Annotated in this window: 61 protein-coding genes and 1 tRNA gene (2 of these 62 only partly in view); 29 read left to right on the forward strand and 33 right to left on the reverse strand. The window is 63.1% G+C overall.

Annotated features, from left to right (window positions below):
* The 12 genes from atpD to mnmG form a co-directional block, all read right to left on the reverse strand.
* Positions 1-1,077, reverse strand: partial view of a F0F1 ATP synthase subunit beta gene (gene atpD, locus BKX93_RS11995; protein WP_046168429.1) — the 5' portion only. Its footprint begins 321 nt before the window's first position; the window shows 1,077 of its 1,398 coding nt (coding positions 1-1,077); its start codon is at positions 1,075-1,077; its stop codon lies off the left edge, out of view.
* 42 nt (positions 1,078-1,119) lie between these two features.
* Complete coding sequence (gene atpG / locus BKX93_RS12000; protein ID WP_046158745.1) at positions 1,120-1,986, reverse strand: F0F1 ATP synthase subunit gamma; 867 nt, start codon at positions 1,984-1,986, stop codon at positions 1,120-1,122.
* A gap of 39 nt (positions 1,987-2,025) precedes the next feature.
* The gene (atpA, locus tag BKX93_RS12005) at positions 2,026-3,570 is read right to left on the reverse strand and encodes a F0F1 ATP synthase subunit alpha (RefSeq protein WP_046158746.1); all 1,545 of its coding nucleotides are present in this window, start codon (positions 3,568-3,570) and stop codon (positions 2,026-2,028) included.
* An 8-nt stretch (positions 3,571-3,578) separates the two neighbouring features.
* Positions 3,579-4,115, reverse strand: coding sequence for a F0F1 ATP synthase subunit delta (locus BKX93_RS12010; RefSeq protein WP_046158747.1), 537 nt, complete (start codon positions 4,113-4,115; stop codon positions 3,579-3,581).
* A 7-nt stretch (positions 4,116-4,122) separates the two neighbouring features.
* Positions 4,123-4,593 (reverse strand): F0F1 ATP synthase subunit B, encoded by a 471-nt coding sequence (locus BKX93_RS12015; protein WP_021474886.1) that lies wholly within the window; start codon positions 4,591-4,593, stop codon positions 4,123-4,125.
* A 58-nt stretch (positions 4,594-4,651) separates the two neighbouring features.
* Positions 4,652-4,939, reverse strand: a complete 288-nt coding sequence (gene atpE, locus BKX93_RS12020; protein WP_021474885.1) for a F0F1 ATP synthase subunit C — start codon at positions 4,937-4,939, stop codon at positions 4,652-4,654.
* Positions 4,940-5,003: 64 nt separating this feature from the next.
* Positions 5,004-5,816: a F0F1 ATP synthase subunit A gene (gene atpB / locus BKX93_RS12025; protein ID WP_046158748.1), complete on the reverse strand. Its 813-nt coding sequence runs from the start codon at positions 5,814-5,816 to the stop codon at positions 5,004-5,006.
* Between the two features lie 10 nt (positions 5,817-5,826).
* A complete protein-coding gene (locus BKX93_RS12030) occupies positions 5,827-6,189 on the reverse strand; it encodes an ATP synthase subunit I (RefSeq protein WP_046158749.1) in 363 nt (120 codons plus the stop codon).
* A 91-nt stretch (positions 6,190-6,280) separates the two neighbouring features.
* Positions 6,281-7,138, reverse strand: a complete 858-nt coding sequence (locus BKX93_RS12035; RefSeq protein WP_046158750.1) for a ParB/RepB/Spo0J family partition protein — start codon at positions 7,136-7,138, stop codon at positions 6,281-6,283.
* A 4-nt stretch (positions 7,139-7,142) separates the two neighbouring features.
* Positions 7,143-7,934 (reverse strand): ParA family protein, encoded by a 792-nt coding sequence (locus BKX93_RS12040; protein ID WP_021474881.1) that lies wholly within the window; start codon positions 7,932-7,934, stop codon positions 7,143-7,145.
* Positions 7,931-8,560 carry a 16S rRNA (guanine(527)-N(7))-methyltransferase RsmG gene (gene rsmG, locus BKX93_RS12045; protein WP_046158751.1) on the reverse strand — a complete coding sequence of 210 codons (630 nt, stop codon included), beginning with the start codon at positions 8,558-8,560 and terminating at the stop codon, positions 7,931-7,933. The genes BKX93_RS12040 and rsmG overlap by 4 nt, the downstream gene beginning before the upstream one ends.
* The gene (gene mnmG, locus BKX93_RS12050; RefSeq protein ID WP_070979975.1) at positions 8,557-10,455 is read right to left on the reverse strand and encodes a tRNA uridine-5-carboxymethylaminomethyl(34) synthesis enzyme MnmG; all 1,899 of its coding nucleotides are present in this window, start codon (positions 10,453-10,455) and stop codon (positions 8,557-8,559) included. The genes rsmG and mnmG overlap by 4 nt, the downstream gene beginning before the upstream one ends.
* 193 nt (positions 10,456-10,648) lie before the next feature.
* Here mnmG and BKX93_RS12055 point away from each other — a divergent pair, with 193 nt between their 5' ends.
* Entirely contained in the window at positions 10,649-11,410 is a 762-nt protein-coding gene (locus BKX93_RS12055) for a GNAT family N-acetyltransferase (RefSeq protein ID WP_046158759.1), read from the forward strand.
* 61 nt (positions 11,411-11,471) lie between these two features.
* Here BKX93_RS12055 and BKX93_RS12060 read toward each other — a convergent pair whose 3' ends face one another.
* Positions 11,472-11,948: a hypothetical protein gene (locus BKX93_RS12060; RefSeq protein ID WP_145929307.1), complete on the reverse strand. Its 477-nt coding sequence runs from the start codon at positions 11,946-11,948 to the stop codon at positions 11,472-11,474.
* Positions 11,949-12,064: 116 nt separating this feature from the next.
* Between BKX93_RS12060 and tsaA the strand changes: the two genes are divergently transcribed.
* The 3 genes from tsaA to BKX93_RS12075 all read left to right on the forward strand — a co-directional run bounded on the left by tsaA (position 12,065) and on the right by BKX93_RS12075 (position 15,207).
* Entirely contained in the window at positions 12,065-12,763 is a 699-nt protein-coding gene (tsaA, locus tag BKX93_RS12065; protein ID WP_070979979.1) for a tRNA (N6-threonylcarbamoyladenosine(37)-N6)-methyltransferase TrmO, read from the forward strand.
* 54 nt (positions 12,764-12,817) lie between these two features.
* Positions 12,818-13,834, forward strand: coding sequence for a Tim44 domain-containing protein (locus BKX93_RS12070; RefSeq protein WP_046168424.1), 1,017 nt, complete (start codon positions 12,818-12,820; stop codon positions 13,832-13,834).
* Positions 13,835-14,004: 170 nt separating this feature from the next.
* Entirely contained in the window at positions 14,005-15,207 is a 1,203-nt protein-coding gene (locus tag BKX93_RS12075; RefSeq protein ID WP_046158528.1) for a sensor domain-containing phosphodiesterase, read from the forward strand.
* Between the two features lie 63 nt (positions 15,208-15,270).
* On the opposite strand, the gene BKX93_RS12080 is transcribed toward BKX93_RS12075, so the two are convergent.
* The 4 genes from BKX93_RS12080 to BKX93_RS12095 are packed head-to-tail and all read right to left on the reverse strand — an operon-like array spanning position 15,271 to position 17,954.
* Positions 15,271-15,858 (reverse strand): BON domain-containing protein, encoded by a 588-nt coding sequence (locus BKX93_RS12080; RefSeq protein WP_046158529.1) that lies wholly within the window; start codon positions 15,856-15,858, stop codon positions 15,271-15,273.
* Between the two features lie 3 nt (positions 15,859-15,861).
* On the reverse strand, positions 15,862-16,452 hold the full coding sequence (locus tag BKX93_RS12085; RefSeq protein WP_021475806.1) for a phosphoheptose isomerase: 591 nt from the start codon (positions 16,450-16,452) through the stop codon (positions 15,862-15,864).
* A gap of 24 nt (positions 16,453-16,476) precedes the next feature.
* Positions 16,477-16,815, reverse strand: a complete 339-nt coding sequence (locus tag BKX93_RS12090; RefSeq protein ID WP_021475807.1) for a YraN family protein — start codon at positions 16,813-16,815, stop codon at positions 16,477-16,479.
* Entirely contained in the window at positions 16,812-17,954 is a 1,143-nt protein-coding gene (locus BKX93_RS12095; RefSeq protein WP_070979983.1) for a penicillin-binding protein activator, read from the reverse strand. The genes BKX93_RS12090 and BKX93_RS12095 overlap by 4 nt, the downstream gene beginning before the upstream one ends.
* Before the next feature lie 60 nt (positions 17,955-18,014).
* Between BKX93_RS12095 and rsmI the strand changes: the two genes are divergently transcribed.
* The 8 genes from rsmI to BKX93_RS12130 all read left to right on the forward strand — a co-directional run bounded on the left by rsmI (position 18,015) and on the right by BKX93_RS12130 (position 24,644).
* On the forward strand, positions 18,015-18,845 hold the full coding sequence (gene rsmI, locus BKX93_RS12100) for a 16S rRNA (cytidine(1402)-2'-O)-methyltransferase (protein WP_070979984.1): 831 nt from the start codon (positions 18,015-18,017) through the stop codon (positions 18,843-18,845).
* A gap of 58 nt (positions 18,846-18,903) precedes the next feature.
* Positions 18,904-18,988: transfer RNA gene (locus tag BKX93_RS12105), tRNA-Leu, on the forward strand.
* Between the two features lie 242 nt (positions 18,989-19,230).
* Positions 19,231-20,427 (forward strand): tyrosine-type recombinase/integrase, encoded by a 1,197-nt coding sequence (locus BKX93_RS12110; RefSeq protein WP_070979986.1) that lies wholly within the window; start codon positions 19,231-19,233, stop codon positions 20,425-20,427.
* Between the two features lie 166 nt (positions 20,428-20,593).
* The gene (locus BKX93_RS24695; protein ID WP_145929308.1) at positions 20,594-21,757 is read left to right on the forward strand and encodes a DUF6602 domain-containing protein; all 1,164 of its coding nucleotides are present in this window, start codon (positions 20,594-20,596) and stop codon (positions 21,755-21,757) included.
* A 630-nt stretch (positions 21,758-22,387) separates the two neighbouring features.
* The gene (locus BKX93_RS12115) at positions 22,388-22,606 is read left to right on the forward strand and encodes a helix-turn-helix transcriptional regulator (protein WP_065202143.1); all 219 of its coding nucleotides are present in this window, start codon (positions 22,388-22,390) and stop codon (positions 22,604-22,606) included.
* 30 nt (positions 22,607-22,636) lie between these two features.
* Positions 22,637-23,362 (forward strand): hypothetical protein, encoded by a 726-nt coding sequence (locus BKX93_RS12120; protein WP_070979989.1) that lies wholly within the window; start codon positions 22,637-22,639, stop codon positions 23,360-23,362.
* A 14-nt stretch (positions 23,363-23,376) separates the two neighbouring features.
* Entirely contained in the window at positions 23,377-24,366 is a 990-nt protein-coding gene (locus BKX93_RS12125; protein WP_070979990.1) for a P2 family phage major capsid protein, read from the forward strand.
* Positions 24,367-24,377: 11 nt separating this feature from the next.
* Positions 24,378-24,644, forward strand: a complete 267-nt coding sequence (locus BKX93_RS12130; protein WP_070979992.1) for an Ogr/Delta-like zinc finger protein — start codon at positions 24,378-24,380, stop codon at positions 24,642-24,644.
* Between the two features lie 31 nt (positions 24,645-24,675).
* Here the strand turns inward: BKX93_RS12130 and BKX93_RS24700 are convergent, their stop codons facing one another.
* Positions 24,676-25,224: an ogr/Delta-like zinc finger family protein gene (locus tag BKX93_RS24700; RefSeq protein WP_145929309.1), complete on the reverse strand. Its 549-nt coding sequence runs from the start codon at positions 25,222-25,224 to the stop codon at positions 24,676-24,678.
* 272 nt (positions 25,225-25,496) lie between these two features.
* Between BKX93_RS24700 and BKX93_RS25140 the strand changes: the two genes are divergently transcribed.
* The 8 genes from BKX93_RS25140 to BKX93_RS12160 all read left to right on the forward strand — a co-directional run bounded on the left by BKX93_RS25140 (position 25,497) and on the right by BKX93_RS12160 (position 32,642).
* Positions 25,497-25,673: a hypothetical protein gene (locus BKX93_RS25140; protein WP_186009414.1), complete on the forward strand. Its 177-nt coding sequence runs from the start codon at positions 25,497-25,499 to the stop codon at positions 25,671-25,673.
* Positions 25,670-25,996, forward strand: a complete 327-nt coding sequence (locus tag BKX93_RS12140; RefSeq protein WP_070979995.1) for a DUF1484 family protein — start codon at positions 25,670-25,672, stop codon at positions 25,994-25,996. Before BKX93_RS25140 ends, BKX93_RS12140 begins: the two co-directional genes overlap by 4 nt.
* 9 nt (positions 25,997-26,005) lie before the next feature.
* Complete coding sequence (locus BKX93_RS25685) at positions 26,006-26,233, forward strand: hypothetical protein (RefSeq protein WP_244887175.1); 228 nt, start codon at positions 26,006-26,008, stop codon at positions 26,231-26,233.
* A gap of 132 nt (positions 26,234-26,365) precedes the next feature.
* A complete protein-coding gene (locus tag BKX93_RS12145) occupies positions 26,366-28,807 on the forward strand; it encodes a toprim domain-containing protein (protein ID WP_244887176.1) in 2,442 nt (813 codons plus the stop codon).
* A gap of 728 nt (positions 28,808-29,535) precedes the next feature.
* On the forward strand, positions 29,536-29,832 hold the full coding sequence (locus BKX93_RS12150; RefSeq protein ID WP_070979997.1) for a hypothetical protein: 297 nt from the start codon (positions 29,536-29,538) through the stop codon (positions 29,830-29,832).
* 149 nt (positions 29,833-29,981) lie between these two features.
* Positions 29,982-30,383, forward strand: coding sequence for a hypothetical protein (locus tag BKX93_RS23730; RefSeq protein WP_083340531.1), 402 nt, complete (start codon positions 29,982-29,984; stop codon positions 30,381-30,383).
* Between the two features lie 1,238 nt (positions 30,384-31,621).
* Positions 31,622-32,002: a DUF1484 domain-containing protein gene (locus tag BKX93_RS12155; RefSeq protein ID WP_083340532.1), complete on the forward strand. Its 381-nt coding sequence runs from the start codon at positions 31,622-31,624 to the stop codon at positions 32,000-32,002.
* 232 nt (positions 32,003-32,234) lie between these two features.
* On the forward strand, positions 32,235-32,642 hold the full coding sequence (locus BKX93_RS12160) for a hypothetical protein (RefSeq protein WP_070980001.1): 408 nt from the start codon (positions 32,235-32,237) through the stop codon (positions 32,640-32,642).
* A gap of 34 nt (positions 32,643-32,676) precedes the next feature.
* On the opposite strand, the gene BKX93_RS12165 is transcribed toward BKX93_RS12160, so the two are convergent.
* Positions 32,677-34,149, reverse strand: coding sequence for an adenosine deaminase family protein (locus BKX93_RS12165; protein ID WP_222103256.1), 1,473 nt, complete (start codon positions 34,147-34,149; stop codon positions 32,677-32,679).
* Between the two features lie 548 nt (positions 34,150-34,697).
* Here BKX93_RS12165 and ndhC point away from each other — a divergent pair.
* Positions 34,698-35,057, forward strand: coding sequence for an NADH-quinone oxidoreductase subunit A (gene ndhC, locus BKX93_RS12170; RefSeq protein ID WP_070980004.1), 360 nt, complete (start codon positions 34,698-34,700; stop codon positions 35,055-35,057).
* 27 nt (positions 35,058-35,084) lie between these two features.
* On the opposite strand, the gene BKX93_RS12175 is transcribed toward ndhC, so the two are convergent.
* Positions 35,085-36,167, reverse strand: coding sequence for a radical SAM protein (locus tag BKX93_RS12175; RefSeq protein WP_046158547.1), 1,083 nt, complete (start codon positions 36,165-36,167; stop codon positions 35,085-35,087).
* Positions 36,168-36,216: 49 nt separating this feature from the next.
* A complete protein-coding gene (locus BKX93_RS12180) occupies positions 36,217-36,861 on the reverse strand; it encodes a hypothetical protein (protein WP_046158548.1) in 645 nt (214 codons plus the stop codon).
* A gap of 734 nt (positions 36,862-37,595) precedes the next feature.
* Here BKX93_RS12180 and BKX93_RS12185 point away from each other — a divergent pair.
* The 8 genes from BKX93_RS12185 to BKX93_RS12220 all read left to right on the forward strand — a co-directional run bounded on the left by BKX93_RS12185 (position 37,596) and on the right by BKX93_RS12220 (position 46,426).
* Complete coding sequence (locus BKX93_RS12185; RefSeq protein ID WP_046158549.1) at positions 37,596-37,958, forward strand: hypothetical protein; 363 nt, start codon at positions 37,596-37,598, stop codon at positions 37,956-37,958.
* Positions 37,958-39,796, forward strand: coding sequence for a lipoprotein N-acyltransferase Lnb domain-containing protein (locus BKX93_RS12190; RefSeq protein ID WP_070980006.1), 1,839 nt, complete (start codon positions 37,958-37,960; stop codon positions 39,794-39,796). Before BKX93_RS12185 ends, BKX93_RS12190 begins: the two co-directional genes overlap by 1 nt.
* A gap of 95 nt (positions 39,797-39,891) precedes the next feature.
* Positions 39,892-40,809, forward strand: a complete 918-nt coding sequence (locus BKX93_RS12195) for a bestrophin family protein (RefSeq protein WP_046167675.1) — start codon at positions 39,892-39,894, stop codon at positions 40,807-40,809.
* Between the two features lie 67 nt (positions 40,810-40,876).
* Positions 40,877-42,619, forward strand: coding sequence for an ABC transporter transmembrane domain-containing protein (locus tag BKX93_RS12200; RefSeq protein ID WP_046156236.1), 1,743 nt, complete (start codon positions 40,877-40,879; stop codon positions 42,617-42,619).
* A complete protein-coding gene (locus BKX93_RS12205) occupies positions 42,609-44,369 on the forward strand; it encodes an ABC transporter ATP-binding protein (RefSeq protein WP_046156237.1) in 1,761 nt (586 codons plus the stop codon). Before BKX93_RS12200 ends, BKX93_RS12205 begins: the two co-directional genes overlap by 11 nt.
* The gene (locus BKX93_RS12210; protein WP_200895962.1) at positions 44,366-44,914 is read left to right on the forward strand and encodes an NUDIX domain-containing protein; all 549 of its coding nucleotides are present in this window, start codon (positions 44,366-44,368) and stop codon (positions 44,912-44,914) included. The genes BKX93_RS12205 and BKX93_RS12210 overlap by 4 nt, the downstream gene beginning before the upstream one ends.
* A gap of 40 nt (positions 44,915-44,954) precedes the next feature.
* Positions 44,955-45,638, forward strand: coding sequence for a hypothetical protein (locus tag BKX93_RS12215; RefSeq protein ID WP_070980008.1), 684 nt, complete (start codon positions 44,955-44,957; stop codon positions 45,636-45,638).
* Positions 45,638-46,426, forward strand: a complete 789-nt coding sequence (locus tag BKX93_RS12220) for a TatD family hydrolase (protein ID WP_070980010.1) — start codon at positions 45,638-45,640, stop codon at positions 46,424-46,426. The genes BKX93_RS12215 and BKX93_RS12220 overlap by 1 nt, the downstream gene beginning before the upstream one ends.
* Positions 46,427-46,492: 66 nt before the next feature.
* On the opposite strand, the gene BKX93_RS12225 is transcribed toward BKX93_RS12220, so the two are convergent.
* From BKX93_RS12225 to hisB, 12 genes are all read right to left on the reverse strand, one after another.
* Positions 46,493-48,124, reverse strand: a complete 1,632-nt coding sequence (locus BKX93_RS12225; RefSeq protein ID WP_070980012.1) for a methyl-accepting chemotaxis protein — start codon at positions 48,122-48,124, stop codon at positions 46,493-46,495.
* A 198-nt stretch (positions 48,125-48,322) separates the two neighbouring features.
* Entirely contained in the window at positions 48,323-48,670 is a 348-nt protein-coding gene (locus BKX93_RS12230) for a DUF2069 domain-containing protein (protein ID WP_070980013.1), read from the reverse strand.
* On the reverse strand, positions 48,667-49,410 hold the full coding sequence (gene tatC / locus BKX93_RS12235; RefSeq protein WP_021478418.1) for a twin-arginine translocase subunit TatC: 744 nt from the start codon (positions 49,408-49,410) through the stop codon (positions 48,667-48,669). The genes BKX93_RS12230 and tatC overlap by 4 nt, the downstream gene beginning before the upstream one ends.
* A complete protein-coding gene (tatB, locus tag BKX93_RS12240) occupies positions 49,407-49,928 on the reverse strand; it encodes a Sec-independent protein translocase protein TatB (protein WP_046156239.1) in 522 nt (173 codons plus the stop codon). The genes tatC and tatB overlap by 4 nt, the downstream gene beginning before the upstream one ends.
* A gap of 14 nt (positions 49,929-49,942) precedes the next feature.
* Positions 49,943-50,149 (reverse strand): Sec-independent protein translocase subunit TatA, encoded by a 207-nt coding sequence (gene tatA, locus BKX93_RS12245; protein WP_021478416.1) that lies wholly within the window; start codon positions 50,147-50,149, stop codon positions 49,943-49,945.
* A 36-nt stretch (positions 50,150-50,185) separates the two neighbouring features.
* Positions 50,186-50,509: a histidine triad nucleotide-binding protein gene (locus BKX93_RS12250; RefSeq protein WP_046156240.1), complete on the reverse strand. Its 324-nt coding sequence runs from the start codon at positions 50,507-50,509 to the stop codon at positions 50,186-50,188.
* Between the two features lie 17 nt (positions 50,510-50,526).
* Positions 50,527-50,853, reverse strand: coding sequence for a phosphoribosyl-ATP diphosphatase (locus BKX93_RS12255; protein WP_046156241.1), 327 nt, complete (start codon positions 50,851-50,853; stop codon positions 50,527-50,529).
* Between the two features lie 135 nt (positions 50,854-50,988).
* A complete protein-coding gene (hisI, locus tag BKX93_RS12260; protein WP_070980015.1) occupies positions 50,989-51,372 on the reverse strand; it encodes a phosphoribosyl-AMP cyclohydrolase in 384 nt (127 codons plus the stop codon).
* Positions 51,369-52,133: an imidazole glycerol phosphate synthase subunit HisF gene (hisF, locus tag BKX93_RS12265; protein WP_070980017.1), complete on the reverse strand. Its 765-nt coding sequence runs from the start codon at positions 52,131-52,133 to the stop codon at positions 51,369-51,371. Before hisF ends, hisI begins: the two co-directional genes overlap by 4 nt.
* Positions 52,134-52,205: 72 nt before the next feature.
* Positions 52,206-52,946 (reverse strand): 1-(5-phosphoribosyl)-5-[(5-phosphoribosylamino)methylideneamino]imidazole-4-carboxamide isomerase, encoded by a 741-nt coding sequence (hisA, locus tag BKX93_RS12270; protein ID WP_046156244.1) that lies wholly within the window; start codon positions 52,944-52,946, stop codon positions 52,206-52,208.
* Positions 52,947-52,967: 21 nt separating this feature from the next.
* Positions 52,968-53,606 (reverse strand): imidazole glycerol phosphate synthase subunit HisH, encoded by a 639-nt coding sequence (gene hisH, locus BKX93_RS12275; RefSeq protein WP_046156245.1) that lies wholly within the window; start codon positions 53,604-53,606, stop codon positions 52,968-52,970.
* Positions 53,603-54,162, reverse strand: the 3' portion of a protein-coding gene (hisB, locus tag BKX93_RS12280; protein WP_046156246.1) for an imidazoleglycerol-phosphate dehydratase HisB. It continues 34 nt past the right edge of the window; only the last 560 of its 594 coding nucleotides appear in the window; its start codon lies off the right edge, out of view — the gene reads right to left on this strand; it ends in the stop codon at positions 53,603-53,605. Before hisB ends, hisH begins: the two co-directional genes overlap by 4 nt.

The raw sequence follows: 54,162 nt of genomic DNA on the forward strand, positions 1-54,162 counted from the left end.
GTAATGCTCTTCGCCGACGACCAGCGGATCCAGCTGGCGCGAGGTGGAGTCGAGCGGGTCCACGGCCGGGTAGATACCCAGCGATGCGATGTCGCGCGACAGAACCACGGTTGCGTCCAAGTGGGCGAAGGTGGTCGCCGGGGACGGGTCGGTCAAGTCATCGGCAGGGACGTATACGGCCTGGATGGAGGTAATGGAACCATCCTTGGTCGAGGTAATACGCTCTTGCAGACGGCCCATTTCCTCGGCCAGCGTCGGCTGGTAGCCCACCGCGGACGGCATACGGCCCAGCAGGGCGGACACTTCGGTACCGGCCAGGGTGTAACGGTAGATGTTGTCCACGAACAGCAGCACGTCGCGGCCTTTGCCGCTTTCGTCCTTCTCGTCGCGGAAGTGCTCGGCCATGGTCAGGCCGGTCAGCGCCACGCGCAGACGGTTGCCCGGCGGCTCGTTCATCTGGCCGTAAACCATCGCCACCTTATCCAGAACGTTGGAGTCCTTCATCTCGTGATAGAAGTCGTTGCCTTCACGAGTGCGCTCACCAACGCCGGCAAACACGGACAGACCCGAGTGCGCCTTGGCGATGTTGTTGATCAGCTCCATCATGTTCACGGTCTTGCCCACGCCGGCGCCGCCGAACAGGCCCACTTTGCCGCCCTTGGCGAACGGACACAGCAGGTCGATCACCTTGATGCCGGTTTCCAGCAGGTCGGTGGCGGCGGACAGCTCGTCGAACTTCGGAGCGGTCTGGTGAATGGCGCGACGCTTGTCGGTAGCCACCGGACCAGCTTCGTCCACCGGGTTACCCAGTACGTCCATGATGCGGCCGAGGGTGGCGGTGCCCACCGGCACCGAGATCGGTGCGCCGGTGCTGGCAACAGCCATGCCACGCTTCAGACCGTCGGAGCTACCCATAGCAATGGTGCGGACCACGCCGTCGCCCAGCTGTTGCTGAACTTCAAGCGTCAGATCGACGTCAACCAGCTTCAGGGCATCATAAATCTTCGGCATGGCATCGCGCGGAAACTCCACGTCGATCACCGCGCCAATGATTTGTACGATTTTGCCTTGGCTCATTATCGCTTCCTAAAATAAACTTTTCACAGTTCCGTAAACGGCTTACACCGCTGCGGCGCCCGCCACGATTTCCGACAACTCGGTGGTAATCGCCGCCTGACGCGCCTTGTTGTATACCAGGCGCAGCTGCTTGATGGTGTTGCCCGCGTTGTCGGTGGCGGCTTTCATCGCCACCATCCGCGCGGCCTGCTCGGAAGCCATGTTCTCGGCCAGAGCCTGGTACACCACCGATTCCAGATAACGACGCACCAAGAATTCCATCAGCGTCGGCGCATCCGGCTCGTACAGGTAGTCCCACGAGTGCGAATGCTCCACCACCATATGGTGCGGAGTCAGCGGAAGCAGCTGTTCCAGTGCCGGCTCCTGCTTCATGGTATTCACGAAGCCGGAGTAGACGATGTAAACCGCATCCAGTTCACCTTCAGCGTACTGGCTGAACAGAACGGTAAGCGGGCCAATCAGTTTTTCCATCTTCGGCACGTCGCCGAGATGGACCGCGCTAGCCACCACGTTGAGACGGGCGCGCTGGGCTGCCGCCAGGCCTTTCTGGCCCAGGCAGCAAACGTCGATTTCGACGTTCTGATCCCGCAATTCCTTGACCTTGGCAAAGAAGCGCTTGAACGAGTTCACGTTCAGGCCGCCGCAAAGACCCTTGTCGGAGGAAACCAGGATGATGCCGGCGCGCTTGACCACGTCACGACGGGCAAGCAGCGGGTGACCAAGTTCCGCGTTCGCCTGAGCGAGGTGCGCCATAACCGTGCGCACCTTCTCGGCGTAAGGACGGGCAGCGCGCATACGCTCTTGCGTTTTGCGCATCTTCGAGGTCGACACCATCTGCATAGCGCGGGTGATCTTCTGCGTGTTTTGCACGCTTCGGATCTTGGTGAGAATCTCTTTACCGACTGCCATATCCTGAACCTTTCTCTAGCTACGACTTGAGGCTAAGGCTCAGTTGAAGCTGTAGCCAGCCTTGAACGATTCCATCGCCTTGGCCAGTACCTTCTCATTGTCGGCAGACAGATCGCCGGAGGCGTTCACGGCCTTCAGCACATCAGCGTGGTTCGCGCGCACGTTGGCCAGGAACTCGGCCTCAAACGCCAGAGCCTTCTTCACCGGCACGTCTTCATACGAACCCTTGTTCACCGCCCACAGGGTCAGCGCCATTTCGGCGGTAGACAGGGTGGAGAACTGCTTCTGCTTCATCAGCTCGGTCACGACTTCGCCGTGCGACAGCTGCTTGCGGGTCGCTTCGTCCAGATCGGAAGCGAATTGCGCAAACGCCGCCAGCTCGCGGTACTGGGCCAGCGCCAGACGGATACCACCGCCCAGCTTCTTGATGACCTTGGTCTGGGCCGCGCCGCCGACGCGAGATACCGAGATACCGGCGTTGATGGCCGGACGGATACCTGCGTTGAAGAGGTCGGATTCCAGGAAGATCTGGCCATCGGTGATCGAGATCACGTTGGTCGGAACGAAGGCGGACACGTCGCCGGCCTGGGTTTCGATGATAGGCAGAGCGGTCAGCGAACCGGTCTTGCCCTTCACGGCGCCCTTGGTCAGTTTTTCCACTTCATCCTCGTTGATGCGGGAAGCGCGCTCCAGCAGACGGGAGTGGAGATAGAACACGTCGCCCGGGTAGGCTTCGCGGCCCGGCGGACGGCGCAGCAGCAGCGAAATCTGACGGTATGCCACGGCTTGCTTGGACAAGTCGTCGTATACGATCAGCGCGTCTTCGCCGATGTCGCGGAAGTATTCGCCCATGGTGCAGCCGGAATACGGCGCGATGAACTGCAGCGCGGCGGCTTCGGAAGCGGTGGCGGCCACGATGATGGTGTGTTCCATCGCGCCGTGCTCTTCCAGCTTGCGCACCACGTTGGCGATCGACGATGCCTTCTGGCCTACGGCTACGTAGATGCAGATGACGCCGTTGCCCTTCTGGTTGACGATGGCGTCGAGAGCGACGGCAGTCTTGCCGGTCTGACGGTCGCCAATGATCAGCTCACGCTGGCCGCGGCCGACCGGAACCATCGAGTCGATGGCCTTCAGGCCGGTCTGCATCGGCTGGGATACCGATTGACGCGCAATCACGCCCGGCGCGATCTTTTCGATCGGGCTGGACAGCTTGGCGTTGATCGGGCCCTTGCCGTCGATAGGCTGGCCCAGGGCGTTCACCACGCGGCCAACCAGTTCCGGACCAACCGGCACTTCCAGAATGCGGCCGGTGCACTTGACTTCGTCGCCTTCGGAGATGTGCTCGTACTCGCCCAGCACCACGGCGCCGACAGAGTCGCGCTCCAGGTTCATGGCGAGGCCAAAGGTGTTGCCCGGGAATTCGAGCATTTCGCCCTGCATCACATCGGCCAGGCCGTGGATGCGGACGATACCGTCGGTCACGGAGATAACCGTGCCCTTGGTGCGAACTTCAGCGCCTTCAGCCAGATTCTGGATCTTGGCCTTGATCAGATCGCTGATTTCAGAGGGGTTCAACTGCATGATCTCTCCTAATTCTTGAGGCTTGCTGCCATTGCCTGCAGTTTGCCGCGCACGGAAGCGTCGATGACGTCATCGCCCACCGACACGCGAACGCCGCCGATCAGGTCGGCGTTCTCACGCACGTCAAGACGCACGGCTTTGCCGTACTTCTTGGAAAGCGTGTTGGTCAGTTCGGCTTTCTGTTCATCGGACAAAGCAAAAGCGGACTCCACCAGGGCGTCCACGATGTTTTCCGATTGCGCCTTCAGCAATTCAAACTGCGCGGCGATTTCAGGCAGCAGCGTCAAACGGGCGTTCTCGATCAGCGCGGCGATGAAGCGTTTCACCTCATCGTTGCCGCGCGTGCCGAGCACATCCAGCATCAGCGCCTCAACCTCTTGTGCGGTATGTTTCGGATTGGTGACGACTTGGGCCAGATCCGGGTTGTTCACCATGGCAGCCAGCCACGACAGCGCGTCCGACCACTGGTCGAGCTTGCCCTGTTCCGTGGCGAGGCTGTATACCGCTTCGGCGTAGGGCCTTGCGACGGTAATGAGTTCTGCCATGAGTTAGTTAAAACTCCGCTTTGATGGAGGCAAGCAGGTCGGCGTGCTTAGCGGCGTCGATCTCCTTGCGCAGGATCTTCTCGGCGCCGGAAACGGCCAGGTCGGCGACATGCGCGCGCAGGGATTCCTTGGCGCGCAGCACTTCCTGGTCGATTTCAGACTTGGCGTCGGCCACGATGCGGGCACCTTCGGTGCGCGCCGCTTCCTTGGCTTCGTCCACGATCTGGTTAGCACGCTTTTCGGCGGCAACCACGATCTCGGTAGCCTGCTGCTTCGCCTTGCGGATTTCGTCCGCAACGCGCTTTTCAGCGGCTTCCAGATCCTGCTTGCCGCGTTCCGCGGCGGCCAAGCCATCAGCGATACGCTTGGCCCGCTCATCCATCATGTTGGTAAGCGGAGGCCAAACAAACTTCATGGTGAACCATACCAGGATGGCGAACGTGATCGCCTGGCCCAGTAGTGTTACGTTAAATTCCACGCTTGTTTTCCTCCAGAGTATGACTGCAACAACCGTCTACATATCCGTCGGAAACGGATTAGTGAGCCGCCTTAACGATAGCCAGGGCAGCGGACAGGAACGGGTTGTTGAAGGTGAACAGCATGGCAACACCAACGCCGATCATGGAGATCGCGTCCAGCAGACCGGCGATGATGAACAGCTTGGTTTGCAGAACCGGGATCATTTCCGGCTGGCGAGCGGAGGACTCGAGGAACTTGCCACCCAGAATGGCGAAGCCGATAGCGGTGCCCAGAGCGCCGAGGCCAATGATCAGAGCGGCAGCGATAGCGGTCATCGACTGAATCTGAGAAACGAGTGCTTCCATTGTGTATCTCCTAAGACTTAAAGCAAGGATGGTTGGGTAAAAAGAAGGATGAATCTACGGTAAATCAGTGCGCTTCCACCGCCAGGCTCAGGTACACGATGGTCAGCATCATGAACACGAAGGCCTGCAGGGTGATGATCAGGATGTGGAAGATCGCCCACGGCGCGCCCAGCACCCACTGCAGGCCCCAAGGCAGCAGCGCGATCAGGATGAAGATCAGTTCGCCGGCGTACAGGTTGCCGAACAAACGAAGAGAGAGCGAAATCGGCTTGGCGGCCAGTTCGACCAGCTGGAACGCGAAGTTCAGCGGAGCCAGGATGATGGCGCCGACCGGGTGAGAGCTGTGGAACGGAGCGGTCAGCAGTTCCTTGCCCCAGCCGCCGAGGCCCTTGGCCTTGATCGAGAAGCCGACGATCAGGATCAGCACCGACAGCGACATGGCGAAAGTGGAGTTCACGTCGGCGGACGGCACGACGCGGAAGTACACGTGGTGCGGCTCCAGGCCGAAGAAGGCGTAGCCGATCCACTGCGCGGCCATCGGGAACAGGTCTACCGGGAACAAGTCCATGAAGTTCATCAGGAACACCCAGCAGAAGATGGTCAGCGCCAGCGGGGCGATCATCTTGCTCTTGCCGTGGAACACTTCGCGAACCTGGGTCTGCACCATCTCGACGATCATCTCGACGAACAGCTGCAGGCGGCCAGGCGCTTCGATGCTGGCGCGGCGCGCCACCACCGCGAACACGGCGGCGAACAGGAAGCCGAGAACCAGCGAAATGGAGAAGGTGTCTACGTGCAGGCTCCAGAAGCCGGCGGAAGGATCCGAATTCCAGAAGGTGAGATGGTGCTTGATGTAATCGGTTGCGTTGCTTGCCATCGCTCTTTTCTCAATTTTTGATTAGAAGCCCGAAGCCGTAGCCGGAGGTGGCGGCAAAGAACCCACCCAAAAATCCGACTACGGACAAATCCTTGAAACTGGCCAAAACCACACCACTTAGCAGTACGGTCAGGCAAAACTTTACCGCCTCGGCCAGAAAATGCGCCTTGATCAGCGCCGCGGGCGCCACGTGACGCTTGGCGTAAGCGATCCTGGCGTACACCAGAGCCGGCGCCAGCACCGCCAAACCGCCCAGCAAGGCGGACACGGCGACAGTCACGCTGCCTGCGCTGGCGAGTAGCGCGACCACTACGGCCAGGCCGACCAAACTGGCCTGCAGGCGCAGCACGCGCTTCACTTCCGAATAGATCATGATCGCCAGTGCAAAAAAACCGCTGGATTATAGGCTTTGGGCTTGAGTTGCGTCAACTTTGCTCCAGCAGACTTTTTGCGCTGCAACAAACTCATTTCTTAGGATTTTTTTGCAACCTCTCCAGCAGGAAATCCAGCTCGTCCAGACTCGCATAATCTATGACCAGCTTGCCGCATCCGCCGGATGCCTGGCGGATGCTGACACGAGCGCCGATGGCCTCGGAAACCTGCTCTTCCAGCCGCGCCACGTCGGGATCGACGCGTTTTTGCTGCGGCGCAACTGTGGTTTTTTGCGCAGCATGCTGTTGTACTCTGCGCTCCACCTCGCGCACCGACATCCCTTTTCGCACCGCTTCGTTGGCCAATTCCAGCTGGAAAACCGTCGGCAGGCTCAGCAAGGCGCGCGCGTGGCCCATCTCCAGCTGGCCCTCGTGCATCATCTGCTGCAAGGGCTGCGGCAGCGCCAGCAGGCGCAGCAGGTTGGACACCGCGCTGCGCGAGCGGCCCACCGCGTCGGCGGCGGCCTCATGGGTCAGGCCGAACTCGTCGACCAGCCGCTTGATGCCCTGCGCCTCCTCGATCGGGTCCAGCTCCTGGCGCTGGATGTTCTCGATCAGCGCCATCGCCAGCGCCGCCTCGTCGGGCACGCTCTTGATCACCACCGGCACCTCGGAGAGGCCGGCCTTGCGCGACGCGCGCCAGCGGCGCTCGCCGGCGATCAATTCATAGTCGCCCAGGCCCAGCTCGCGCACGATCAGGGGCTGGATGATGCCCTGGGCGCGGATGGACGCGGCCAGCTCGTCCAGCGCCGCCTCGTTCATGAAGCTGCGGGGCTGATACTTGCCGGGACGGATGCTGTCGATGGGAAGAGTGGAAAGTCTGTCGTCCACCGCGTCAACGGTGGACAGGAGCGCGTCGAGTCCGCGCCCCAATCCTTTGAGTTTGGCCATATTGTCAGACGGTGGGAGTTGCGGTTGCGGGTTCGAGGCGCTCGACCAGCTCTTGCGCCAGCGCGAGGTAAGCCTGGGCGCCGCGCGAGCTGCGGTCGTAGACCAGGCCCGGCAGGCCGTGGCTGGGCGCCTCGGCCAGGCGCACATTGCGCGGAATCACGGTCTGGAACACTTTCTCGCCGAAGTGGCGGGCCAGTTGTTCCGACACCTGTTGCGACAGGTTGTTGCGGGCGTCGAACATGGTGCGCAGCAAGCCCATGATCTCGATCTTGGGATTGACCGCCACCCTCACCTTGCGCAGCGTGGCCACCAGGTCGGACAAGCCTTCCAGCGCGTAATACTCGCACACCATCGGGATCAGCACGCTGTCGGCGGCCACCAGGCCGTTCAGCGTCAGCAAGTTCAGCGACGGCGGGCTGTCGATCAGCACGTAGTCGTACTGGCCGGCCACTTCGGCCAGCGCGCTCTTCAGCCTCGCCTCGCGCGCCAGCTCGTTGACCAGCTCCAGTTCGGCTCCGCCCAGATCGCGGTTGGCGGGCAGCACATGGTAGCCGCCGGCCTTGGCGTCCTGGCGCGCCTCCTCGATGGTGGCCTCGCCCAAGAGCACGTCGTAGCCGGATTTCTCCAGCGACTGCTTGGCGATGCCGCTGCCCATGGTGGCGTTGCCCTGCGGGTCCAGATCGACGATCAGCACCCGCCGGCCGAGCTCGGCCAAACCGGCCGCCAGATTGACGACGGTGGTGGTCTTGCCCACCCCGCCCTTCTGGTTGGCCACCGCGATCACGCGTGGATTCATTGCAGCACCATCCTCACCAGATGGCGTTCGGCGTCCAGCCCCGGCACGGTTACCGGCAGCACCTCCGAAACCGCCACGCCTTGCGGCAGCAAGGCGATTTCCTCATACGGATACACGCCCTTCATCGCCACGTACTGGCCGTCGTCGGCCAGCAGGTGGCGAGTCAGCTTGACGAACTCGGACAGCTCCGAGAACGCGCGGCTGGTGATGCGATCGAACTTCTGCTCCGGCTGGTAAGCCTCGACGCGGTCGGTGACCACCTGCACATTGGGCAGGCCCAGCTCCAGCACCACCTGGCGCAGGAAGGTGGTTTTCTTGTGGTTGGAATCCAAGAGCGCCACCTGCAGGTCCGGCCGCGCGATGGCGGTCGGGATGCCGGGCATGCCGCCGCCGGAACCGACGTCCAGCATGCGCGTGCCGCCAGCCAGGTGCGGCACCAGGCTCAGGCTGTCCAGCAAATGATAGCTGACCATCCGCTCTTCCTGGCGGATCGCGGTGAGGTTGTAGGTCTGGTTCCACTTGACCAGCAGCGCCAGATAGCGCTCCAGCAGTTCCAGTTGCGGTTCGGTCAAATCCAGCGCCAGTTGCGCCAGCCCCTGTTTCAGTTCGGTGGTATGTAGTGTCATGCGGTCTTAGCGTCGGTGAAGCCGCGCTTCAGGTGCACCATCAGCAGGGCGACGGCGGCCGGGGTGATGCCCTGGATGCGAGAAGCCTGGCCCAGCGTCTCCGGACGCTGCTGGTTCAGCTTCTGCTGCACTTCCTTGGACAGGCCCTTGACCAGGCTGTAGTCGATGTCGCCCGGCAGACGGATGTCTTCCAGATTGTCGCGGCGCGCCAGCTCTTCGTTCTGGCGATTGATATATCCCTGGTATTTGACCTGAATTTCCACCTGCTCGGCAACCTCGTCGGCCAGTTCCGGCGCGCCGTCGGCGGCTTCCGGCACCGCCATCAGCTCGCGGTAGGCCACATTGGGGCGCTTGAGCAGGTCCTGCAGCGTGTATTCGCGCTCGATAGGCTTGCCCAGCACACTCGCCAGCGCGGCCGGGTCGGCAAGCTTGGACGGATGCAGCCAAGTAGTCTGCAGGCGCGCCTTTTCCGCCTCGACGGCGTCGCGCTTGCGGCAGAAGGCGTCCCACTGCTCGTCGCCCACCACGCCCAGCTTGCGGCCCATCTCGGTCAGGCGCAGGTCGGCGTTGTCTTCTCTCAACTGGAGACGGAATTCGGCGCGGCTGGTGAACATCCGGTACGGCTCGGACACGCCCTTGGTGATCAGGTCGTCGACCAGCACGCCAAGGTAGGCCTCGTCGCGGCGCGGGCACCAGGCGTCCTGCTCGCGGGCGAACAGACCGGCGTTCAGGCCGGCCAGCAGCCCTTGGGCGGCGGCTTCTTCATAGCCGGTGGTGCCGTTGATCTGGCCGGCGAAGAACAGGCCCTGGATGGCCTTGGTTTCCAGCGAGGCCTTCAGGCCGCGCGGGTCGAAATAATCGTATTCGATCGCGTAGCCGGGGCGCAGGATGTGGGCGTTTTCCATGCCGCGGATCGAGCGCACGGCGGCCAGCTGGATGTCGAACGGCAGGCTGGTGGAGATGCCGTTCGGATAGAATTCGTGCGTCGTCAGGCCTTCCGGCTCCAGGAACACCTGATGGCTGTCCTTGTCGGCGAAGCGGTTGATCTTGTCTTCGATCGACGGGCAGTAGCGGGGGCCGACGCCTTCGATCACGCCGGTGAACATCGGGCTGCGGTCGAAGCCGCTGCGGATGATGTCGTGGGTGCGCTCGTTGGTGTGGGTGATCCAGCACGGCAGCTGCTTCGGATGCATCTCGCGCTTGCCGCGGTAGGAAAACACCGGCTCCGGCGTGTCGCCCGGCTGCTCTTCCATCACAGAGAAGTCGACGCTGCGGCCGTCGATGCGCGGCGGGGTGCCGGTCTTCAAGCGGCCCACCGGCAGGTCCAGCTCGCGCAGGCGCTCGCCCAACGTGCTCGCCGCCTGGTCGCCGGCGCGGCCGCCGGTGTAGTTCTCCATGCCGACGTGGATCTTGCCGGACAGGAAGGTGCCAGCGGTCAGCACCACGGTCTTGGCGCGAAAGGTGATGCCGATGGCGGTGATGGCGCCGACCACACGGTCGCCCTCGATCAAGAGATCGTCCACCGGCTGCTGGAACAGCGTCAGGTTGGGCTGGTTCTCCAGCATCTCGCGGATGGCGGCTTTGTACAGGATGCGGTCGGCCTGGGCGCGGGTGGCGCGCACAGCGGGGCCCTTGGACGCATTCAGCGTGCGGAACTGAATGCCGCCGATGTCGGTGGCCAGCGCCATCGCGCCGCCCAGCGCGTCCACCTCTTTCACCAGATGGCCTTTGCCGATGCCGCCGATCGACGGATTGCACGACATCTGGCCCAGGGTTTCGATGTTGTGCGTAAGAAGGAGCGTGGCGCAGCCCATGCGCGCGGCCGCCAGCGCGGCCTCGGTGCCGGCGTGACCGCCGCCCACCACTATCACGTCGAAGCTTGTCGGATAAATCATGGCTGAAAGAGCAAACCGAACGGAAAAACGGGTTATTTTACGCCAAAACAGTTTGGCTGATAAGTCTTTGATTTCAATAACCCCGCCGCCGTCACCGAAACGTCAAAGACCCTTCACCGCATAGTCATGATATGGACATCGCAACGTCAAACAGCCCCCCTAGCATGTGACGAACCACAACGAGGGGCAAAACATGCTGCTAAATGAACAGCTTGCAAACAGGACCAAGCCGCGCCTGGCCGTGCGCCTGGCCCAGGGCGCCGAGGATATCCGCCGCGCGCAGAAGCTGCGCTACGAAGTCTTTGCGGGAGAAATGGGCGCGGAGTTGGCGTCGCGGGACTTGGGCATAGATTGCGACGAATACGATGAGCTGTGCGATCACCTGATCGTCGAGGACCACAACAGCGGCATGGTGGTGGGCACCTACCGCATGCTGTCTCCCACCAACGCGCGCCGCGCGCCGCGCCTGTATTCCGAGCATGAGTTCGACCTCTCCCGCCTTTCCCATCTGCGCGATGGGTTGATTGAAATGGGCCGTTCCTGCGTGCACCGCGACTTCCGCTCCGGCGCGGTGATCGCGCTGTTGTGGTCCGGCCTGGCCGATTACGTGCAGCAGCAAGGCGGCGCCTATCTCGCCGGCTGCGCCAGCGTGTCGCTGACCGACGGCGGCCACCAGGCGGTCAGCCTGTACCGCCAGCTGGAAGGCCAATATCTGTCGCCGGCCGAATGGCGGGTGTTTCCCCACCTGCCGCTGCCGCTGGACCGCGTGATAGACGACAGCGCGCCGGTGCCGCTGCCGCCGCTGATCAAGGGCTACCTGCGCGCCGGCGCCCATGTCTGCGGCGAACCCGCCTGGGACCCCGACTTCAACTGCGCCGACTTCTTCATGCTGCTGCCCATGAGCCGGCTCAGCGCGCGCCACAACAAGCACTTCATCGGCGCGGCCGCAGCCTGACCCTGCCCGATGCAAGCCGGGCCGCCGTCCTGCCCGGCTTGCGTCCGCTCCGCCGCGGCGCTCAGGGCCGCCAGCGCTCGCTGCCGGCATCGAAACGCCAACCCCGGGCGAGACAGAACGCTTCGACCGCATCGGCGAACGCCACCCGCTCTTCCATGCCTGCCCAAGGCCCCAGGCACGCGCAATCGACTGCGCCGCCGCGACGCAGCGACACCCTGACGCCGACAGGCTCATGGCCCCGGTAGTAAAATCCAACGGCAGCCAGCTCCCCGCAGTCAATGATTCGGGTAAGCCAGAGACCCCGCAGATGCAGCCTGCCGGCCGCCTCCCAGACCACCAACCGGTTTGCGGCGCGCCGCCCGCGGAAAATCATCCATATCGCCAAGCCAATGCCCAGCATGGCGAGACCAGCGCCCATGGCCGGCCACGCTTTCCCCAGCCCGATCAACGCCACCGCCGCGATCAGCCAGACGCCCATCGCGCGCGCGCCATCCCGGACCGCGACGCCCTGTGTTTTCTGTTCTTCTCCGCGCTCCACCCATCCCCCTTCGCCAACTTTCTTCAAAAAACCAAAACAAAAAGGAAAATTATTTCACAAAAACATCAAAATAAACGACAAAATACCCAAGGGATTACCAGTGCTACAATCCCGGCATGAACTACAGTTTTGAACCGATAGGCGTCATCCGCTCGCCGTATCGCGAGAAATTCGGCATTCCGCGCCAGCCGTCGCTGGTCAGCGCCGCCCGCGTGCGGCTAGAGCTGCTGCCGCCGTATGACCAGCCCGACTGCGTGCGCGGCCTGGAGGCCTTTTCCCATGTCTGGATCAGCTTCGTGTTCCACCAGACCATGGACCGGGGCTGGCAGCCGCTGGTGCGGCCGCCCAGGCTGGGCGGCAACGCCAAGGTGGGCGTGTTCGCCAGCCGCTCCACCCACCGCCCGAACCCGATGGGTCTGTCGCTGGTGGAGCTGATTTCGGTGAGCGTCGACAACGGCGTGGCGCTGGAGCTGGCCGGCGCCGACCTGCTGGACGGCACCCCGGTGCTGGACATCAAGCCCTACATTCCCTTCGTGGAATCGCGGCCGGACGCGTCGGGCGGCTTCGTCGACGGCCCTCCCCCGCTGCTGCGGGTGGAATGGAGCGAGGCCGCGCGGCGACATCTGGCCGAGGCGGACGCGCCGGCCGGCTTCGCGCTGCTGGTCGAGCAGGTGCTGGCGCAGGACCCGCGCCCGGCCTACCAGGACGATCCGGAGCGGATCTACGGCGTGTCGCTGTATTGCTACAATGTGCGCTTCGGCATCGTCGGCGGCGTCGCGCGCGTGCTTGAAATTCTGCCGGCGGCACAAAACTAATTCGCATCGGCCCGGTCATATCCGGGCAATTCAAACCTACCAGGAAAATAAAACATGACCACTCGCGCGAAGACGATCGTACTCGCCTTCACCATGGTTTCCGTGTTGGCCACCCCGTTTGCCGAGGCCGCGCGCCTGGGCAAGGGCAAGAGCGCAGGCATGCAGCGCTCCGCTCCCACCCGCAGCTACCAGCCGAGCACTCCGGCTCCGCAACCGATGGCCGCGCCCGCGCCGCGCGGCGCAGCCGTGCCTCCGGCTCAGGCTCCGGCCAAGAGCGGCGTGGGCACCGCGCTGGCGGCCGGCGCGGCCGGCGCGGTGGCGGGCGCCGCCATCGGCTACATGGCGGGCTCCTCCGGCAACGACAAGGCCGCCCAGCAGGGCCAGCAGCAAAACGCCGCTCCGGCCGACCAACAATCGCAAGCGGCCCACCAGCCCGCGCAGCAGCCTGAAAAGGGCGGCATGCCCTGGGGCATGCTGGCGCTGCTGGGCCTGGTTCTGGTCGGCGGCATGATGTTCTTCCGCCGCAAGGCCGGCAACCCGGCCGCCAACGCGCCGCAGCCGGCCGGCATGCCGCGCGGCATGGCCGACAACCAGGGCCAGTCTAACTTCGACGCCATTCCCAAAATCGGCTCCGGCCTGAACGGCGGCGCGGCCCCGGCCGGCAACGGCTTCGGCGGCGGCTTCAACGCGGCGCCCGCTCCGGCGCGCCTGCCGGACGGCACCGAGACCCCGCACTTCCTGCGCCAGGCCAAGGCCACCTTCCTGCACCTGCAGAGCCTGAACACGCCTGAGAGCCTGGAAGAAGTGCGCAAGTACATGACGCCGGACCTGTTCAGCGCGCTGGCCGGCGACATCGCCGGCAACAGCGGCGTGGCCGACTTCTCGCAGCTGGACTGCCAGTTGTCCGACGCCACCGTCGAGAACGGCGCCTACATCGCCAGCGTCACCTTCAGCGGCAATGTCAGCGAGGAAGTGGGCGCCCCGGCCGTGCCGTTCACCGAAACCTGGCACTACGTGAAGGATGGCGGCACCGGCGGCAAGTGGCTGGTGGCCGGCATTCAACAAGACTGACGAGACGGCGCGCGGTTGTTGTTTTTGCCGCGTGCTTAACAATCGTTGACGACGGGCCTGAGGGCCCGTTTTTTATTTCTACGCCCATGCACTAAACTGGAATGCCGATTGCTTCAGCAGCGGACAAGGGCCAAAAGAGCCCGCATCTTGGACACGGAGGCAGTATCGCGATGACAGCATTCGAGCACGCCGGCCTGAAAATCGGCAGCCACTTCCAGCCTGTCTACAGCCTGGCGCACCGACGCAGCATAGGGGTGGAGGCGTTGCTGCGCGCCGAACAAGGCCAGACCGCGCTCTCACCCGCGGAAGCCTTCTACACCGCGGTGTCGCCCGAGCAGCGCCACCAGCTCGACCTGGCGGTGTGCCGCGCCCATATCCAGCGCTACCTGCAGCTGCAGTCCGACCATCCCCGCTGGCTGTTCCTCAATATCGACGCCGCCTCGCTGTCCCGCCCGGACCGCGCGATGGCGCTGGTCAACCACATCCGCCAGGCCGGCCTGGAGCCGCACCAGGTGGTGCTGGAAGTGCTGGAGCACGTGCTGGAAGTAGACGAGGCGCTGATCGAAGGCGTCAACATCCTGAAGAACAACGGCTTCATGATTGCGATCGACGATTTCGGCGTCGGCCACTCCAATCTGGAGCGGGTGTGCCAGCTGGAGCCCAGCCTGGTCAAATTCGACCGCCAGCTGCTGCGCAACGCCATCGTCCAGCCGCGCAGCCGCGCCCTGCTGTCCAGGCTGGTGCGGCTGATGCACGAAATCGGTGCGCTGGTGGTGGTGGAGGGCATCGAAACCGAGCGCGACGTGCTGGTGGCGATGGATTCCGGCTGCGATCTGATCCAGGGGTTTTTCATCGCCAAGCCGGCGGAGGCCCCCGACGCCGACGAGCTGATCACCCCCAGGCTGGACGAGCGCTGGGACGAATTGATGGCGCACGCGCTGCTCAAACGCAAGCTCACCCGCCGCCAGATCGAGCTGGCGCGGCAATGCTTCGTGCAAAGCGCGATCTCGCTGATGCAGAACACGCCGTTCGACCTGGCGGCCAAGCCGATGCTGTCGCTGCCGGACGTGATCCGCTGCTTCCTGCTGGACAGCGAAGGCCGGCAGATCGGCCGCAACCTGAACAGCCGCCAGTCGGCCTCCAGCACCGACCCGCGCTACAGCCCGCTGGCCGACACCACCGGCGCGGTGTGGTCGCGGCGCAGCTATTTCCAGCACGCGGTGGACCAGCCCGGCGTGCTGTACATGAGCGAGCCCTACCTGTCGATGACCGACCCGCGCTCCTGCGTGACGATGTCGATGGCGATCGAGATCGACGAGAACCTGCACGTGCTGTGCGCCGACCTGCTGGTGCCGCAGCACGACACCCTCTGAAGCCCTCCGCGCGGATAAAACAAAAGCGGCCCGGATGGGCCGCTTGCTCATTGCGCGCCGCGCTTACTGCGCCGGCGTCACGTCCTGAATGTACTCGAACAGCGTCACCACCTTCTGCACGCCGGCCGTCTCGCTGACCACGCGCGAAGCCTCGACGCCCTCGCCCTGGGTCACCAGGCCCAGCATGTAGACCACGCCGCGCTCGGTCACCACTTTGATGTTGTTCGGATTCACGCCCTTGCCGTCCAGCAGCCGGGTGCGCACTTTGCTGGTGATCCAGGTGTCGTTGCTGCGCTCGGAGAAGCCGGATACCGGGCCCACCGTGGTGTAGTTGTACACGCGGCGCACATTGGGCAGGCCGCGCACGATCAGCTCGGCCTGCTGGCGGGCCTCCTCGCTCGGCACCTCGCCGGTCAGCAGCACCGCGCGGTTGAAGCTGGTGCGGTTGACGTGGGCCGACGGCAGACGGTTGGCGATCTGCTCGCCGGACTTCAGCTCGATCGCCTGATCGTCGACATAGGCGCCGCTGGTGCGGCGGTCCGACGCCACCAGCGCGCCGCCGGCCGCGCCCGCGGCCACCAGGCCGACGCAGCCGCTCAAAACGCTGACCAGCCCCGCGGCCAGCAACAATGCAAATGCGTTGCGCTTCATTTCTTACTCCCCTCCAAGCAGCATGCAGTCAATTGCGTCGCACAGCGCGTGGATCAGCAGGATATGGACTTCCTGGATCCGGCAGGTGCGCAGCGACGGCACGTTCAGGTGTATATCTTCCGGCGACAGTATTTCAGTGATCTTGCCGCCGTCCTTGCCAGTGAGCGCGATCACGCTCATGCCGCGCTCGTGGGCGGCGTAAACCGCCTCGATCACGTTGGCGGAATTGCCCGATGTGGAGATCGCCAGCAGCAGGTCGTTGGTGTGGCCCAACGCCCTCACCTGCTTGGAAAACACCATGTCGAAATCGTAGTCGTTGCCGATGGCGGTCAGCCCCGAGGTGTCGGTGGCCAGCGAAATCGCCGCCAGGCCCGGGCGCTCCTTCTCGAAGCGACCCACCATCTCGGCGGCGAAATGCTGGGCGTCGGCGGCGGAGCCGCCATTGCCGCAGGCCAGAATCTTGCCCTCGTTCATCAGGCAGGCCACCATCCGCTCGGCGGCCGCCGCCACGCCGGGCGACAGCAGCTCCATCGCCTCCTGCTTGGCGGCGATGCTTTCCAGGAAATGGCCGTTGACCCGGTCAATCAGATCCATTGGGGAATCCCCTTTTCTCAACAGTTACTGCGTGATCACATTCTTCAGCCACTGCGGCTCGGCGCCGCCGACGCTGACTACCGCGTCGAAACGGCAGGGCGAGTCGATATTGTGGCTGCTTAGATAGACTTCCGCGGCCAGCATCAGTTTCCTTTGCTTGGCCGCGGTGATGCTGTCGGCGGCGCCGCCGAAGCGGCTGCCGCCGCGATGGCGGACCTCGACGAATACCAGCGCGTCGCCGTCCCGCATGATCAGGTCCAGCTCGCCGCCGCGGCAATGCCAGTTGCGCGCCACCAGCTTCAGGCCGCGCGCCTGCAGCAAGGCCAGCGCGCGATCCTCGGCGTCCCGGCCGGCCTGGTTCATTGCAGCGCGTTGCCGCCCATCACGCCAGCCGGCAGCTGGCGCTCGAACACGCGGTCCCGTCCTAGCTTCAAATCGCCGGTGACGCCGTCCAGCCTCACCGCCGCGCCCGGACGGCCGACCGCCAGCAGCACCGCCAGCCGATAGGCGTCGATGCCCAGCGCGTACAGCCGCTCGGTCTGCCGCGTCAGCGGCATCGCCGGATGCGGGTAACGCTGCACCGCCGGATGCGCCGGCATCAGGAACCACGGCATGTCGATGAAACGCACGCCGGCCAACTCCGCCTGCGCGCCGCCGATATTCAGCTGCGAAGTGCCGTACACCGGCACATCCGGCGTCAGCGCCGACTTGAACTTGGCCGCCTGCGCCACGTCCAGCGCCAGCGCGACGGCGTCGGCCTGTCCGGCCGCCTGCAGCAGCGGAGTCATGTCGTTGGCGTCGAAAGCCATCTGCCGCGCCGGCTTGCCGGTCACGGCGCGCCATTCATCGGCGAAGGCCTTGCCCAGCCGCTGCGACAGCGCATCGCCCCCCACCACCAGCAACGGATTGGCGCGGCCGTCGTCGCGCATCATCCGCGCCAGCTGGCGCGCCTCGCCTTCGACGATCAGCGACAGCGAATACAGCTTGGGATTGGCCGCCGCCTGCCGGTCAATCGAATTGAGCGCGATGGTGGGCACCGTCACCGACGGCGCCAGCTTGGCGATGGATTCCCGCGACAGCGGCCCGATCACCACGTTGACGCCATCCGCCACCGCCGCGCGGTAGCGTTCCACCACGTTGTCGCCGGTGGCGTCCACGCTGTAGAGCTCGGCGCTCTGGTCCACCTGGGCCGCCGCCTCGACGCCGCTGCGCACCACCGCCGCCGCTTCGCCCAGCGCCGACGACTCCGTCGGCAGAATCACGCCTATCCTGATCTTGCCGCGCGTGGCCGGCTTGGCCGCCAGCGCGCCGGATGCAGGCACATCGGTCCGAACCTCAGCCGGCGTCGGCGTCGCCAGCCTGGGCGTCTGGCCCGGCGGCTGCACCAGCGCGCGCATCGGCGCGCCGTTGCTTTGGATGATATAGTCGGGGGTTTGCGCCCCGACCGGCGTCAACCACGTCAGCAAGACGCCAACCAACAACAACGGAGTCAGTCTTTGCATACCTCGTTCGCCCACCTTATCGATGCCGCCAGGGATAGTTTCTGTAGCGGGACATTATATGTGGTGGCCACGCCCATTGGAAATCTGGCCGACATCAGCGCCCGCGCGCTGGCCTCGTTCGAGGCCGCGGACGTCGTCTGCGCCGAAGACACCCGCGTCACCGGCCAGCTGCTGTCCGCCTACGGCATCCGCGCCAAACGGCTGGTCAGCCTGCGCGAGCACAATGAGCGCGGCATGGCGGAACAGGTGGTGCGCTGGCTGTCCGAAGGCCAGATCGTGGTGCAGGTATCCGACGCCGGCACCCCGGCGGTGTCCGACCCCGGCGCCCGGCTGGTGGAGGCGGTGCGCGCCGCCGGCCACCCGGTGCGCCCGCTGCCCGGCGCCAGCGCCGTGATCGCCGCGCTGTCCGCCAGCGGCTTCACCGCGCCCACATTCCAGTTCCACGGCTTTCTGCCGCCCAAAAGCGGCGAGCGCCGCAGGACGCTGCAGCAATGGCTGTCCGCTCCCCACCTCACCGTCTGCTACGAAGCGCCGCACCGCATCGTCGACGCGCTGGAAGACATCGTGGCCGAACTGGGCGGCGAGCGCCGGGTGATGATCGCCCGCGAGCTGACCAAGACCTTCGAAACTTTCCGCGCCAGTCCCGCGGCCGAGCTGCTGGAATGGGTGAAGGCCGACGCCAACCAGCAGCGCGGCGAGATCGCGCTGATCATCGACGCCGCCCCCGCAGCGGAAGCCGACGACGACGCGCCGCCGGCCGAAGCGCTGCGCGTGCTGGAGATCCTGGCCGCCGACCTGCCCACCAAGCAGGCCGCCACCCTGGCCGCGCAGATCACCGGAGCCAACCGCAAGCAGCTGTACGACCACGCGCTGAAACTGAAAAAAGACTGAGCGCCAACTATTTACAAGCGCTTGGCGCAAGGTTAAGATTCGTTCTCTCGCAGATGTCGCCCGGATGGCGAAATTGGTAGACGCAGGGGATTCAAAATCCCCCGCCGCAAGGCGTGTCGGTTCGAGTCCGACTCTGGGCACCAGCGATCACTCCGAGAGAGTCCGAGAAGTACCAGGAAACCCGCACAGCACAAGGCTTTGCGGGTTTTTTGTTGTCTATTTCCGTCCGGACTCATCCGGCCAGATCCAGCATTTTTGTGTATAGATCCGTGTATAGATGCCAACTCAGGGCTAAAATCTATACACACCCTCCTCAGAGGCCCGCAGCTCAAGGCTGCGCGCCCATCGCCACCAAGAGCGAATCTATACACAGGAATCTATGCACATGGCCCTGACCGACCTTGCCATCCGGCAAGCCAAGCCCCAAGACAAGCCCTACCAACTCGCCGACGGCGAAAGCCTCTATCTCGAAGTGTCCCCATCCGGGGGCAAGCTCTGGCGCTTCCGTTTCCGCTTTCAAGGCAAGGCCGGCATCCTGGCCCTGGGCAAGTACCCCGCTGTCGGCTTGAGCGATGCACGCCAGAAAGCCCACGAGGCGCGAGTACAGCTCGTCCAAGGCATCAATCCCAGCCAGGCCAAGAAAGAAGCCAAGGTTGTCGCCCAGATCGCGGCAACCAACGCTTTCGAGCTGGTTGCCAGAGAATGGCATGAGAAGCAGATCGACCGCTGGACGCCAGATCATGCGCGGCGAGTGATGGACTCGCTGGAGATAGACGCCTTCCCCGACCTGGGCAAGCTGCCCGTACCCGACCTGACAGCCCCCCTGATCCTGAACACCATTCTCAAAATCGAGAAGCGCGGCGCGGTAGAAACTGCACAACGAGTGTTGCAGCGCATCAGCGCCATCATCCGCTTTGCCATCCAAACCGGCAGGGCCACGGATAACCCAGCAGTCAACCTAGTAGGGGCCATACGCGCAAAGAAGGTTGAACACCGCCCAGCACTGCCCCGCAGCGAGCTACGTGAGTTCTACCGCCGCCTAGCGGCCGAACAACTCTACATCCCGACCCGCATTGCCATGCATCTGCTGATGCTGACCTTTGTCCGTCCTGGCGAACTGCGCGCCGCGCGCTGGGAAGAGTTTGATGAAGAGCGCGCGGAATGGCGCATTCCAGCCGAGCGCATGAAGATGCGCGAGCCTCACCTTGTACCGCTATCGCGCCAGGCGCTAGAACTGCTGAAGGAGTTGCGGCCGCTGACTGGCAAAAGCGCCCTGCTCTTCCCGGCCGTGACTGATCTCAAAAAACCGATGTCCGAGAACACGCTGGGCTATGCCATGGGCCGCATGGGCTACAAAGGAGTAGCCACGCCTCACGGCTTCCGCGCCCTGGCTTCGACAGTTCTCAACGAAGAAGGCTTCGATCCAGATATCATAGAAAAGCAGCTCGCACATGCAGAGCGCAACAAAGTGAGAGCTGCTTACCATCGTGCTGAGTATCTTGATGAACGCAGGAAGATGATGCAGTGGTGGGCAGAATTCCTAGGCAAGCACCATGACAAAATCAGCCGCCAGAAGCTATAAAAATGCAGGGGTATTTGCGACACGCACTCTACAACACCGCACCCCTTTGGCATGAAACCTCGCAGCTAAAACCCCAAAAAAGCACTTTTCAATATAAATAACGACAACCTTAAAAAAAATAATCACTCGAAACTCAAACAAACCCAATAAAGTTAGGTGGATTTCCATGGACACCAAAAAACTATTTCATTTAGTCAGCGAAAAAATGCGCTGCGAGTTTGAGATGGCTGCACAGTACCAACATAATGGCACCCGAGGAACTTCTCGCGAGGAGGCACTTCGTGACTTTCTTGCAAAAGGGCGACTGCCCGCCAAGTATGGTTTAGGCGCAGGTGAAGTAGTAGGGCATGTACGCGACACATCCCGTCAATGCGATATAATAATTTATGATTCGATAAATGGCCTTTCGCTTCACTACGATGAAAATAATCAGATATATCCGATAGATTCCGTATATGGAATCATTGAGGTGAAATCAACTCTTTCCAAGACAGAATTACTTGACTCTCTAAACAAAATTAAAGTCTTCAAAGAGATGTCTATTGAAGGATCTGTTACAGAACCCATTGGAAATGGGTATAAAATAATCCATCACAGACCAAAGCCATTCGGTATTGTTTTTGCTTATTCACTAAGTGGAAACTCAATGGATTCACTCCTTGACAATCTAAAAGATTGGGAATCAAAAAACTCACCATCGACATGGCCAAACTATATATGCGTTCTCAACGAAGGATGCATATATCATCAGAATCTATTGGAAACATGCTTAGATAGTGAAGCCATAACAAAAGAAAGCATGCCATTAGCTCTCAAATTTGGAAACGACAGTCTATTCAAATTTTATTGCGGCCTACACGACATGTGCTCACGCATGAAGCTTGGACCAGTTGAGCTGGAGCGTTACTTCTCTCCAGGAGTTAAAATTGGACGTTTCACTGTTTTTGGCCGGATAACTGAAGCGCAAGTGACCTTCAAAGGAAAGCCGCCTGTTGCTGCCCGCCTAAAAGAATCAACACTTGAAAAGATTATAAATTGGTGCGCAAATACCGAAAAAATACGCTACTCTGACCTTCTCAAAAAGCAGCTTGGGCAATTACCCCTAGGCACCACTGATAGTTCAGCAGGGATGAATACATTACTTTACTTGTACAACCCAGACAACTTCCCAGGACTTGATGAAATTCAAAAATCCTCGTCCACAAATAGTGGCACCCATAAAGATCATTACCCAACTCTTCTCAACATTATAGATATAACAATTGATGGTAATCTTTATGCACTGGCAATGGGGAGTTTTAACGATACAGATTGGGAGCTGCTGGAGTAGACATTGGCTGGCAGTTCTCATAAACCCCTCTCCATCGCAGCCCGTCCATCTCATTCGATCAATGTCACTACGACCTATCGATAAAACCTGTATCAGTGAGGACATGCACATCAGACGCATGCAAAGGATTAATAGGTATTTTTTACCACCAGCCCCCAGCGCGCGCCATCGAAGCCCCGCCTCGCCCCCGCGCTACATGTGCCGCTAATCATGCACCTGCATGAACCCGCGCCAGGCCCTTGCCGTATGGCCTGGCGCGTAGACTTTCCTCTACCCTGATTCATGCGTTTTCATGCACTCTATGCATGCAGTCGCCGTTTTGGCTGACTGACGTTTCCGCCCTTCCCTCTCGCTTCCCGCTTAAATCTGCCACCGAGTATGTCCGGTGCCGTCCGTATGCGTCCGATGCGGTTCTGTGATTCACATTTTCCGCTGTCTATTTCGCTTTTCCCGCCTGTCGTCAATAGCCAAAACTGAGTTTTTCCGGCTTTTCAAGTTTCGTTGTTGTGTGGTGATTCCATACAACAAGCCCGCCAAACTCGATTTGAAATTTCTGAAATACTGCGTTCGCTGATCGGCGTATCCGATTGCATCCACAGCTATTCAGACAAAACGATAAGGACAAATCCAATGACCGCCATTGCCCCTTCGCTCACCGCCCAGCCGCTGCGCTTTCTGCGTTTGCCGGAAGTCATCTCCACCTGCGGCCTGTCCCGCTCGTCGGTGTACGACGCCATCAAGCGCGGCAGCTTTCCGGCTCCGGTGCCGTTGGGCGGTAAAAGCGTGGCCTGGCTGTCGTCTGAAATCGATGTCTGGATGGCTGGACGCATCGCCGCCCGCCACGCCTAACCCCCCAACAAACGCACCCGGACTCAGAACATGCATATCCAGAACCCCAACACCCAAGAAACCGTGGCTTTCGCCGTGGCCGGCCTGACCGAGCGCCTGACCGCCTTTGAGCAAGACCTCAATGCCTGGCAGACGCTAGCCGACAACGCCGCCCGCCGCGTCCAAACCGCCGAGGCGCTGCGCAATGAAGCCGAGCAGACACGCAAGGACTGCCGCCAAGCGATGCGCACGACCTTGGGCATTCCCACCAAGGCGGTGCGCGAGTTGAAGAGCAAGGAGATGGCCAATCTGGAATTGGCCGAGGAGACGCTGAAGATCGCCGAGGAAGAAAAGATTCAAGCGGAAATGCAGCAGGAGACGCTGTTCGAACAGCGCCAAGCCCTGGTCAAGGAACGCGACGCGCTGCACCGCCAGTATTGGGATGCGGTGCTGGACGACCAGATCGCCCAATGGGGGCAACAGCTGCCGGTGCTGGCGCTGCTGCTGGAGCAAGCGCCCAAGGCGTGCATCGAGCGGCTGTTCGGCCGCGCCGAGCTGCGCAGAAATCAAGATGAACTCTATGCCGCGCAGCAGCCCGGCGAGCTGCAACAGGCGCTGCAAACCGCGCCGCAGGCAGAGCCGGACGCATTGCTGGCCCTGCTTAGCCAACCGCTGCCGCCGCTGGCGACACCGGCCAGCCAGCACCACAACCCCATCGCCCGCATGCGGTATCAGGCCGAACGCGACGCGCAATACCAAACCCTGATCAACCGCTAAGCGAGAACAACCCCATGCAAAACGCTACCCGCCAAGCCCTGGACCACTTCATCGGCCGCTACTTCAACCATATGGACGCGCATCTAACCCAGGGGCTTTGCCATGCCGCCCCGGAGCCGCAAGCCGCGCAGGCCCGCATCAATGCGCTGAAGACCCACAGCCGGCTGCTGTCCGCCATCAACATTCTAGGCGTGGCGAACATCAAAGGCCGTTCGCAAAACTTCGACCTGGCCGGCACGCTGGCCGCCACGGTGGACACCAACCGCCATCCCCGCCAGCCGGCGCAAAAGACCTGGCAGCCGGCGCAATACTTCTGCCGGCAGACCAACTTCGACGCGGCGTTTGATTACGAGACGCTGGACGCCTGGATGAGCGAGACGCAAGACCAAGCCTTGTTCGAGGCCCGCGCGCGGCAGACGCTGGAGCGCCGCATTCTGCTGGATCGGGTGATGATCGGCTTCCGTGGCCTGATGCGCGCCGCAGACTCCGACCGGGCCAAACATCCGCAGCTGCAAGACGTCAATGTCGGCTGGCTGCAGCAGATCCGCGAGCAAGCGCCGCAAGCCTGCCTGGAGAGTGTCCGCGTCGGCGAAGGCCAGCGTTTCCACAGCCTGCACCGCCTGGTGCGCCATGCGGTCAACCACCTGCTTGCGCCGGCCTGGCGCGACGATCCGCTATTGGTGGCGCTGGTGGGCGCGGACCTGCTGCCGGATGCGGTATGCGAGACCAACGGCCAAGCCGCGCCCGTCGACGATCTGGTGTTCCACAAGCAGCGCCTGGGCGGCCTGCAGGCGGCGACGGCGGCCTTCTTCCCCGGCGACAGCATCCTGATTACCCGGCTGGACAACCTGTCGCTGTACTTCAACCACAACGCCGTGCGCTACCGCTATCAGGAAGACCCTTCCATCAACAGCGTGCTGTTCTACCACTCCAGCGAAGACGCCTATGTGGTCGAGAACCTGGCCGCCTGCGCGCTGATTGAAGACGTGGAAATCGTGGACTGAAGGAGACCGAGATGGCCTTTCCCTGCCCGCTGTGCGGCGCGGTGTCGAGAGTGCGGACCAGCCGCATGCTGACCGCCACCGCCAAGGAGATTTACTACAACTGCAGCAACAACGACTGCTGCCACCAGTACGAGCCCCGCACCGTAGCCCAGCCGATCAAGGGCGGCGCGCTGATTCCGCCGGAGCGGCTGCGCGCGCTGTCCAGCTTGGCCAAACCCTCGCCGCCGCCGGCGCTGACGGTACAAGCCGGCCGGATTCAACACAGAGTCTTGAAGTAATGAAAAAGGCCCGCTGGAGGGCGGGCCATTCTTATTTCTTATTCAATATTTGATTCAGCAAATCAATCTTCATTTCTAATGTTTGAAATTTCTTCATAGTATCCATTAAGCCTTGAAGATGAAAAGAATACAGGTAGTCAATAGATGAATACTCTTGAGCAATTCGGCTCTCCATATCCTGGTGATTTTCTATTAAATCTCTTTGAGTAATATATTTCCCAATATCAGGCAATGAAGTGTCATCAAGAAAGATGTACCGATGATCAAACAACCTCTCCAGCTCAGTATATTGCATCCCACAATTCGAGCATATCAGAAAATACTCTTTATGATTTTCATCTGCCATCCGACTTGTTCGAATAGACATTTTTTCATCGCAATCTCGGCAGAAAAAGTTAGGCGGCTTACGTACACCGTTAGCTATTTTTTTCCTCTGTATTTTCTTCAATTTCTTACTCAGATACTCGCCGTATTCTGACCTCTTCACAAACACCTCACCCAGCCATTTATGAACAACAATAAAATAAATCGTAAAATTATATTCCAAAACAATCGAGCAACCAACAAAACTATTTTGCATGCTTGACAGCCCTGTCAGATTCCCGCACCATTATCCCGTCGTGTTCAATAGCGCGACCGGCTTTGACAGGCTGAACAAGAAGGCGGATAGCCGCCATATGCGGCATTTTTTGCGTCCGTTAAACGCCATTGGTACGCCTTTTTCTATGGCGGGCCGTGGTGGGGAGCCTTCGGGCTGCCGGTACCTTCTTGCCGGTCTGTCAACCCTGCCATGCGCCCGCCACCCCCGTTTGACAGCGGGGCCGGGCTTCACGCTCAAGAAGGAGGCTTCACATGCCTGGCATCATCCTGCACGCTTTCCGCGCCCTATTCCCGCAAGTCACCCGTCCCGTTTCCACGCTGCCCAACGAGGCCCAAGCTCGCGCGCTCGCCGCTTTGCTGGTCGCCCAGGGTCAACGCGCCCTGATTCATCGCACCGCCTCCGGCTTCGCCGTGGAGGTGCTCGCATGAACGCCCTGCCGCTGATTGCCCCGCTGGCGCTGGCCGCCATCCAACGCGAACTGACCCTTCTGCAGCAGCTCACCACCCAGCCGGAACACGCCGCGTTGCGCGAGCCGGTGGCCCAACTGGCCGGCCTGTGCGAAACGGTGGAGGACGTGGTGTCCGGCGGCGTCTGCCGTCTGTCCGGCACCAGCGAGACGCTGCAAGGGCTGCTCGATCTGCTGCGCCATGCCGAGGACCAGCCGTTGCCGGCCCATCGCGTCGCCGGCCTGCTGGCTCCGCTGCAACAGCAGGTGGTCCACGCCTGCTCCGAAATCGGCCAAATCCTCTAAGGACCCCCCATGAATGCTAGAAACCCTCTCCCGCGCGCCGGGCGAGACGCCACCGGCTTGTCTGGCGGTTCGCAAACCGCACTTGGCCAGTGGTTCGACCAACTGAAGGACAGCATCGACTTGCACGACCTGGCGGCGCGGCTGGGCTTGCAACGCCAGGGCAAGGGCAACTATCACAGCCCGCACCACCCGGACAGCAGCGCCTCGCTGTCGATCTTCGCCGACGGCCGCGGCTGAAAGGACTGGAGCGGCGACGCCGGCGGCAGCTGCATCGATCTGCTGCGCTTCTGCCGGCCGGAGCTGGACACGCCGCTGGCGGCGGCGCGGCTACTGGGCGACTGGTACGGCCTGCCGCAACCGAAACCGGCGATGAAGGAAAGGGCCGCGCCGGCGCGCAAGTCCACCCTCGACTACATCGCCGAGCGCTGCTTGGCCCAGGCGGATGCGGCTGTGGCTTACCTGACGGGGCGGGGCATAGACGAGGCAGTGATCCGCCGCGCCATCCAGTGCAAGACGCTGGGCTGGAACGATTGGCACAGCGCCAAGGTGGCGGCCGGCGAAGTCGGCCACGGCGGCCCGGCCGTCGCCTTTCTGGTGCGCAGCGGCGGCCGACTGGCGGCGGTGGATCTGCGCTATGCCGATCCGGCCTTGAACGGCGGCGTCAAAGCGCAATGCCAGGGCGAGCGCGAGGGCCACGGCTGGTGCAGCGATCCGGCGAGGCTGAAGCGGGCGCGGATGGTGGTGATCGTGGAAAGTCCGATCAATGCCTTGTCGGTGGAGTGCTGCGCGTCGTCCGATGTGGCGGCGCTGGCGCTGCGCGGCGTCGGCAACGTGGACAGCATCGACTGGACCACCCTGCGCGGCAAGCGGGTGCTGGTGGCGCTGGACCATAGCGACCCGGTCAGCCCGGCCACCGGCTTGCGGCCGGGCCTGGCCGCCGCCTGGCGCTTGTCGGAGAAGCTGATTGCCGCCGATATCGGCCATCTGCTGGTGGACATGCAGGAATGGGACGAAGGCGAGGACATCAACGATGTGCTGCAGCGCCATGGCAAGGACGAGCTGACCGCGCGTTTGCGCAAGCTGGAGCCGTGGCTAGTGCCCGGCATGCCCGGCGGCGGCGAGCGACTGGAAGGCACGCGGCGGGTGCAGCTGCCGGGCCATGACTTCGCGGTGTATTGGCGTTTCCGGGTGAAGGAGGACTTCACTCAATATGTGGACGAGTTCAAGACCGACGACGACGGCAAGCGCTCGGAAACCTTGGGCGATCTGTGTTCCTTCCGCGTGGCCAGCCTGTCGCGGCTGCGCATTCAGAGCCATCTGGCCACCATCAGCGGCGCGGCTGACCATCAGCCGGAAACGGTGTTCGGCATCAGCGCCCAGCTGGCGCGCCATGGCACGGTGTTGCATCGAGAGGTGGCCACCGACGACAAACTGTACAACCTGGAATGGTGGAAGGGCCGTTTCGGCGCGATCTGGAAGCCGGCGCAGTTCCAGCGCCTGGTCAATCTGATGGAGCGGGCGGCCGACCTGGGCGCGCGCGATGTGGTCAACTTCGTCGGCCTGTCGTGGAAGGCCGGCGCGCTGGCGGCGCAGGAGGGGCAAGACTGCTATTTCGTCGAGCCGCAGAAGCAATGCCTCTATTACAACCTGACCTTCCCGCGCGGCACGCAGCAGCAGGCGCGCACGGTGATTCAGGCGTATCAGGACACCTTCCGCGACAATGCGGCCGCCATCGTGTTGGTCTGGGGCTTGGGCACCCATCTGAAAAACCTGCTGGGCTTCTATCCGCATTTCCAGATGCAGGCCGAGAAGGGATCGGGCAAGTCCAAACTGCTGGAGAGCCTGCAGACCACCCTGGCGTTTCAGGTGCTGTCCGGCCAGATGCTGAAAACCGACCACCGCCGCCGCGCCTCGGTGTCCTTCACCTCGCAGCCGGTGGGCTGGGATGAATTCTCCAAGCTGCCGAAGACGGTGCTGTCCGACATCGACGCGCTGCTGCAATCAACTTACCGCTTTGAGTTCACCCGCGTCGGCGCCAGCCTGACGCCTTACCTGATGTGCGCGCCGGTGCTGTTGGCCGGCGAAGAGGTGGACGCGCAAAGCCTGCAATCCAAACTGTGCCGCAGCAGCCTGTCGAAGGAACGGCAAGGGGCGATCATTCCGCATGATCTGCCGGTGTTCCCGCTGTGGCCCTGGCTGCAGTTCCTGGCCGACGTCGAGCCGGCCCGGCTGCGCGATCTGCACAGTCATTACCTGGGCGTGTGCGAGCGGCACAGTCGAGCCCCGGCCGGCGACGCCACCGCGCGGCGGATGATGGAGAACTACGCCGCCCTGCTGTGCAGCTGGGCCTTGCTGTGCGAGTTCGCCGACCTCGACCCGCAGCAAGGCGGCTTCATCGAAGACCTGCTGGCGGAGATGAACAGCCACATCGTCGATACCGACGGCAGCCGCCTGCCCTGGGTATGGATCATGGAAATCCTGCTGTCCGAGCTGGAAGCCAGGCGCTACGACTACCCGCACTGCTGGGACCGGATGAAGCATGCCGACGGCCACACCGAGATGGCGCTGTTCATCCGGCCGAACCATGTGATGGACCACCTATCCACCGCGCCGCATCTGCGCGCCAAGTTCGACGCGCTGCCGGTGAAGACCGGCCGCATCTTCAAGAACCAGCTGCTGCAAAGCCCGGTGGTGCTGGCCGATGGCGTCGAGAAGACCATCCACGGCCGCCGCCAGGGCCACCTGACCGCCATCAGCCTGGCGCAGCTGGAAAAGCTGGGCCTCTACGCCGCGCCGGACGTCCAGCCCTAAACCCAAATCCGCCCGCCGCGCCCCTTCGACAGCCCGCCTTGTGTGGGCTGTCACGCTTTGCCCCGCTCAAACTGCGCAACAGCAAACCCTTCCCCACATGAAATATGACAATGTCACGCACCAGGCAGCGAGAACGGCCGGCAATCCCCGGTTTCCGCGCCATTGGGTATGGGAGGATGTGAAAAAATTCCGTGGATTGGCCCCTTCATCACAGCTAAGTCGTTGATTGTTGAGAACAACCCATCCACGGTTTGCCCTCAGAAATCCACGGTTTCGCCTCCCACTTCCACGGTTTACCCCGATTCTTCCACATCGCTATTTTACGGCTTCGCCCCTCTTCTTCTCTTCTTCTTTTATAAAAAACAAAGAGATAGAGAAGAAAAGCAGTGAAAAAGGAAGCAAGGGGCCATCCACGGTTTCGGAGAGCTGCTTAAAAATTAATCCACGGGTTTGCCGACCGATGTGGTGGAAATGGTGGATTCGCTCTTCCCTTCATGGCATTGATTTTATTGAGGTTTCTCGAGCACCCACGGAATCGGGGGGAGAGGGCGTGGACAAGCCGTGGATGAAAATCTATTACAGGACAATGACTTAGGGTCCAATCCACGGTTTCGGGGGGATTTTAGGTGTGTGTGCCTGGCTGGGCGATGGGGAAGACGCGGTTTACAATCGATAGCTAACGGCCAAAAGCAGCCGCACAATATAAGGTCAGGAGTTGGGGGCATTCGATGGAACACGTTATTATATATTTTACGCACAGTATCCGAGACATTATTCCTTATAGCGATTTTATTAATAAATTACGCCCAATTCTTGAGAAAAACGGGATTGGAGAGTATTTGGGAGATGACATGGCAATTGACGGTGGAGATGCCGAGGCGGTCTTTTCCTGTCATAGCGCACAAACCCTCTATGACAGCATTCAAGGTGATCTTGAACTACTTCCATTCATGAGAGGTGCAAAGGTTACTTTTGTCTTTGGGCCACTGGATTTAGACTTTCCCCAAGAAGAGTTCTTTATATAAAACTTTGCTCTCATTGGCATGTACATTCCCCCACTGGGTCGAAGACAAGCGTGTTAAGTGAAGGTAATGATGGCAGCTAGCGGCCAGAAGCTGAATTTCTCTATTAATGCTTGAGCGTATCGTTGCTCTCTCGACAGACCCGGAATTTTATGACGCAACATCAAATATTCTTGATTGGCGGTGCAGATGATGAAACTGCGAACTTCATAGAGGACGAGGCAAATGGGCTGTGTCGCCTTGTATGTGAGTACAGAGGAAAGACTATTTCATCAGAGGCTCACGACTACTTCGAAGCTCTTTGTACGATTCGATTGGAATTAGAGAATGAAGGGCTGATTCCGTTTTGTTACGGTGCCAGTTTTAACGTGTACCCATCCGCTATGGCTCGTGACATGGGAAAAGGGAAAGTTGCATACAAGGTGGAAATGGGAAAGCCAGCAACCAGAGAAAATCTGATACGCATCTTCGAAGAAGGAGCTGATGTCATTCCATCCCCTGTGACACTTCAAAAAGAATTTTTTAAAGATTGGTTGGCTTCGATACGAGGTTAATGACCGCTTAGGATCGAAAGCTGCCATTTCAGAGTGTGTATATTTCTGCGTATAGACACATTTTCCACATCACAAAAAATACAATAACAACAATGATTTAAGATGGCTTTTCGATAGAGACTCTGGCACCACAAGACATCATGCAACGCAAAACAACCGCACGGCGCAGGCCCTGCGGTTTTTTGTTGTCCGTTTCCAGCTACATCCCGCAGCCCCATCTGTGCGAAGTGTTGGTATCTATGTTGGCATCAAGCGTGCCATCGCTGTCGATACCAACAGCAAACACATGCAGCCCCCTACGCGAAGCCCAACGTTTGCCGCACAGTGGCAGCCTTGCGTCCGCTTCGCGGACAACTATTTAGATGCCGGTTCCGCCCGGCTTGACGGGTCCATTTCTTTTGCTTCGCCAAAAGAAATGGACGAAAGAAAAGGCGACCCAACAGCGCTGCGAAACCCCGCCTCCAAAGCCCTTTCCAAGGCGCCGCCGAACTCGCGGGGCGCTAACGTCGCCCCGCTCAAACAGGCGGCGGCTTAAAACCTTGGAAAGGACTTTGGAGTCGGGTTGCGCTGATGGGGCAAGGGTAAGTCGGTTCGGTTCAGCAACCGATTAAACAGCCTTCAACGAATGCCCTGGCGGTGCTCATTGTTCACAACGAGCAAACACGTTTGCGACGCGCCCCAATCCCTTCAAGCCTGCCGACGGGTGGCAGGCCCGAGGTTTTAAGCGGCTGCTTGTTTGAGCCCCGCGACGGTAGCGCGGGGCGAGTTCAGCCGCGCCTCGGGACTGACGGGCCCCGGCGGGGAGCCGCAGGCCAGGCTTGCAGGGTGGCCTTTAGGGGTGGAGGGGATATTTGGCCACGCAAATATCCCCTCCCTGCCGCCGGGCAGCCCCGGCAATCCAAATCATCATCCGCGCAGCGGATTCCACGTACCGCTCCAAAACCTAGCCCCACCCCGACCCCATTTGCTTGCCTGACAAGCCATCCACCCGGATAATCCCATCCGTGCCGTTCAATAGCGGCATCAGGTTTGGCGACCTGTTACCTAAGGCGGACTGACGCAGCTTTGACTGCGGCTTGTCCACACACACCATTGCTACGCGCAATCCATGGCGGGCCTTGGTGGGGATACCTCCGGGTATGCCGGTTCCTTAGGTCCGGTTCGCCAACCCTGCCATGCGCCTGCCACCCTCGTTTGGCGACGAGCGGCAGGCGAAACAACCTAAGGAGGGTTTTGCCATGCCTAGCATCACCCGCAGTTCGTCGCGCCTCGCGTTCTCCCTGAATAACCAAACCCCCACGCATCCACCCAGCCTATTGGCCATGACCCGGCTGCATGAAGCCTTTGCCGCCTTGCAGGAGCAGTTGGCCAATAAGGACCAGTCCAAAGTCAGAGAGCCGGCCGCGCGCGTCGCGCATTTGTGCCAGGACATCGAGCAGGCGGTGGTGGAATCCATCTGCCACTTGGCCCATGGCCAGTTGGGTTTGCAATCCGTGATCGATCTGTTGGCTTGCCTGGGCGACGACGTGCGCCTGCCGTCCAGCCGCATCAAGGAATTGCTGGAGCCGCTGGATAAACGGATGAACCAGTCCCTCACCCTGCTCACCCGCGTGCTGTAAGCCCTGCTCCATAAATGCCAACAGCCAGCTGCTTCACTACGGCTGGCTGTTTTGGACTCTTCGATGCGTCGGCCGGTGCAATGCCCGGCGGCAAGGCGCGGCATCGACTGGTTTCTGGCCGGGTATCGCACCCTACGCTCTACATTTACGACACGCCTGCCGCCCCGCCGCCAATGGCCCATAGGCCTGTTTATCGTCATAATCCGCCGTTTCAACCCAAGCGACGCCGCCCATGAAACCGCTCATCGCCACCCTCCTGCTGCTGTGCTGCGGCTTCGCCCAGGCCCAGGACTTTCCGGCCGGGGCATACGGCCACGAATACACAGCGCAAGCCGGCGAACCGGTCTGGAACCTGCGCATGGTTGGCGATGGACTCGCGTTGAGCGGCAATGACGGAAGCACGCCCGTATTGCTGCACAATTTATCGGCCGCGGAGCGGGCTGCTTTCTGGCAAAGGATGGGATGGCCGGCGGCGAGCAGCGCGGCCGCGCAGTGCGCCGGCAATGGCGACGATCTGTTTTGCCAGGTGCCCAAGCGCGTTCGCTCCGGCATTTCCTGGCTGAAAGACAATGTGTCGGACTTTTTCCATTACAGCGAGATGGGCGGCGTGATGGAAATCAGCCGGCTGCCGCCGCGCTGATTTCCATCACGCCGCCCCTTGTTTCCGCGCCGAGTCAGCGCCCCATCTTGCGCAAGGCGGCCGCCCGCGCTTCGAATTGGGCGAAACGCTGCTCCAGCCGCTGTTGCTGCCGCGCCTTGTCCGCCGGGCTGAGGAAGGAATAGCGGATGCTGTTGTAGACGGTGCGCTTCAACTCGTCGTACGAGGGTTGGTAGCGGTTGACGTACAGCAGGTATTCATTGCTGATGTCGCTGCGCGACACGCCTTCGTCGTCGGTAGAGATCACGAACGGCACGCCGTACTTGCGGTACAGCAGGATGGGATGCGCGGCGCCCTGCACGCCCAGGATGAACTGGTTGCTGGTGAGGTTGATTTCCACCGCCACGTCGCGGCGGCGCATCTCGTTCAGCAGGCTGTCCGGCCGGCTTTCGTGGCCGACATCTATGCCGTGGCCTATCCGCTGCGCGCCGGCCAGTTCCACCGCCAGCCGGATGTGGTCGCGCAGGCCTTCCGGCGGCACCATGCCCAACACCAGTTCGCCGGCGTGCAGCGCCAGCTTCACGTCGGGAAAGCGCTGCTTGAGGAAGTGGATCATGCGCATGTGCAGCGCGTAATCGCGCATCGCCACGATGCCGTTTTCCGGGCCGACGATGTTCAGGCCCACCACCAGCGGATTGTCGTGCGCGGCGGCGAAGCCGGCGTACAGGCCGGCGAAGGTGGCCGACGGCTTGTTGTTGCGCGAGACATAGGTCTGGAAGCGCAGCGTGAAGTCGTCGTCATCCATGCCCTGGGCGAAGCCCGCCAGATCCTGCCGGTAGCGCTGCACTTGCTCGGCGGTGGAGGCGTCCGCCGCCAGCGCCGATGCGGCCTTGCCCAGCGCCTGCTCGATGGCGGCCGGAGCGGCGTCCGGCGCCAGGCTGTCCAGATTGGCGACCAGCGCGCTGTTGCCGGACGGCGCGCCGCGCAGCATGGTTTCCAGATATTGCAGGTTTTCCGCTTTGGCCCGGGTTTTCAGCAGCTGCAGGCCTTCGCGCGGCGAATAGCCGGAAACGCCGCCGAAATAGCCGAAGGTATCGAAAAACTGCTTGTCCGGCGGCGGCTGGTCATGGCTGTGGTTGTCGAAATCCTTGTCCGACCACAACGTCAGCAGTTTGCGGTACAAGGCGTTGTCGTCCTTGATCTGGCTGCCGCTCAGGCAGGGCGCGCCTGGCTGCGCCTGTTCCGGCTTGGTTTCTATTCTCAGCGTGGCCTGGTAGACACAGTACTTCTGCTTATCCACCCAATCGAGATAGGTTTCGGCGTACAGCGCGCCGGTGTAATGGTGATGCAGATCGCCGCCCTTGGGCAGCATGTTCATCAGCATGCCCAGTTCGGCCCCCCGAGCCTTGTCGGCCAGCAGCTGCTGATAATAGGCGCGCGTCGCCTGGTAATTCGTCTTTTGCTGCGCCGCGCCCAGCGGCGCCTCCGCCCGCGCGCCCAGCGGCAACAGCGCCAGCGACAGGCAGGCCAAAGCCAGTATCGATTTCACATTCGTTCCCATTCGCATTTTGACAACGACATAACCGTAACAGCGACGATGGGAAACCGGAAGAATGGCGGCATGGCAGCATGGCCAGCTGGACAAGGGCCAGCGGCCCAGACAAGAAACGTACCAGCCGTAACAAAAAATAAGAAAAACAGCTCTTTAGGATGGCTATAAAAGACCGATATAAAGCACAAGAAGTCCCGATCATCTCACCATGGAGCGATGCATAGCGGCAAACTCAGGCGAACCTTCCGATCCAGCACACTGATTGGTTGCGCCGCGCCACACCGCCATCCGCAGCACCCACCAGACCGCTATTCCGGCAAGGACTCCGGCAACGGTCACACTGCGAGACGACAGGCGGCAGCGACGCCAGATTGCCAGCGCTCTGCGCGACAACATCAACTCAGGCCATCCCGCGGGATGGCCTTTGTTATGACGGGCCGGGCCATGCCCTGCGGCTTTTACCAAACTTTTACCGTTTGCCGCGGCACTCGGCGGCCTGTGGCGGTCTATTCCTGTTTCGCCATCTTGCGCAGGAAAACCGCCACATGCTGCAGAACTACTTCCCCATCCTGCTGTTCATCCTGGTCGGCCTTCTGGTCGGCGTATTGCCGCTGCTGCTGGGCAAGCTGCTCGGCCCCAACCGGCCGGACCCGGAAAAGCTGTCGCCGTACGAGTGCGGCTTCGAGGCGTTCGAGGACGCGCGGATGCGCTTCGACGTCCGCTACTACCTGGTGGCCATCCTGTTCATCCTGTTCGATCTGGAAGTGGCGTTCATGATCCCGTGGGCAGTGACGCTCAAGGATGAACTGGGCTTGTTCGGCCTGGGCGCGATGGCGGTGTTCCTCGGCATCCTCACCATAGGCTTTGTCTACGAATGGAAAAAAGGCGCGCTGCAGTGGGACTGAGCACGCCCGAAACCTGATCCCATCCAGCTAGGCCTGCGCGCAGGCCCGCCGCCTCTCTGCCATCCCGCGCGATTCGCCGGGCACGTGGTGCTCGTCCAGCCAGGCGGCCTGCAGCACTTCGGCGATCATTTCCTCGTAGTGCTCGCGCACCAGCCGGCGCACCGCCTCGTCGCGGTAAATGCGGGCGCAGGCCTGACAATGGTGGGCGTACATGCCTTCCCAGCGGATGCTTGGGTCGCGCGCGGCGGCCCAGGCCAGCACTCGCTCCGGCCCCAGGTAATGCAGCCACAGCTTGAGAAAATCCCCTTCCGCCGCCTCTACCGCGCGGGACAGGAAATCCGGCTGGTCGACAGTGGCCACGCTGAGCTCCGGGATCTGCCGCATGCCGATGCCGCAGCAGGCTCCCACCCGGCCGTCGGCCTGGATGGTGTAGGTCTGCAGCACATTGGAGCAGACGCGGAATGACTTGAGATTGTGGTTGTCGGCGGCCACCCCGGGCGGATAGTCCTCCACCAGGCCCGGGTCCAGCGGCATCCACGGGCTTTCGACGATTTCGATCAGCGCCCTATCCTCCGGCCCCAGCGCGGCGATGCGCGGATGGCCGGTGACCGAGGCGGCGGTCACCGCGCGCGCGGCGCGCAGCTCCACCATCACCCAGGCCTTGAGCCGGCGCCGCACCGCCGCCAGGCAGCCTTCCACCACCCGCTCCAGCGGCACGAAGCGCGCGTGCTCGTCGCCGGTGCTGTAATTGATCTCGGTCAGCCCGGCCTCCAGCAGCGCGTCCAGCCGACGATCGGCGCTGTTGGCGCTGACCGCCCAGTGAGCATTGCTGACCAGCCGCACCGGAAAGCCCAGTCCGCTGGCGTGACGGATCGCGGTCAGCAGATCGCGCCAGCGCAGCGTCGCCTCGCCGCCGGTGAACACCACGTTGTAGAAGCCCAGCGCCCTGGCCTGGTCTATCGCCGACAGCATCGCCTGCAGCGTCAGGTTCTCTCGCGCCTTGGGATGGCTCATCGACGCGCAGTGCTCGCAAGCGGCCGGGCAGGCGTAAGTCGGCATGATGGACAAGGTCTTAGGCCCGCGGAACAGGCCGGGAACAGGCAGGTTCATTCGCGATCTCCCGCCGCGGCGCGCGGAGAACGCGCGCAGCGGCCCGAGTTCAGACCTTGAGCTGGCCGGCGGCCTGCATCTGCTTGGCCTGGTCCACCAACTGGCTGATCACCGTGCGCAGCAGCGCCGCGTCGGCCACGCCGCCGAAACCGAAGGGCAAGCCGGAAGCGAAACCGTTGAAGTTCTGGCTGGAGCGCAAGGTTTGGTCCGAGGTGGACGGCGTCGCCGGCGGCGTGGCCACGCTCTTTTCCGGGCCGATCAGCAGCTGTTCGGCGGAATTGCCGAAACCCGGCAGACCGAAGCCGTCGCTGGCCAGTTTGAACATCGCCCGGATCAGGTCGGCGTCGGCGTGCTTCAGCACCGCGGCGGCGAAGTCCTTGCTGAACTGCTCCTCGCTGACCGGCTTGCCCGCCGGACTGGCGGGATAGTCGTCCATCCACTGGCGGAAGCCATCGTTGGCCAGCATGGAAAACAGCAGACGGTTGACGTCGGACACCTGCTGGGCCGGCAGCTGGCGCTGGCTGACCTTAGCCGTCAGCACGCCGACAGGGTTGTGGATGAATTCGGCGCGCGCCGCCGGATCCTTGTCCAGCTGGGCGAACAGCGTCTGGGCATTGCTGCGCAGCTGCGCGGCCGGCAGAACCAGCGGCGCGCTCTGCGCCGGCTTGATCGACTGGATGGTGGTGGTCTTCATGATGCCTCCCGTTAGGGAACACGGAACTTCCGCGGCGGTGGCGTGAAAACGGCGGAGCCGCCGTCCGCATCGCCGCGGCACATCGCGCGCCCAGAACCGGCCGCGCGGACATCCCCTTTGCGCAATTCGTTCATGATAGAACCATCAACACCAGAACAAACTGTTCTTTATGACAGTCACGCCACGTCTTCGCCCTGCAACGGATGGCGTGGCTCGTCCCCCGGCGCACCGCCGCGGCCAAAATGCGCCTGTCTCCCATGCCATTGGCCATGGCTGCTTAAACAGCAAGTACCGCGCGCAGAGCGCTTCGCCGCCATTAGAGCAAAAATCCCATTAAACTCTTGCGCCGACATAAAAAACAAAGTGGAACAAAAATGCTTGGCGGAATTAATTAAAAGCGCTTCCGACTAATAAAAAGCATAAAAACGAAACATAATAAAGAGCAATTACTTCAATTTCGAAAATTAAAATATATGCTCTACTTTAAAAGAACGCGACCATCGGAGCATAACCAGAATTCGCCCGGCGTACTTAAAAAAATTCAAATATTCAGAAAAATTTACATGCGCGAAATGTGATTTACCTGCGGTAGTAAAAAATCAGATTCGCAATAATATGGTTGGTAAATAATTCAAGTTGCGCCCCATTATTTTTTCAATTAGCATCAACGCCCTTTACGGGGGACATCCTCGTAAAACCAGGCATTCCCGCCTTAATTTCCGTGAAAAAATAAAATGAAACACTTGCTGCTGCCCGCCGCCGTGTTGGCCCTCGGCCTGACCGGTTGCGCCTCGATTCTGAACGACCAAACCCAACAAGTTAACGTGTCCAGCTCCACCGGCACTGAAATCAAGGGCACCATCGATGGCCAAGCATTCAAAGCGCCCGGCATCGTCGACCTGAAGCGTGAAAACAAGAACAAGATCATCATGACCGAAACCGAAGGTTGCGCTCAGCAAACCGTCGCGGAAAAAACGGTCGATCCGAAATTCTTCATCAACATCCTGAGCGGCGGCGCGTTCGGCTCCACCACCGACTACTCCACCGAAAAAATGTGGAAGTACTCGGACAATATCGTTGTTTCTTGCCGGAAATAATGAATCTACGCGATATCATCGCCAAGGGCGGCAGCATTGCCGCCCTTTTTTGCTTGCTCGCGGGACACTGCGCCCAGGCCGAAGACAGCCTGCCCGAACAGTTGATCGCCACGGCGCGCTCCGCGCGTCTGGCCGAAACCATCGAATGGCAGTCTCTGCTGCATAGCCAGAACGGCGAGCCCCTCGTCACCGATCCGGATTTTCTCCTCTCCGGCCAGCCCTTCTCCGCAGCTCGGGAACTCGACGCGACGCTGCGCCTGTTGTACGGCGGCGCCCAGGACGCGGTCTGCCGCTTCCCTGCCCGCTACTGGTGGCTGCGAAAAACGCTGGACGCGCCGGAACTGCCGCTGGACCAATGCCAGGAAGCGGCGGACTTCCGCGCGCGCGCGCCGATGGACCGCATCAGCCTGGTATTCGCCAGTGAAAACCAGGCCTTGCCCGCCAGCATGCTGGGGCATGCTTTCCTGAAGATTTCCGGCGCGCGGCCGGACGGGAGCCCCCTGGAGCACGCGATCTCCTTCTATACCGACGCCGATACCTGGAACCTGCCCAAGCTGCTGGTGGACAGCCTGCTCATCGGCAAGACCGGCTATTTCGCGCTGTCGCCTTATCGCGAGCAATTGCGGCGCTACGTCGATCAGGAGCAGCGCAGCGTCTGGGAATACGATTTGTCGTTCGACGCCTGGCAGCGCGAGCTGATCCGGCTGCACCTGCTGGAACTGAAGCGGGCGCGGCTGACTTACTTTTTCCAGAAGTACAATTGCGCGACCGTCATCCACTTCATCATGGGATTGAGCGGCAAGCCGCTGCCGGCCAAGCGCTGGCTGGCGCCGATGGAGCTGGTGCGCGAAGCGAGCGACGCGGGCCTGGTCCAGGCCAGCAGGATGATCGCGCCCAGCCGCTGGCTGGTGCGGACCCTGGATGAAACGCTGCCCGCCGACCGCCGCCGGGAAAACCAGCGCGCGCTGGCGGCAGGCGACATGCCCGCCGGCCTGGCGCAGCCGCCCAGCCCCGAGGGCTTTCTGCAACTGGAGCACGCGCAAGCGCTCAACCAGCACCTGTACCTGGAACAACAGCTGGCCCGCGAACGCTGGCTGTCCAACGCCGCGCGGCTCGAGGCCCTGGAGCGGGAGCGCTACCCCGGAATGTCCCTGGACATGAGCAAGGGCTTTGGTCCGATGTCCACGCCGCCCTCCTCCCAGGCCAGCCTGTCCTGGCTGCGTCGCGACGGCGAAGACAATCTGGAAATCAGCCTGGTGCCCGCCTCCCACCGTCTTGACGACGACAACCGCGGCTACAACCAGGAGAACGAGCTGCAAATCCTGGCCCCAACGTTCCGGATGCCTCTGCGCGGCGGATCGCCGAGACTGCAGCAATTCGTGCTGTACGGCATGCAGACCCTGCTGCCGCGCGACCCGATCGCCGGCGGTCTGGCGGGGCGGCTGAACATCGCCTACCAGCAACAACTGGATCAAAATTTGCAGGAGCGGTCCGTCGCGCAAATCAACGGCGCGCTCGGCCTGGCCCGGCGCGTCCAGCGCGACGCGGATTTCTACGCGCTGGCGGGCGGCGGGCTCGCTACCACCGGCAGGCAAGGCTACGCCTTCGGCGAACTGGAAGGCGGCGTGATGGTGCGCGAACTATGGGGCATGAAAACCTGGCTGTCGGTCAGCCGGCATTTCAATCAGGCGGACAGCGGCAGCGCATTCAGCCGCGTCAGCCTGCGGCAGATCCACTACCTGAACCGGAATCAAAGCGTGTCCGCCAGCTGGAAACAGGAGCAGTCTGGCGCCCTCGTCCGCCGCGAATGGCAGCTGGGTTACAAGCAGCTGTTTTGAAAACGGGCGGGCGAAGCGGAAATATTCCCGACACGTAACAACCTGGCCGGGATTATTGTGTACCATTTTAACGTACCCATCCCGCCTGTTCCGCCATGATAGTCCGCAACATTCCGTCCTGGTTCCGCCTGCTGTTCGTCTGGCAAGGCTCGGTACTGCCGCGCATCCTGCCGCGGCTGATGCTGGTGCTGGCGGTGGCCATCGCCGCCGCCTCCATCCGCCACTGGTGGCTGGCCAGCCTGCGCGAGTCGTCGCTGGGCATCCCCACTTTCACCTTGCTGGGCGTGTCGCTGGCGATCTTCCTCGGCTTTCGCAACTCGGTCAGCTACGACCGCTTCTGGGAAGCCCGCAAGCTGTGGGGCAGCCTGCTGATCGTCAGCCGCTCGCTGGGGCGGCAAATGCTGGCGGCGCTGGGCGACGACGCCGACAGCCGCCGCTTCGTCGACGCCGCCTGCGCGTTCGCCTACGCGCTGAAGGCGCAACTGCGCGGCGACGACGCCGACCAGCACCTGAAACGGCTGCTGCCGGCGGAGGAGCGGGAGCGGATCATGGCCGGCGGCTTCCGGCCGGCGTTGATCCTGGCCTGGCTGGGCCGCGAGGCGCAGCGGCTGCAGCGCGAGGGGCGGCTGAGCGAGCTGCAATGGCACGCGCTGGACCGCAATCTGAACACGCTGTCGGAAATACTGGGCGGCTGCGAGCGCATCGCCACCACGCCGATGCCCTTCACCTACCGCGTGCTCTTGAACCGCACGGTGACCATCTACTGTCTGCTGCTGCCCGCCGGGCTGGCCAGCAGCATAGGCTGGCTGACGCCGCCGATCGCGGTGTTCATCGCCTACACCTATTTCGCGCTGGAACAGATCGCCGAAGAGCTGGAGGAGCCGTTCGGCACCGAGGGCAACGACCTGCCGCTGTCCACGCTGTGCCATACCATCGAATCGTCGCTGCGCGAGATGCAGGGCCTGCCGATGGAGACGCCGCCGCCGCCCAAGCGCGGCGTATACCTGCATTGAGCGCCGGGTGGCAATGACATTGGAGTTTGCATAGAATGGACGGCTCCGAACGACCCCCGGCGCCCCCATGTCCCTGACCCGCCTGCTGTTCAGCTTCGTCTCCCGCCATTGGCGCTCCTACATCCTGGCCGCGCTGATGCTGGCCGCGGTGGCGGTGCTGACCGTGATGATTCCACGCCAGGTGGGCCATATCGTCGACGCGCTGGTGGCGCGGCGGCTGTCCGGCGACGCGCTGCTGATGGAGCTGGGCCGGCTGCTGGCGATGGGCCTGGCCATCTACGCCCTGCGCGTGGGCTGGCGGCTGCAGCTGTTCACCGCCTCGTACAAACTGGGCGTGGAGCTGCGCGGCAAGCTGTACCGCAGCCTGGCCGGACAAGGCCCGGCCTTCTTCCAGCGCCAGCGCACCGGCGACCTGATGGCCCGCGCCACCAACGACATAGACTCGGTGGAGATGGCGGCGGGCGAAGCGATGCTGGCCGGCTTCGACGGCCTGCTGACCCTGGCGCTGGTGCTGGCGATGATGACGCTGGGCGTGGACTGGCGGCTGGCGCTGGCGGCGCTGCTGCCCTTCCCCTTCATGGCCTGGGCCTTCGCCCGCATTTCCGACCACATCCACCGCGAATGGGGCGAAGCCCTCTCCCGTTTCGGCCAGCTCAACGACCACGTGCAGGAAACCCTGTCCGGCGTGCGCACGCTGCGGGCGCTGGGCCTGGAGGCGCGCAACGACGCCGAGCTGTCCCGGCTGGCGGCCGCGGCGTCGGACAGCAGCTTCGAGGCCCAGCGCTGGGAGGCCGCGTTCGAACCCGCCGTCGGCGTCGCCCTGGTCACCGCCACCGCCATCGCGCTGGCGCTGGGCGGCTACCTGGTCTGGCACGGCCAGCTGACCATCGGCGCGCTCACCAGCTTCAGCATGTACCTGGTGCAGCTGATCTGGCCGATGTTCGCCGCCGGCTGGGTACTGTCGCTGCTGCAGCGCGGCGCCGCCGCCTGGCGCCGGCTGCAGCCGGTGCTGGACGCCGAGCCCGACGTCGCCGACGACGGCAACCGGACCGAGCTCGCGCCCGGCGCGCTGGTTTTCGACGACCTCACCTTCCACTATTCGGAAGACGCCGCCGCCGCATTGCGCCAGGTGTCGGTCCAGCTGCCGCCCGGGCAGACGCTGGGCGTGGTCGGACCCACCGGCAGCGGCAAATCCACGCTGCTGAAACTGCTGATGCGACAATACCCGCTGCAGCAAGGCGCGATACGCTGGAGCGGCGCCGACATCGACGACTACTCGCTGCGGACCCTGCGCGGCGCGATCAGCTGGGTGCCGCAGGAAGCCTTCCTGTTCTCCGCCAGCGTGGCGGAAAACATCGCTCTGGCGCGGCCGGACGCCGGCCCGCAGGAGATCGAGCGGGTGGCGCGGCTGGCGGCGGTGCACGACGACATTCTCAGGCTGCCGCAAGGCTACGCGACGCCGGTGGGCGAAAAAGGCGTGGCGCTGTCCGGCGGCCAGCGCCAGCGGCTGGCCATCGCCCGCGCGCTGCTGGCCGACGCGCCGCTGTTGCTGCTGGACGACGCGCTGTCGGCCGTAGACACCGATACCGAGAGCCGCATCCTCGGCCATCTGCGCGAGGCGCGGCGCGGCCGCAGCGTCATCATCGTCAGCCACCGGCTGTCGGCGGTGGCCGACGCCGACCACATCGTGGCGCTGAACCACGGCCGCATCGCCGAACAAGGCAGCCACGACGAGCTGCTGCGGCAAGACGGCTGGTACGCCAGCCAATGGCGCTATCAACAACTGGAGGCCAGCCTCGATGAAATCTGACGCCAACCGCCTGCAGACCCGCGCAGCGGTCTCCCTGCTCATCGACGCCGCCCGCCCCGACCGCCGCCATCTGTGGCGGGGCGGATTCTGGCTGATGATCGCCGCCTTGCTGGAGGCTGGCGCGCCGCTGCTGGGCAAGGTATTCATCGACAACTACCTGCTGCCGCACCGGCTGGACTGGAGCGCCATCGCCGGCCTGCTGGCCGGCAGCCTGCTGCTGGGACTGACCGCCGCCGCGCTGCGCTACCGCCAGCTGGTGCGGCTGGCCGGCGTGGCGATGCGCGCGGTGCTGCGGCTGCGCGAGCGGGTCTACGGCCATGTGATGCGGCTGCCGATGGCCTTCTTCGACAAGGCGATCACCGGCCAGCTGGTCAGCCGCGTCACCAACGACACCGAATCCGTCAAAGCGCTGTACGTGCAAGCGCTGTTCGTCATCCTCAACAGCAGCATCGTGGTGCTGGGCGCGCTGGCGGCGATGGCCTGGCTGGACTGGCGGCTGATGCTGGTCTCTCTGCTGCTGTTCCCGGCCACCCTCGCCATCGTCTGGCTGTACCAGCGGCTGAGCGCGCCGTCGGTGGCCCGCGCCCGCGCGCTGCGCAGCGACATCAACGCCCAGATGGCGGAATCCATCTCCGGCATCTCGGTATTGCAGGCCAGCAACGCCGAAGGCCGCTTCATCGGCCGCTTCGACGACACCAACCAGCGCTACTACCACGCTCGGCTGCGCGAGCTGCGCGCCAACGCCTGGCTGCTGCGCCCCGCGCTGGACCTGCTCAACGTGCTGCTGCTGGTCGCGGTGATCCACAGCTACGGCCAGCGCCCGCTGGATGGGCTGGAGATCGGCGTGCTGTACGCCTTCGTCGGCTATATCGGCCGGGTGGTGGAGCCGCTGATCCAGATCACGCTGCAATTCGGCCAGCTGCAGCAGGCGGTGGTGGCCGCCAGCCGCGTCAGCCAGCTACTGGCCGAGACGGCCGCGCCGCAAGCCTCGGAAGCCGGCCATATCGCCGACGGCGCGGTCAGCTTCCGCGGCCTGCGCTTCGGCTACCAGGCCGAGCATCCGGTGCTGCACGATCTGAGCCTGGATATTCCGGCCGGCAGCTTCATCGGCATCGTCGGCCACACCGGCAGCGGCAAATCGACGCTGCTGTCGCTGCTGCTGCGCTTCTACCGGCCGCAGCAAGGCGAGATCCTGGTCGACGGCCAGCCGCTCTACGCCATCGGCGACGCCGCCTTCCGCGCCGGAGTCGGCCTAGTGCCGCAAGACCCGTTCCTGCTGGCCGCCAGCGCCCGGGAAAACATCGACATGGGCCGCGGCCTGCCGCAAGGCGAGATAGAGGCCGCCGCCCGTGCCGCCGGCGTGCACGAGCTGATCCTGTCGCTGGAAAACGGCTACGACAGCGATATGGGTGAGAGCGGCGCGCGGCTGTCCAGCGGCCAGAAGCAGCTGATCGCCATCGCCCGCGCGCTGGCGGGCAAGCCGCGCATCCTGCTGCTGGACGAGGCCACCTCGCGCATAGACAGCGAAACCGAGCAGCTGGTGCAGCAGGCGCTGTCGCGGCTGGCCGGCAAGATCACGCTGATCTCCATCGCCCACCGGCTGTCCACCATCCGCGACGCCGACGCCATCGTCGTGCTCAACCACGGCCGTATCGCCGAATCCGGCGACCATGACGCGTTGATGCGGCACGGCGGCATCTACCACAAGCTCTATTTGCTGCAACAGCTGCAGCCGGAGGAGGAAGCGTGAGTCCGGATTTGCGCGCGGCCATCCGCGCCGAAGTGGCCGCCATCGCCCCGCTGGACGCGCAGGAAGAGGCGCACCGACAGGCCACGCTGGACTGGATCGATTCCGGCGCCGAGCTGTGGCGGCGGGAAAAGCCGGCCAAGCCGCCGATACACTTGTCGACCTACTTCGCGCTGGTGGACGAAGCCGGCATGTTGCTGGTCGACCACCGCAATGCCGGCCTATGGCTGCCGACCGGCGGCCATGTCGATCCCGACGAGCATCCGCGCGACGCGGTGGCGCGCGAGCTGCTCGAGGAACTGGGCGTTGGCGGCCTGCCCGTGCCCGCGGCCTCCTTTCTCACGCGCACGGAGGTCGCCGGCCGCGCCGCCCGCCATCTGGACGTGACGCTGTGGTACGCGCTGCCTGTCGCTCGGACGCTGCCGCTGCGCCATGACAAGACGGAATTCAACGAGGTGCGCTGGTTCGATTTCAACCAGCTGCCCCATGCCGACAGCGATCCGCACCTGGCGCGCTTCGCCGCCAAGTTGGCTAAGATAAACGCTTGAACCGGGCCGCGCCGCGGCCCTTCCCCGTACCGGAGCCCCGATGCCACGCCCGCTCACCATCGCCAGCCTGCTCTGCCTGTCGCTGACCACCCTGCCCTGCCATGCCGAAGACGACAAGGATCTCGACCTGTCCATCAGCACCGAGCTGATGACGCGGCAAACCTCATACGGCAATTCGTCGCGGCTGCAGCCCAGTGTGGACCTGCAATACCGCACCCGTTTCGGCGCGCTGTACGTGCAGGACGGCGAAGGCGGCTGGGCGCTGCCGGCGCCCGCGGGATGGGTGTCGCTGGGCGTAGCCAACGAGCCGGCCTGGAGTCTGGGCGGCGGGGTGTCGCAAAGCCTGGCGCTGGCGCGCTACGGCTTCGATCTGCCGCGCGACGGCAGCCTGTCCTTCGGCTACGCCAGCCGCATCGGCGACAGCCATCCCGGCCAGTTGCTGGTAGCCACGCTGGACGCGCCGCTGGGCGACTGGATGGGCCAGAAGTTTTCAGTGCTGGGCTGGGCCAGCCTGGCCAACCAGAAGCGCCGGCTGGGTTTGAATCACCATGACGACGGATCTGGCTGGCAGCTGGAGCAAAGCAATCTCTTGCTGGTGATGTCGCACCCGCTCTCCCGCCACTGGACGCTGGATCTGGGCGCCGGCAGCCGCTGGGCCGCGGAAAACACCGGCGAGCATACCGCCGGCTGGCAGACGCTGCTGGGCTTCACCTGGAAACTGTGATGCGTTTCGATCCGCTGCCGGCCGAAGACTGCCTGATAGACAGCCACTGCCATCTGGACGCGCCGGAGCTCGCGCCGGACGTGGACGGCGTGGCGGCGCGCGCGCGCGCGGCGGGCGTCGGCCAGCTGCTGGTGCCTGCAGTGACGGCCGGCACCTTCGATGACGTGCTGGCGATGCGCGAGCGCTACGGCTGCTGGATCGCCTTCGGCCTGCATCCCATCTACCTGGACCGGCATCTGGACGAGCATCTGGCCCAGCTGGACGAGTACCTGGCGCGGCATGCGCCGGCCGCCGTCGGCGAGATCGGCCTGGACTTCTACCTGCCGGAGCTGGACCCGGCGCGGCAGGAGGCGCTGCTGGTCGAACAGCTGAAGCTGGCCCGCAAACACGGCCTGCCGGTGGTATTGCACGTCCGGCGCTCCGTAGACCGGGTGTTGAAGCATCTGCGCGAGCAGAAGATCGAATGCGGCATCGCCCATGCCTTCAACGGCAGCGAGCAGCAGGCGCAAGCCTTCATCCGCCAGGGCTTCAAGCTGGGCTTCGGCGGCGCGATGACCTATAGCGGCTCGCGCCGCATCCGAGCGCTGGCCGCCACCCTGCCGCTCTCCAGCCTGGTGCTGGAAACCGACGCGCCGGACATTCGCCCCGAGTACGCCCAAAACGTCCCCAACGAGCCATTCCAGCTGGCCCGTTTCGTCGAAGTGCTGGCTGAGTTACGCGGCATCCAGACCGCGCCGCTGCGGCGCGCGCTGCGCGACAACACGCTGGCGGCGCTGGCCCTGCGCTGACGCGCTGGCAGACAAAAAGCCCCGGCACGCAGCCGGGGCTTTCGTTTGTCACCGCGCGCGCCGGACTCAGGTGCGGAACCGCTGCAGGCAGGCGTCCAGCTCCTCGGACAGGCCGCTCAGCTCGGTGGCCAGCTTGCTGGCCTCGGTGGCCGCCTCGGTGGTCTGGCCGTTCATCTGCGCGATCTGCTCGACATTGCGCGCCACCGACTGACTGGCCAGGCTCTGTTCCTTGATCGCATTGGCGATGTCGGCGATGCGTTGCACCGATTGCTCGGCCAGCTCGCGGATCTGGCCCAGCGCGTCGGCGACGCTGGAGGCGCTGACCACGCCGTTCTCGATGCGGCTGTTGGCCTGCTGCATGCTCTGGTAGGCGCGCTGAGTGTCGGCCAGCACGCCGTCGATGTGGCTGGATATCTCGGTGGTGGCCTGGCTGGTGCGTTCCGCCAGCTTGCGCACCTCGTCCGCCACCACCGCGAAGCCCCGCCCCATCTCGCCGGCGCGCGCCGCCTCGATCGCCGCGTTCAGCGCCAACAGATTGGTCTGCTCGGCGATGTCGTGGATGACGCGGACGATGTCGCTGATGTCGGACGAGCGCTGGTTCAAGCCGTCCATCACGGTCGCGGTCTCGGTGATGGTGGTGGCGATCTGGCGAATCTCGCCGGCCGCCTTCTGCGCCAGCTCGGTGCCGGCGCTGGCTTGCTCCATGGTCAGCCTCGCCTGGCGCTCGACGTCCTGGGTGCTGTCGGCCACCAGATTGATGCTGACCGACATCTGCTCGATCGCCGCCGCGCCGCTGGACGCCGCCTCCGACTGGTGAACGGAAGCCGACGACACGTGCTCGCTGACGCCGGACAGCTGTCCGGCCGCTTTCGCCAAGCTGGCGGAGTGCTGCTGCGACTCCTCGACAACCGACCTCACGCTGTCCACCAGCTTGCCCAGCGAGCCGCCTACGCTGCCCAATTCATTCTGGCCGAAATCCGGCAATTGCAAACGCAGATTGCGCTGGTCGGCCAGCTCCTGGCTGGCGTCGCGCATTTTCAGCAGCGGCTGGCGGATCGAGGAGATGATGTACCAGGCGAACAAGACGCCGACGCCCAGCGCGATGATGATCTCGGTCATCAACTGGCTGCGCACCGCGGTGGCGGTGGCGTCGATCTGATCGTCCAGCAGGCCGACGGCGTCGGCCGCGGCCTTGGCCAGCTCCTCGGCCGTGCCTTCCATCTGGTGGATATTTTCCTTGTACTTGTCCAGCTCGTGGTTGGCGTCGGCGGTGGACACCAGTTGCTTGCCCTCCACCTGGGCCGACACCTTGCCGAAACCGTCGGCGTAGCCGGCCAGCAACGTGCCGAGCTTGGCCAGTTTCTGGCTGGCGCCGTCATCCAGCGGATGGCCGCCCGCCTGCTGGATCGACTTCTGCGCGCCAGCCAGCGCGTCCTTCCACTTGCCCTGGTACTCGGTGCGCTTGGCGTCGCTGGCGATATTGATGAAATAGTCTTTCTCGAAACGGCGCAGATTGCCCATGCTCCGCTGCAATTCGACGATGTCCGTGTAGAACACCAGTTCCTGCGAACTGACCTCCGCCACCCGACGGGTGATCTTGTTCAGTCCCAGCTGCGTGAACACGCCGGTGAGAATCAGGGCCGCCAATAGCAGCCCGAAGCCGAGGGTAATCCTGGCCGCGATGGAAAAATTCCGCATTGTTACTTCCCCACACCCGATGAGATGAAAGTGGCCGGGCTGAGCCCGGTCCGTTTTGTGCAGCGATTTTAGATGAGCGCCCCGCCGGCCTGCCAGCCGCGGCATTCTGAACAGCTAAACTCACGCGATATCAGTGGCAAAAAGCTCAAAAAAAAACCAGCATCATGGGATGCCGGTCTTCCTTGATTCTGGCGAGCCTCAGGCCTTGAGCTTCTTGAAGCTCCTGGCGTATCCCAATACACAGATGAAGAATAGTGTACTAATCAGGACTTCACACCATGCCAATCGCTGCGACAGGCCATGGTCGGCCCAGCCACGCATCACACCCTCGATGAAAAATCCCAGGATGAACATGCTCGACCACTGGTAGGTATAGAGCCGCCCCGCCAGGATGCCGCGCAGCGGCAGCAGCGACAGCAAGGCCTTGAACGCCAGAAAGGAGCCGCCGGCGCGCAGCGGCGCCAGCCACAGCTCCCAGGCCAGCGTCAGCGCGATCAGGGCGATCAGCGCGGCGGACGCGCCGGCGCGGCAGGCTTCGCGGCTCATGGCGCGCTCTCCGCCTGTTCGCGGGCCCGCGCCTTGCGCTCCAGCAGCGCCGCCACCAGCACGCCGGCCTCGAACAGCAGCCACAGCGGCACCGCCAGCATCGTTTGCGACAACACGTCCGGCGGCGTGACGATGGCCGCGACGACGAAGGCGCCGACGATCACATAAGGCCGCGCCTCGCGCAGCTTGGCTACCGTCACCACGCCCATCCGCGTCAACAGCACCACCACCACCGGCACCTCGAACGTGGTGCCGAAAGCCAGGAACATGCCCAGGACAAAGGACAGGTACTTGTCGATATCGGTCATCATGCTGACGCCGGCGGGCGTCACCGCCGACATGAAGTGGAACACCACCGGGAACACCAGGAAATAAGCGAAGGCCATGCCGGTGAGGAACAGCAAGAGGCTGGCCAGCACCAATGGCAGCACCAGCTTCTTCTCGTGGCTGTACAGGCCGGGCGCGACAAAGGCCCAGATCTGGTACAGCGTGTTGGGCAGCGAGACCAGGAAGGCCACCAGCATGGTCACCTTCATCGGCACGAAGAAGGTGGACGTCACCTCCGTGGCGATCATGCTGCCGCCCTGGGGCAACGCGTCCAGCAACGGCTTGGCCAGCAGATGGTAGATGTCGGACGACCAGTGGAACAGCCCCAGAAACGCCAGGGCGATGCCGAGCAGCGCGCGCACCAGCCGGGTGCGCAGCTCGATCAGGTGCGCGAGCAGCGGTTGTTCGTTCATTCGCGGGCTTGTGTTGCGGAAGGTTGGGAGGCGGGCCTGCTCGGCGAAACGTCGTCGAACAGGTCCAGCTGGTTTTCGTCGCGCGGCGGGACATCGGCTTGCGCGGCCGGAGCGGCCTCGGGCGGATGCGCCTCGGCTTCATGAGCCTCGGCCTCCGCGTCCGGCGCGGGTCCGCCGTGTATCGTGCGCTCGGCCTCATGGAAAGGCTCTGCCGCCTCACCGGCCAGCGCGCGCGCGTCGGCGGCGCCCTGGTCTATCGTGTCGCGGACCTGCTGCACCTCGGCCTCCAGTTGGCCGCGGAAGCTTTGCGCCGCCTCCTGCAGGTCTTGCCGGATGGAATCCAGCCCCTGCAGATTGGCTTGCTGCTGCATGTCCGCCTTCACATTGGCGACGAAGCGCTGGGCGCGGGCCAGCAGCGCGCCGACGGTGCGCGCCACCGCGGGCAGGCGCTCCGGGCCCAGCACCACCAGCGCCACCACGCCGATCAGGGCGAATTCGCCGAAACTGATGTCAAGCACGCCGCGTCACCACGTCATTTCTTGTCGGCTTCGCCGTCAATGATGCGGCCGGCGTCCTTGGCCGGCGGCTGGCCTTCCTTGGCGCCTTCGTTCATGCCTTCCTTGAAGCCCTTGACCGCGTTGCCGAGGTCCTTGCCGATGCCGGGCAGCTTCCTGGTGCCGAACACCAATACCACGATCAGCAGCACGATCAGCCAATGCCAGATGCTCAGAGAACCCATTGTGACTCTTCCTTGATGAAAAAACGGGAGCCGCGCTCAGCCCTTGTGGCCGAACACATGCACGTGCAGATGGAATACTTCCTGGCCGCCGCCGCGGCCGGTGTTGATGCCGGTCTTGAAGCCGGACTCCAGGCCCTGCTCCTTGGCCAGCCGGGGCGCCAGCGTCAGAATCTTGCCCAGCACCGCCTCGTGCTCGGGGCCGCAATGGGCCAGCGAGTCGACGTGGCGCTTGGGGATGATCATGAAATGCACCGGCGCGATCGGACGGATGTCGTGGAAGGCCAGCACGTCTTCATCTTCGTAAACCTTGTTGGCGGGAATCTGGCCCGCCACGATCTTGCAGAAAAGGCAATCGCTCATCGTGAGTGTTCCGTCATTCAGGCTGTGGGTTTGCGCGCGGCCTTCTCGTCCAGGCCGGAAATGCCCTCGCGGCGATGCAGCTCCATCACCACGTCTTCCGGACGCAGGCCATGATATGCCAACAGCACCATGGTATGGAACCACAAGTCGGCCACTTCGCGCACCAGATGCAGCTTGTCCTTGTCCTTGGAGGCCATCAGCGTCTCCGCCGCCTCTTCCGCCACCTTCTTCAGGATGGCGTCTTCGCCCTTGTGGAACAGCGAAGCCACATAAGACGATTGCGGCGCCGCCTCGCGCCGGGCCTCCAGCGTATCGGCTATGTTCTTCAACACATCCGGGGTCATATCCTTATCCTTTCGAACCCTTTGCAGGCTCTGATGCCCGCCAGCCTTCCAGTATACGGCTCGGGCATGACATTCTGGCAAAACCGGTCCGCCATTGTAACCCGGCCGGGGGCGCCGGCGTTGACCGGCCGCAATTCAGGGATGGTAGATGGCGCGCGGGTCTTTCAGCACCGCGTCCACCGTCGTCCAGCCGCCGTTCTCGAAGCGGCGGTAGAAACAGCTCTCCCGTCCGGTGTGACAGGCGATGCCGCCGATTTGTTCGATCTGCATCACGATCACATCGCCATCGCAATCCAGGCGCAGCTCGCTGACGTTTTGCAAATGGCCGGACTCCTCGCCCTTCTTCCACAGCTTTTGCCGCGAGCGGCTCCAGTAGTGGGCGATGCCGGTATCGGCGGTGAGCTGCAGGCTTTCGCGGTTCATCCACGCCACCATCAGCACCCGGCCGCTGGCCGCGTCCTGGGCGATGGCCGTGACCAGGCCCTTGTCGTCCCACTTCACCTCGTCCAGCCAGCTCATAGCCTCACCTCGATTCCCGCGTCGCGCATCGCCTGCTTGGCTTCCGTCACCGTGTATTCGCCGAAATGGAAGATGCTGGCCGCCAGCACCGCGTCGGCATGGCCTTCCTTCACCCCGGCTACCAGGTGCTGCAGATTGCCGACGCCGCCGGAGGCGATGACGGGGATGTTCACCGCGTCCGACACCGCGCGCGTCAGCGGCAGGTTGAAGCCGGCCTTGGTGCCGTCGCGGTCCATGCTGGTGAGCAGGATTTCGCCGGCGCCCAGTTGCTGCATCTTGCGCGCCCATTCGACGGCGTCCAGCCCGGTGCGGTTGCGGCCGCCGTGGGTGAAGATTTCCCAGCGGTCGTTCTCCGGCGTCACCGCCTTGGCGTCCAGCGCGACGACGATGCACTGGTTGCCGAAGTGATCGGAGGCTTCGCGCACGAACTCGGGGTTGGTCACCGCCGCGGTATTGATGCTGACCTTGTCCGCGCCGGCGTTGAGCAGGCGGCGGATGTCGGCGACGCTGCGCACGCCGCCGCCGACAGTCAGCGGGATGAACACCTGCTCGGCCACCGCCTCGATAACGTGCAGGATGATGTCGCGCTGGTCGGAGCTTGCGGTGATGTCGAGGAAGGTCAGCTCGTCGGCGCCCTGCTCGTTGTAGCGACGGGCGATTTCCACCGGGTCGCCGGCGTCGCGCAGGCCCAGGAAGTTGACGCCCTTGACCACGCGGCCGGCGGTCACGTCCAGACAGGGGATGATGCGTTTGGCAAGCATGTGCGTTTCCAGAAAGCTTCAGGCGCGCCGAAGCGGCGGGACATGCCCGCCGCTTCGGCGCGGTCAGCCGGCTCAGCCGGCCAGTTCGTCCGCCAGCGTTTGCGCGGCGGCGAAATCGATGCTGCCCTCGTAGATGGCGCGGCCGGTGACCGCGCCCTCCACGCCCTCGTCCGCCACCGCGCACAGCGCGCGGATGTCGTCGAGGTTGGTCAGTCCGCCGGAGGCGATCACCGGAATGGTCAGCGCCTGCGCCAGCTTGACGGTGGCTTCGATGTTGACGCCGGTCATCATGCCGTCGCGGCCGATGTCGGTGTAGATCACCGAGTTGACGCCGTAGTCCTCGAAGCGCTTGGCCAGATCGATCACGTTATGGTTGGTGATCTTGGCCCAGCCGTCGATGGCCACCATGCCGTCCTTGGCGTCCAGGCCGACGATGACCTGGCCGGGAAAGGCGTCGCAGGCGTCGTGCAGGAAGCCCGGCGTCTTCACCGCGGCGGTGCCGATGATCACGTAGGACAAACCCATGTCGAGGTAGGCCTCGATGGTGTCCAGATCGCGGATGCCGCCGCCCAGCTGCACCGGCATGTCGGTGCCGACCTCGCCGAGGATGTCGCGGATCACCGACAAGTTTTTCGGCTTGCCGGCGAAGGCGCCGTTCAAGTCCACCAGATGCAGGCGTCGCGCGCCCTGGTCGCGCCAGTGGGCGGCAACCTTGACCGGATCGTCGGAGAAAATGGTGGCGTCGTCCATTGCGCCCTGTCTCAGGCGCACGCATTGACCGTCTTTCAGGTCTATCGCGGGTATCAGCAGCATGGTGCTAGGTGTATTCGTAAGTTAGACATTGCCGTCCCAGGCCAGGAAATTCTTCATCATCAGAAGTCCGGCCCGGTGGCTCTTTTCGGTGTGAAACTGCGTGGCGAATATGTTGCCACGCCCGACGATGCAAGCAAACCGCTGCGGATAATCGCTTTCCGCGAGCGTAAGCGCCGCGTCGGCCGGCGCGAAATGGTAGCTGTGGACGAAATAGAAGCGCTCGCCGTCGGCGATGCCGGCGAACAAGGGATGGGACCGGGTCTGGTACACCTGGTTCCAACCCATGTGCGGCACTTTCAGGCGCTCGCCGCCGGCGACGAGATCGTCGGCGAAACGCCGCACGTCGCCCGGGAACAGGCCCAGGCCGGCGGTGTCGCCTTCCTCGCTATGTTCGAACAATAGCTGCGCGCCGACGCAGATTCCAAAAAACGGCTTGTTCTGCGTGGTTTCACGGACCGCCTCGGCCAGACCGTGGCGGTTCAGCTCGCGCATGCAGTCGGGCATCGCGCCCTGACCGGGGAAGACCACCTTGTCGGCCTTCACCACCGCTTCCGGGTCGCGAGTCAGGAAAATATCGGCGCCGTTTTCGTTGGCGGCCTGCAGGGACTTCAGCACCGAGTGCAGATTGCCCATGCCGTAATCAATCACTGCGACCTTCATGCCGACAGCGTCCCTTTGGTGGACGGCGTGATGCCGGCCATGCGCTCATCGTGCTCGCAAGACATGCGCAGCGCGCGGCCGAAAGCCTTGAAGATGGTCTCGGCCTGATGGTGGCTGTTGTGGCCGCGCAGATTGTCGATGTGCAGGGTAATCATGCTGTGATTGACGAAGCCGTGGAAAAATTCGGAGAACAGGTCCACATCGAACTGGCCGATGCTGGCGCGGGTGTAGTCGACGTTGTAGACCAGGCCTGGACGGCCGGACAGATCGATCACCACCCGGCTCAGCGCCTCGTCCAGCGGCACGTAGGCGTGGCCGTAGCGGCGGATGCCCTTCTTGTCGCCGATGGCCTGGGCGAAAGCCTGGCCCAGCGTGATGCCGATATCCTCCACCGTGTGGTGGGCATCGATATGCAGGTCGCCCACCGCCTTGACGTCCAGATCGATCAGGCCGTGGCGGGCGATCTGGTCCATCATGTGGTCGAGGAAGGGCACGCCGGTTTCAAAGCGGCCGACGCCGGTGCCGTCCAGATTCAGGCTGACGGTGATCTGGGTTT

Origin of the sequence: Chromobacterium vaccinii (genome assembly GCF_001855275.1) — a bacterium.
GTDB classification, from domain to species: Bacteria; Pseudomonadota; Gammaproteobacteria; order Burkholderiales; family Chromobacteriaceae; genus Chromobacterium; species Chromobacterium vaccinii.

Bases quoted from the DNA above. Each gene is read 5' to 3' on its own strand.
- atpG (WP_046158745.1), bottom strand. From the start codon at position 1,986: ATGGCAGTCGGTAAAGAGATTCTCACCAAGATCCGAAGCGTGCAAAAC.
- atpA (WP_046158746.1), bottom strand. From the start codon at position 3,570: ATGCAGTTGAACCCCTCTGAAATCAGCGATCTGATCAAGGCCAAGATC.
- BKX93_RS12010 (WP_046158747.1), bottom strand. From the start codon at position 4,115: ATGGCAGAACTCATTACCGTCGCAAGGCCCTACGCCGAAGCGGTATAC.
- atpE (WP_021474885.1), bottom strand. From the start codon at position 4,939: ATGGAAGCACTCGTTTCTCAGATTCAGTCGATGACCGCTATCGCTGCC.
- atpB (WP_046158748.1), bottom strand. From the start codon at position 5,816: ATGGCAAGCAACGCAACCGATTACATCAAGCACCATCTCACCTTCTGG.
- BKX93_RS12030 (WP_046158749.1), bottom strand. From the start codon at position 6,189: ATGATCTATTCGGAAGTGAAGCGCGTGCTGCGCCTGCAGGCCAGTTTG.
- BKX93_RS12035 (WP_046158750.1), bottom strand. From the start codon at position 7,138: ATGGCCAAACTCAAAGGATTGGGGCGCGGACTCGACGCGCTCCTGTCC.
- BKX93_RS12040 (WP_021474881.1), bottom strand. From the start codon at position 7,934: ATGAATCCACGCGTGATCGCGGTGGCCAACCAGAAGGGCGGGGTGGGC.
- rsmG (WP_046158751.1), bottom strand. From the start codon at position 8,560: ATGACACTACATACCACCGAACTGAAACAGGGGCTGGCGCAACTGGCG.
- mnmG (WP_070979975.1), bottom strand. From the start codon at position 10,455: ATGATTTATCCGACAAGCTTCGACGTGATAGTGGTGGGCGGCGGTCAC.
- BKX93_RS12055 (WP_046158759.1), top strand. From the start codon at position 10,649: ATGCTGCTAAATGAACAGCTTGCAAACAGGACCAAGCCGCGCCTGGCC.
- tsaA (WP_070979979.1), top strand. From the start codon at position 12,065: ATGAACTACAGTTTTGAACCGATAGGCGTCATCCGCTCGCCGTATCGC.
- BKX93_RS12070 (WP_046168424.1), top strand. From the start codon at position 12,818: ATGACCACTCGCGCGAAGACGATCGTACTCGCCTTCACCATGGTTTCC.
- BKX93_RS12075 (WP_046158528.1), top strand. From the start codon at position 14,005: ATGACAGCATTCGAGCACGCCGGCCTGAAAATCGGCAGCCACTTCCAG.
- BKX93_RS12080 (WP_046158529.1), bottom strand. From the start codon at position 15,858: ATGAAGCGCAACGCATTTGCATTGTTGCTGGCCGCGGGGCTGGTCAGC.
- BKX93_RS12085 (WP_021475806.1), bottom strand. From the start codon at position 16,452: ATGGATCTGATTGACCGGGTCAACGGCCATTTCCTGGAAAGCATCGCC.
- BKX93_RS12090 (WP_021475807.1), bottom strand. From the start codon at position 16,815: ATGAACCAGGCCGGCCGGGACGCCGAGGATCGCGCGCTGGCCTTGCTG.
- BKX93_RS12095 (WP_070979983.1), bottom strand. From the start codon at position 17,954: ATGCAAAGACTGACTCCGTTGTTGTTGGTTGGCGTCTTGCTGACGTGG.
- BKX93_RS12110 (WP_070979986.1), top strand. From the start codon at position 19,231: ATGGCCCTGACCGACCTTGCCATCCGGCAAGCCAAGCCCCAAGACAAG.
- BKX93_RS24695 (WP_145929308.1), top strand. From the start codon at position 20,594: ATGGACACCAAAAAACTATTTCATTTAGTCAGCGAAAAAATGCGCTGC.
- BKX93_RS12115 (WP_065202143.1), top strand. From the start codon at position 22,388: ATGACCGCCATTGCCCCTTCGCTCACCGCCCAGCCGCTGCGCTTTCTG.
- BKX93_RS12120 (WP_070979989.1), top strand. From the start codon at position 22,637: ATGCATATCCAGAACCCCAACACCCAAGAAACCGTGGCTTTCGCCGTG.
- BKX93_RS12125 (WP_070979990.1), top strand. From the start codon at position 23,377: ATGCAAAACGCTACCCGCCAAGCCCTGGACCACTTCATCGGCCGCTAC.
- BKX93_RS12130 (WP_070979992.1), top strand. From the start codon at position 24,378: ATGGCCTTTCCCTGCCCGCTGTGCGGCGCGGTGTCGAGAGTGCGGACC.
- BKX93_RS24700 (WP_145929309.1), bottom strand. From the start codon at position 25,224: ATGCAAAATAGTTTTGTTGGTTGCTCGATTGTTTTGGAATATAATTTT.
- BKX93_RS25140 (WP_186009414.1), top strand. From the start codon at position 25,497: ATGCCTGGCATCATCCTGCACGCTTTCCGCGCCCTATTCCCGCAAGTC.
- BKX93_RS12140 (WP_070979995.1), top strand. From the start codon at position 25,670: ATGAACGCCCTGCCGCTGATTGCCCCGCTGGCGCTGGCCGCCATCCAA.
- BKX93_RS25685 (WP_244887175.1), top strand. From the start codon at position 26,006: ATGAATGCTAGAAACCCTCTCCCGCGCGCCGGGCGAGACGCCACCGGC.
- BKX93_RS12145 (WP_244887176.1), top strand. From the start codon at position 26,366: ATGAAGGAAAGGGCCGCGCCGGCGCGCAAGTCCACCCTCGACTACATC.
- BKX93_RS12150 (WP_070979997.1), top strand. From the start codon at position 29,536: ATGGAACACGTTATTATATATTTTACGCACAGTATCCGAGACATTATT.
- BKX93_RS23730 (WP_083340531.1), top strand. From the start codon at position 29,982: ATGACGCAACATCAAATATTCTTGATTGGCGGTGCAGATGATGAAACT.
- BKX93_RS12155 (WP_083340532.1), top strand. From the start codon at position 31,622: ATGCCTAGCATCACCCGCAGTTCGTCGCGCCTCGCGTTCTCCCTGAAT.
- BKX93_RS12160 (WP_070980001.1), top strand. From the start codon at position 32,235: ATGAAACCGCTCATCGCCACCCTCCTGCTGCTGTGCTGCGGCTTCGCC.
- ndhC (WP_070980004.1), top strand. From the start codon at position 34,698: ATGCTGCAGAACTACTTCCCCATCCTGCTGTTCATCCTGGTCGGCCTT.
- BKX93_RS12175 (WP_046158547.1), bottom strand. From the start codon at position 36,167: ATGAACCTGCCTGTTCCCGGCCTGTTCCGCGGGCCTAAGACCTTGTCC.
- BKX93_RS12180 (WP_046158548.1), bottom strand. From the start codon at position 36,861: ATGAAGACCACCACCATCCAGTCGATCAAGCCGGCGCAGAGCGCGCCG.
- BKX93_RS12185 (WP_046158549.1), top strand. From the start codon at position 37,596: ATGAAACACTTGCTGCTGCCCGCCGCCGTGTTGGCCCTCGGCCTGACC.
- BKX93_RS12190 (WP_070980006.1), top strand. From the start codon at position 37,958: ATGAATCTACGCGATATCATCGCCAAGGGCGGCAGCATTGCCGCCCTT.
- BKX93_RS12195 (WP_046167675.1), top strand. From the start codon at position 39,892: ATGATAGTCCGCAACATTCCGTCCTGGTTCCGCCTGCTGTTCGTCTGG.
- BKX93_RS12200 (WP_046156236.1), top strand. From the start codon at position 40,877: ATGTCCCTGACCCGCCTGCTGTTCAGCTTCGTCTCCCGCCATTGGCGC.
- BKX93_RS12205 (WP_046156237.1), top strand. From the start codon at position 42,609: ATGAAATCTGACGCCAACCGCCTGCAGACCCGCGCAGCGGTCTCCCTG.
- BKX93_RS12215 (WP_070980008.1), top strand. From the start codon at position 44,955: ATGCCACGCCCGCTCACCATCGCCAGCCTGCTCTGCCTGTCGCTGACC.
- BKX93_RS12220 (WP_070980010.1), top strand. From the start codon at position 45,638: ATGCGTTTCGATCCGCTGCCGGCCGAAGACTGCCTGATAGACAGCCAC.
- BKX93_RS12225 (WP_070980012.1), bottom strand. From the start codon at position 48,124: ATGCGGAATTTTTCCATCGCGGCCAGGATTACCCTCGGCTTCGGGCTG.
- BKX93_RS12230 (WP_070980013.1), bottom strand. From the start codon at position 48,670: ATGAGCCGCGAAGCCTGCCGCGCCGGCGCGTCCGCCGCGCTGATCGCC.
- tatC (WP_021478418.1), bottom strand. From the start codon at position 49,410: ATGAACGAACAACCGCTGCTCGCGCACCTGATCGAGCTGCGCACCCGG.
- tatA (WP_021478416.1), bottom strand. From the start codon at position 50,149: ATGGGTTCTCTGAGCATCTGGCATTGGCTGATCGTGCTGCTGATCGTG.
- BKX93_RS12250 (WP_046156240.1), bottom strand. From the start codon at position 50,509: ATGAGCGATTGCCTTTTCTGCAAGATCGTGGCGGGCCAGATTCCCGCC.
- BKX93_RS12255 (WP_046156241.1), bottom strand. From the start codon at position 50,853: ATGACCCCGGATGTGTTGAAGAACATAGCCGATACGCTGGAGGCCCGG.
- hisI (WP_070980015.1), bottom strand. From the start codon at position 51,372: ATGAGCTGGCTGGACGAGGTGAAGTGGGACGACAAGGGCCTGGTCACG.
- hisF (WP_070980017.1), bottom strand. From the start codon at position 52,133: ATGCTTGCCAAACGCATCATCCCCTGTCTGGACGTGACCGCCGGCCGC.
- hisA (WP_046156244.1), bottom strand. From the start codon at position 52,946: ATGCTGCTGATACCCGCGATAGACCTGAAAGACGGTCAATGCGTGCGC.
- hisH (WP_046156245.1), bottom strand. From the start codon at position 53,606: ATGAAGGTCGCAGTGATTGATTACGGCATGGGCAATCTGCACTCGGTG.